Raw genomic sequence first — 55,759 nt, forward strand, 5'->3', positions numbered from 1 at the left:
CGAGGAGGCTGAGGGCAAGCCCCCGGAAAGCGCCCGTCCGGAACGGAGATCAACGGCCTGTTATCCTTCATCTTCAGAGTCAAAGATGAAAAAGACAAAAGGGATGGAATTTAAATCGATTCCCATCCCTTTTGTCTACAGTCTAAACTCCCCGCTAAGCACGGAGTGTTTTTATGTTGTTCAAAGAAGTTTGAATGCTTGGTTGGGTGGAACTGGTTTACTGAAATAGTAGCCTTGGATACGATCTGCTCCGATTTCTTTTAACACATCCAGATGTTCTTTTGTTTCCACCCCTTCCATGACTGTCACTTGACCTAGCCCCGAAGCAATCGAAACAATTCCTCTCAAGACGGATGCAGCTTGCGAGTCAGCACCATCCAAGTCATCCAAAAATGAACGATCCACTTTCAAATATTGAAATGGAAGTAGACTTAGAATCGCTAAAGAAGAATACCCAGTACCAAAATCATCAAGTGCTGTGCTAATTCCGAGATCATTCAACTTTGTCACAGTTTGAAGCGCTTTTTCACTATCTTCTACAACAACCGATTCAGTAATTTCGAATACCAAACTATCCGGGGAAGCTTTTGTTTCTAATAAGATGTCCTGTACTCGAGAAATGAAAGATTCATCCAGAAGTTGCTTTACGGAAACATTCACTGTGACATATAGCTCAGGAAACCCTTCACTCCGCCATTTTGTAACCTGTAATGCCGCCTCTTGAATAATCCAATCCCCAACTTCCAAGATCATCCCCGACTCTTCCAGTAGTGGTATGAACTCTAACGGGCTCACCATACCTAATTTAGGAGATTCCCAGCGGAGTAACGACTCGAAACTTACAATTCTATCTTCTTGGAAACTAAAAATAGGCTGGTAGAAAAGTTTGAATTCTTCTCGATTTAATGCGTCTGAGAGTTCTTTTACGAATAATTTCCTCTCATTATCGAGATGTGCCAGTTCGTCTGTAAAATAGGCGTACGGTACTTCTGTTAAACGACGTGCTTCTTGACAAGCAAAAACGACATCGTGAATGAATTTAGCAGCATTTTCTTTTGACTTAATATCTATATTCCGAATACCTGCGTAAACCCTCAAACAAACAGTTTCATGGTTTACAATTTCAAAAGGTCTCTGGATAAGTTCACATAAGTTAGCCGTTATTTCTTCGGATTGTTTCCTCGTTCTGTATCCAGGGAGCAACACCACAAACTCACCACCTCCGATTCGGTAAGTCATATGCCTTTCAACAAGAGCATCAGAGAGCCTTTTCCCTACTTCCATTAAGATGTAATCACCCATCTCATGGCCTGCCCAGTTATTAATATTTTTGAATTCACGTAAATTTATTAGAATGATCGTGCAAGATTTCTGTTTTTTCCGCTGATAGTAATTAACGTCTTCCTCTAATTTCACGTGGTTCCCTAGCTGGGTGAGGACATCTTGACGAACAGCACGTTGTTGTCTTTTTTCCAGCCTTAACATATATAGATAACTTCCAATCGACGTGAGCAAAACCAAACTTACAATGAATATATAATGCCAACGCTTCGCAGACATCTTTTCCATATCAGGATGACCGGCGGAATCTACTGCGGTTACCCAATCATTCCAAGCCGTCTTGTAAAAAAGGTAATGTGCTGTTTTCTCATCTTCCACTACTACACCAGACGGTGATTTTGCAATTTCATTCAAGATTCGTTTGCTCTTGTGAGTTGAGTCACCTTCCGAAATTTCATCTCCAGATGTATAAACGACTTGCTCGTCTTTTATTAAATAGACCGTTCCGAGTAGGGACGTATCGCTCACGAGACGATGGATAATCTCAGACATGCTAAAGACACCTGAGAGTACACCGATAACTTTGCCGTCTTTGTTTACAGGTACTGAAATTGCGGTTACTTGGAGTTCAGGATTTTGTTCAAACGTAAATAGCTCACTCGTCGTGATATGTCCTGACATCGCGCGTTCAAACGATTCACGCTCTTTCACAAAAAACCGCGAACCATCTGCCGCCATAATTTCTCCGTCCGGGGAGATGAATCCGAGCCCTGCAAAATATGGCATTTTACTATTTTGTTTTTTTAAAAATGATTGCAATTCCTCTTTATCATCCACAACGATAGCTATGTATTTCGCAATAAGCTCCAGTTCCCCAACTCGTTCGTTACCAAAACGATTCGCTTCGTCAGCAACATCGTCCAACAATTCTCCTGTCTCTTTGTAAACCGCTTCGGCCGTTTCACTTCTCTCACTCTTATATTCATTTACAAGAAAAAGCACGGTCACAACGAATACTAATGATAAGATGATCAATGCTAGCGGCTTTTTTGTTGTCCCCATGGTGGTCTCCTATCTTTCATAATAGAGTTCACACAGATCTATTATGGACGTTTTTATATACTCTTCTTGTATATCGTCATTCCTCAAGCAAAACTAAGTAATTTTCAAAAAACAAGAAAAAGACTATGACAAATGTAGTTGTACAATACATTTGTCATAGTCTTTTCTATTTATCCCGTATTTTCTTATGACCCATTTTTGATGAATCGAAATCAGAACCCGCGATCCAGTTCAACGAGACGTCGATAGCGAGCTGAACTTTCAAGTAGTTTTTTGTGTGTACCTTCATCCGATATTTCTCCAGCTTCCAAAAACACAATGTTGTCCATCAGTTCCATCCCCATCAAGTGATGGGTAATCCAGATGACCGTTTTCCCTTTCAGACTTTCAATCATCGTCTGAATGAGGTCGCGTTCTGTTTCAGGGTCAAGTCCTACTGCGGGCTCATCGACGATAACCACAGGAGTGTGATTTAACAAAATCCGAGCGAGCGCAATACGCTGTCGCTCACCTCCTGAGAATCTACGGCCAGCTTCTTCCGTTTGTGTTTGAAGACCATCAGGCAGTTTGCGGAGATAGTCGTCTAAACCGACCTGACGGATCACACGTTCAACTTCCTCCGTTGTAGCAGACGGATTCCCAAGGCGAATATTATTTTCAATCGTCGTTCCAAACAAGTAGGGTTTTTGGTTTAATACGCTCACGACTTGATGAATGTTTTCACCAAATTGTTCTGGCGATCTACCTGCGATCTGAATCATTCCTTCATCAGGCTTCAAGGCGCCTAATAAAAGCTGAACAAACGTCGATTTACCCGCACCACTTTTACCAAGGATCGCCACTCTATCCCCTTGTTTAATCTCAAGGTTCGCTTGTTTCAGGGCTAGTCTTTTTTCCGACTCATATGCATATGACACGCCTTCTACTTGGATATCTACAGTTGACGGAATTTCATCCGCTGTTTCAGATGACTTGAATACTGACTGGGCTGTATTTTCCGTGTGTTGGATACGTGCAAACGACTCGTTGTAAGCAGGAATTCGTTCCACAGCATGTGAAATCGGAATTAACGATTCGATGATTGGAAGTGTAACAAGCGTAAAAGCTGCAATGTAGGTTGGCAAAATCGTACCATCTATCGCCTGCATTCCTGCCCAAACTCCTACCATTACTGTAATGACACCTGAAACCAGGTGTAGTTGGAACGTTCTATTCTGGTCCCGTTTTGCAAGTTCTTTATCTGTTTCATAACTATCATTTCGCTCTGCATTGAATTTACTTAGGAAATCCGAAGTTCTGCTACTGATGAGCCAATCCCGAATTCCGTAAACGGCGTCACCAAGTGTATGATACAACTTCGTATGTTGCTGTTTCGATTTCTGTTGGTGTTTTTTCATCATTACTAATGACAACATCGGATAGACGAACGCAATCACACTCAAACAGAGTCCGATGAACAAACCGAATTTCCAGTCAAACACAGACACGGATACGGTTGCAAATACAAATATGAACAATCCACTTATCGTCGGGAATAGCGTACGGATGTAAACATCTTGTAAATGCTCGATATCATCCGCCAATGTCCCTAGCAAGTCGCCTCGCTTAAAACGTGAGCGGATGAACAACGCTTGTGGTTCTAATGCACGGTATAGGCGCACGCGCATTTCTGACAACACTTTCAATACAGCGTTATGCCCTGTCATTCGTTCCGCATAGCTGAATGCTGCACGAGATAACCCGAACGCACGGACTAAGACAATCGGAACGTACACAAGCAATATGGTTTCTGGACGTTCAGAAGCAGCGGAAATCAAGTACCCTGATGCAAAAATTAGAAGTGCAGCAGACAAGGAAGCGCAAATGCCTAATAGAACAGTAACCGACATTAACTTCCAATACTTACTCATATATGGAGTAACGAAGCTTTTGACGTAGTTCATAGCACCATCCCTTCCCGTTGAGCACGTGCTAATTTGCTGTAGACCCCGTCTTGAGCAGACAGTTCTGCATGAGTTCCTTGTTCAGCAATATGGCCATCTTCCATGACTAGAATCCAGTCCATCTCTTTCATCCAATGCAAACGATGTGTTGCAAAGAACACGAGACGGTCTTCAAGTATAGGGAGTAACAATTGTTTGATTTCATGTTCTGTTTCGATATCTAGATGGGCTGTCGGTTCATCCAACAGCAAGACAGAGGTATCCTCTAACAATGCACGGGCAATCGCAACGCGTTGCTCTTCCCCTCCGGAAAGTGGTCGTCCACCTTGACCAATCATCTCTTCATAGCCATTCGACAGTTCACCGACCAGTTGTTCCAGTCCTGCTGCTTGTGCGGCTTTAAAAACTGTGTCGTCACTTGCTTCTGGATGATAAAAACGAATGTTATTTGCAAGAGTATCTGAGAAAATCGTCGGGTGTTGTGGAATGTATGTCACTTGTTTACGCCAGGAATCTGAAGCAAGTGAATCCACGGACTGCTCTCCGATTTTAAATTCACCACTAGTTGGAGAGGTGAAGCCAGCCAACAAGTCAATTAGTGTAGACTTTCCAGCCCCTGAAGCACCGATAATCCCGACTTTTTGTGCACCTGTCACAGAAAACTGTACATCTTTTGTAATCTCGATGTCATGATCTCCTAGTTTTCCAATAGAGATAGCTGAAAAGTTGCTTGTTTTTGAAACAGCAGGAACGATGACAGCATCTTGTTGAGCGCCCGCTTCTGATTCAGCAAGCAATGCACGAATTTCATCCGCAGCATCTTTTCCATCCATCGTCGCATGGAAATCTGCTCCCAAATCACGAACCGGCAAAAAGTATTCAGGTGCTAAAATTAGTATTACAAGTGCTGCTTCAAGTCCAATTCCTCCATTGATAAGTCTCAATCCAAGTTCAACTGCAACTAATGCAACAGAAAGACTTGAGAAGAAATCCAGTGAGAACGAAGACAAAAATGCATAGCTTAACGAGCGATTCGTTGCAACTCGGTATTTGTCACTCACTTCTTCAATTGCTTTTTCATGAGTTTTACTACGACCTAGAAACTTAAGCGTTTCAATCCCTTGAATGGAGTCCGCAAAGTGTCTCGAGAGTTGACGGTACGTCCCCATTTGGTCGTCAATCTTTTTCTTCGATACAATTCCGATTAAAATTAGAAAAATGATCAAAATCGGCATCACAAGGAAAAGAGTCACGCCAGACATTAAATCGGACGTGACAATATAGAGTAAAATGACCACTGGGATGATTCCCATAGATAACGATCGCGGTATGAACAGTTCCACGTATTTACGGAATTTAGGGACACCTTCTAAGGTAAGGGTCAACAACGAGCCTGAACCTTGTCTTGCTACCATTCCTGTTCCATCCCGTAGGAGCGCCTCAGTGAGCTGGTCTTGGTAAGAGCGAGCAATATCATCCGCAAACTTAAGCGCAACTCGTTCTTTCCCCCATTGGAGGGAATGACGAATCGCATGAGCAACAAAAAACACAACAAGCGATATAACGGTTCCCTTCCATTCTAGCCCATGAAACATCCGGGTAATGGCTGAAGACAAGGAGAGGGCTTGCAGGATGATGAAAGCCGCTTGGACGACTGTCAAAATCCCAACAAGCGCAAAGGTTTTCTTGCTGCCGTTATACCGAAGAAGATGTCGGTCCATCAATGTTCTAGATGCTCCACATCTTCCGTAATCCGTTTACGGAATACATAGTAACTCCAAATTGTATACGCAATAACAATCGGTACCATTGTAAGCGCAACGAACGTCATTAATTTCAACGAATAATCACCAGATGCTGCTGCCCGGATAGTCATGTTGTATGCAGAATCAAGTGAGCTGATCATTACATTCGGGAACAATCCGATGAAGAACGAAGCCATCACCGCAATGAGTGTAATTCCTGTAATTGTGAAACTGAATGCTTCGCGCCCTTTAGCAATTAAATGATGAAGGAACGCATATAATACGAAAACTACTGCAAACAGTGGAATTAGAATCGGTCCTCTGTCCGCAAATGCTTCTGTGTATACAGCTGTTAACGCAACAAACGCAATCATTACGACGCCAGTTGCCCAATAGATCGTAAGGGCAGCTTCTTTTGCACGTGTACGTAGGGATCCTTCTGTTTTCAATGTCACGAATAGCAATCCGTGTAAATATGAGAGAAGCACAAATGCAACTCCGCCCACCACAGTGTAGACATTGACGAAATCAGTGAAACTTGCGTAGATATTCATATCCGCATCTACAGGCATACCTTTCAGCATACTGGAGAATAAGACACCTAATAGGAAAGGTGGCAAAATACTCCCTGCAAAGATAGCCCAATCCCACGTTTTCACCCATTTGTTAGAATTGATCTTCTCTCTAAATTCAAAGGCAACTCCACGAGCGATCAGTGCCATTAGCAACACGACAAACGGTAAGTAATACCCACTGAAAACCGTTGCATACCAATGAGGAAACGCAGCGAACATCGCTCCACCTGCTGTAATAAGCCAAACTTCGTTAGCATCCCAGACAGGTCCAATTGTATGAATCAACATTTTTTTATCTGTTTCATTTTTAGCCAGGAACTTCAAACTCATACCAACACCGAAGTCAAATCCTTCTAGAAATATAAACCCTATGAACAACACAGCGATTAGCACAAACCATAACTCACTTAGAGCCATTAGACACGCCTCCTACATTAAACGGATCTGTAACGGATACGTCTTTTTGCTTACGCTCTTCAGGTCCGCGTTGAATGACCTTCACAAATAATATAACCATAATGATCCCGAGGATCGCATAGATTGTTGAGAAAGAAATCAGTGAGAACAAAATCTGTCCCGCTGAAACGTTAGGAGACACACCATCAGCAGTCTTCATGAGACCATTGACGACCCATGGTTGACGGCCGATTTCTGACATGATCCAACCGAACGAGTTCCCGATGAACGGTAGGAAAATGACTGGAATCATCACTTTCAAATACCAAGTAGTCGCAGCAATCTTTTTGCGGAATAACAAGAACAAACCAAGTAGACTCGCTACAACTAATGCTCCACCTGTTCCTGCCATGATACGGAAGCTCCAGAATGTTGTTTTTACTGGAGGAATGTAATCTCCCTCACCATACTTCTCAATCATTTGCTTTTCTAGACTTTCCATTCCTAACACTTTACCTGAAAACTCATTATAAGATAGGTAGCTCAGCAAGTAAGGGATTTCGATACGACCTGTGGTTACCCGATTTTCTGTATCGATATTTGCAATTACTGTCCAAGCTGCAGGATCACCACTATCTTGCCAAAGTCCCTCTGCTGCCGCCATTTTCATTGGCTGTGCATGCATTAAATACTGTGCTTGAGCATGACCAGTGAACGCAAGACCTAATCCACCTACAAGCCCCACGAGCAAACCAATTCCGATAGATTTCTTAAAGAAATCAACTTGACGCTTCTTAACAAGATAGAACGCACTTACTCCGACGACGAAGAATGCTCCTGTAGCAATACTTCCGAAAATGGTATGCGGGAACGCAACCCACAGTTTTTCGTTTGTAAGAAGTGCTACAATGTCGTTCATTTCTGCGCGGCCATTTTGAATCACATAACCAACTGGATTTTGCATGAACGAATTCGCTGCTAAGATCCAAAATGCTGATAGGATCGTTCCTATTGAAACTAGCCATATTGAAGCTAAGTGAAGTTTCTTAGATAATTTTTGCGCGCCGAAGATCCAAATTCCAATAAAAGTAGACTCCAAGAAAAACGCGAGCAAAGCTTCTACTGCTAACGGTGCACCAAAGATGTCACCAACGAATCTGGAATATGTCGACCAATTCATCCCAAATTGGAATTCCTGGAAAATCCCTGTTACGACTCCAATTGCAAAGTTTATGAGGAAAAACACACTCCAAAACTTTGTCATTTTCATATAAATCTCTTTCTTTTTAACAACGTAGAGCGTTTGCATGATCGCTATGATCAGTGCCAATCCGATAGACAACGGGACAAATATAAAGTGAAACAATGTTGTCGATGCGAACTGGATTCGTGAAAGTAAAACCTCTTCCATCTCTACCTCTCCCCTCAATCTCAATCTGTCTCCATTATAAATTAAACGCTAAAATACTTTGTGAGCAATTAGCGTATGAACTGTTACAAACCTCAAAACTTCAGGGGGTTTTCAAGGTCTAATGTTGAAATGTTGTCACAAGGTACGTTTTTCACAGAAATCATCACCAAAAAATAGAATTCTTGTAACTCCAACTATCTGTTAATAATAACTTTTCCTTAACAATAATGATTCTAAACAAAATGCTAGCTATCTAAGAAACCCTCTGCTATAGTTAACTTACAGTTTCACAAACCATTACATAGGAGGAATATACATGAATAATAATGAGAATGGATCTCGAAATAAGTTAACAACTGCTGCAGGTGCTCCTGTAGTTGATAATCAAAATTCTATGTCTGCAGGTCCAAGAGGCCCTCTACTTCTTCAAGATGTATGGCTCATTGAAAAGCTTGCTCACTTCGATCGGGAAGTCATTCCTGAACGCCGCATGCACGCAAAAGGATCAGGTGCATACGGTACCTTTACTGTAACGAATGACATTACGAAGTACACGAAAGCAAAAATCTTCTCAGAAGTCGGGAAGAAAACAGAGATGTTTGCGCGATTTTCAACGGTTGCAGGTGAACGTGGTGCAGCGGACGCAGAACGTGACATCCGAGGGTTTTCATTGAAATTCTATACAGAAGAAGGAAACTGGGATATGGTCGGAAATAACACGCCTGTCTTCTTCTTTAGAGATCCACTCCAATTTCCGGATCTGAATCACGCGGTTAAGCGTGATCCACGCACCAACTTAAGAAGCGCAACAAACAATTGGGATTTCTGGACATCACTACCGGAAGCACTTCATCAAATCACGATTTTGATGAGCGAACGTGGAATCCCACGGACATATCGTCATATGCACGGTTTTGGTAGCCATACCTATAGCTTTATCAGCCCAGACAACGAGCGTTACTATGTAAAATTCCATTTCCGCTCACAGCAAGGAATCGAAAACCTGACCGATGAGGAAGCAAGCAAAACAATCGCAACAGATCGTGAAAGCCATCAGCGCGATTTACTTCTCAGTATCGACAATGGCGATTTCCCGAAATGGAAAATGTACGTTCAAGTGATGACTGAAGAGGAAGCAGCAAATATGCCTTACAACCCGTTTGACTTAACAAAAGTTTGGTACAAAGGCGACTTCCCTCTTATCGAAGTTGGTGAGTTTGAATTGAACAGAAATCCAGAAAACTACTTTGCAGAAGTAGAACAAGCAGCATTCACTCCAGCAGCAGTCGTTCCAGGAATCAGTTTTTCACCAGACAAGATGTTGCAAGCACGTCTTTTCTCTTATGGCGATGCACAGCGTTACCGTCTAGGTGTCAATCACCACCAAATTCCAGTAAATGCGCCAAAATGTCCCTTCCATAGTTTCCATCGTGATGGCCAAATGCGTGTAGATGGCAATCATGGTAGCAGAACTTCATACGAGCCGAACAGTGTCGGTGAATGGCAAGAACAACCTGATTTCAGAGAACCTCCATTGAAATTGCATGGTGCTGCAGATCACTGGAATTTCCGAGAAGATGATGATGATTACTTCACACAACCAGGAAAACTCTTCAATCTTATGGATGATGAACAAAAACAACTGCTATTCAGAAATACAGCGGATAACATGGGCGATGCACCAAAAGAAATTAAAATCAGACACATCAAACACTGTCATTTCGCAGATCCAGCTTATGGAGAAGGTGTTGCGAAAGCACTCGAGATCTCTATGGAAGACGTGCTTGTCAACTAAGCGTTTGAGTTAGTTCATCATATAAAAAAAGAACGTACAGGGATTTAGAAATCCTCTGTACGTTCTTTTTTCATTTGTGTAATTCAGAAACAGTGACAAATTTATATCCTTGGCTTTGTAAATATGCCATAACACTATCCAATCCATCTGCTGTTGACTGATGGATATCGTGCATTAAAACAGTGCTTCCATCATTAGTCGCCTTTTTCACTTCTTCAAGTAGCTTATTAGCATCCCGATACTTCCAATCTAGCGTGTCCACATTCCATAATGTGATCGGTGGGATGGTTTGCTTGCTCAACTGCTCCGTATATGCACCATATGGAGGTCGGAAAACAGTCGGCTTCTCCCCAGTCACTTTTTGAATGATAGAAGTGGTACGATTAATCTCCTCTAAAGCCTTTGGTAATGGCATTTTGCTTAAATCGGGGTGATTCCAAGAATGATTCCCAACCTCATGCCCTGCTGCTTTCACAGCTTTAGCCGTCTCAGGATAATATTCTACTCGACTTCCCAGCATGAAGAACGTCGCTTTCGCATCATACTTTTTTAACGTATCCAGTATTTGAATTGTCGTTTTAGGATCTGGACCATCATCGAATGTAAGTGCGATTCTCTTCTCATTTGGTTCCTCTGCTTGAGGTGGTGCAGTTTCTCCACCTGCTTGCTGATCATCTTTAGTTCCATCATTTTTAGAGCTATTATCCTTATCTTTTATATCCTCAGAATTCTCTTTCTTAGTAGTACCAGGTTTGTTCACTTGATCGCTACCAGCTTGAGGTGCCTTAGCTACTTGAAATTCCGGTTTTAACAAGTCATTCATTTCTTTGATGGGAATTGTTACAATCTGCGGTCCGGCCTTTCCATTTTTCAATGAGCCTCTTTCGAAGTAGAATACCATGGACTCCTCGGTAAATGCATAGTTTTCATAGTTTTGCCATTCGGGTTCCGTACGAATCTGCATTTTGTCACTGATCAATCCGTCGTTTAGTTTGTCTGTTTGTTGGATCGTTTTTCTGACCCGCTCTGTTATTTTTTGCAAAGTACTTGGGTCTTCCTTGAAAATAGTTTGTATATTAAGCTGCTCGCCTGTTTTTGAATTCAAGTGGAACGACTCAATTTCTGAAAGCCGTTTACTTCCTTGTAGAGACTGGTTATTCATTAATACAAAAGAATAGTTCCCTTTCTTATCTACATGCGTTTCATATGAAATGTTCAATTCGCTTTTTCTTTTGTTATCTTCTATTTTCACATCACGAATCGCTTCTAAATAGTTTTTCTTCGCTTGTTTGATATACGTAACCACATTATCATTAAAGTCTTCATTTTTACTTAGTGGGTATTGAACTGCATATTTTCCTAATGGGTCATTTGAGGTTTCAGTAACGATTTTAATACCATCGTATTTGGAGTCTGACTTGTCCACAACAACCTTATCTTTGTCGGATGCTGGACTTTGTGCAGATTTCAATTGATTGTCAGAACTTCCTTTTGAAAAAACTAGCAGAATGGCTGTCATTGCTAAAAATACTATAATTGTTGTCAGCAATACATCGATTAATTTAAATCTTCCGTTTCCGAACGTTTTCTTCATAACTGTAAAACCCCTTCATACGCATACTTCCAAGTAATTAACGTCATCAAATTCAACAGAATTTCATTTCCATGGTAAAATCTAGTTTCTATATCTATACTAAATATTAGTACAAAAGTTGATAGATTACAATTGTTTCTAGTCGAATTTTGTTCACTTCTTCAGATTCGATTTTTGTGATATACTGTCATTGTCCCGGATCTTGCAAATGCGGGTTGCTTTTATGTGTAAAAAACTGTAATTGCACCGGGCCGACTGTTTTACCCTATTGCAAAGTGAAAAAACAGAAGGTGGTTAGGACCATGGAAAAAGAAAATTATCGAGTATTGCTGTTTTACAAGTACGTTCAAATTGAAGATCCCGAGACATTCGCTGCGGAGCATCTCCAGTTTTGTAAGGAAACCGGCTTAAAAGGCAGAATTTTAGTTGGTGAAGAAGGTATTAATGGAACTTGCTCAGGTACTATCGCACAAACAGATGCGTATATGGACCATATGAAGAGTGATCCACGTTTTGAAGACCTTTGGTTTAAAATAGATGATTCAGAAGGACATGCATTCAAAAAAATGCACGTGCGTCCACGTAAAGAAATCGTCAATTTAAGCTTGGAAGATGATGTGAATCCTTTAGAAACTACAGGAACTTATCTTGCTCCCGACGAATTCTTAGAACAGATGCAAGAAGAAAACACAGTCGTCATTGATGCGCGTAATGACTATGAATATGATCTAGGTCATTTTCGCGGCGCCATCCGACCAGACATTGAAAACTTCCGTGATTTACCTGATTGGGTTCGGGAAAACAAAGAACAGCTTGAAGGTAAGAAAGTTCTTGCCTATTGCACAGGTGGAATTCGCTGTGAGAAATTCACAGGTTGGTTGAAGCGTGAAGGATTTGAAGACGTAGGACAGTTACACGGTGGAATCGTCACATACGGTAAAGATCCAGTTGCGAAAGGCCAATTATGGGACGGACAATGCTACGTATTTGATGAGCGAATTGCAGTGCCTGTAAACCAAGTCGAGCACGTGATTGTCGGCCGCGATCACTTTGATGGTTCACCATGTGAGCGCTATGTAAACTGTGCGAATCCTGAATGTAACGCGAAAATTCTTTGCTCAGAAGAAAACGAACACATGTATTTGCGTAGTTGTTCAGACGAATGCCGTACACATCCACGTAACCGGTATTTTGTTGAACACGACCTCACTAAAGAAGAGTTCAACAATCGGTTGGCAAAGATTGAAGCTCACCGTGCTGAAACACACGTTTCATAATGAATGAAAATGGCGCATAGACGGCACCATCCGACTATGCGTTTTTCTATGCCTGAATCTCTCCTTACTTGTAGTTAGAATAGGAACATTTCCATTCTAAGTTACGTCATAGATTCAAGCACTAAATTGGAGGATGCATAAATGGAATGGAAAAATATTTATAGAGGATTCTTAATGGGTATAAGTGATTTAATACCCGGAGTAAGCGGAGGAACTATTGCTTTTATGTTAGGGATTTATGACCGTTTGCTCATTTCAATCAGCGGCATTTTCAGTAAAGATTGGCGGAAACATATCGGCTTCCTATTGCCTCTTGCAATTGGAATGGGTATGACGTTATTACTGTTTAGCCGAGTAATCGAATTCTTATTAGCAAATTACAATGCTCCCACGCAGTTCTTTTTCATGGGGTTAATTATCGGTATTCTACCTTTCATGGCCAAACAAGCAAAAATAAAATCCACATTTAAAGCATGGCATTATGTTGTCTTACTGGTTGTGGGTGTGTTATTAGCGATGACTGCATTCATTGCACCTGCTGATACATCGATCATTACATCATTGACGCCAACTACTACAGTCGTATTATTTCTTTCTGGCTGGGCTGCGAGCACTGCGATGCTATTGCCAGGGATTAGTGGTTCCTTTGTACTTCTATTGCTCGGTATGTATTCAACAGCAATTGGAGCATTATCCGACTTCAACATCCCTATCATCATTGTAATTGGATTAGGTGTTGTTTTAGGTTTTGTCATTAGCAGCAAAATTATCCATTATCTGCTCCACCAACACGCAACATTGACCTTTGCGAGTATTATCGGTCTCATCGTCGGTTCTATTTTCGTCATTTACCCAGGTGTTCCTGAAAGTGGTACTCCGTTTGTTATGAGCGCGGTTGCACTAATTATGGGACTACTTGTCTCAAATTTGTTCAGCCCACCTGAGACAGATTCTAAAACGAAGTAAACAAAAGCCCAGAAGACAGTTCTTCTGGGCTTTTGTTTGTTCAATTATGAAAATACACTTGTACTATGCAAAGGTTGCACTCGAGCTTTTGGATCAAGGTAGGCTTTCGCATTATTCACAGCGATTGGTGCTTCACCAAGTCCAACAGCAATTAGTTTCACTTTTCCATCGTAGTTGGTCACATCTCCTGCTGCGTAAATACCTTCTATGTTCGTTTCCATTCGTGTATTTACAACGATAGAATTCTTATCCATCTCAAGACCCCACTCTTTAATAGGTCCAAGAGATGAGATATTTCCGTAGTTGACGATGACATGATCCATCGGCAAAATTTCTTCAGTACCATCTTTGTGAACGATTTGTACTTCCTTCACCTTACCGTCTTCCCCACGCAACGATTTAACAGAGCGGGATGTCAGGACATTCACCTTGGAATCCATTAATTGGTTAACACTTGTTTCATGTGCTGTGAAACGTTCGCGACGATGCACAAGTGTTACGTTTTCAGCAATGTCTTCAAGCATGAGTGCCCAGTCAACCGCTGAGTCACCTCCACCACATACAAGGACGTTATGGTCTTTGAACATCGCTAAATCTTTGATGCCATAGTGCAAGCTTGTATTTTCAAAATGGACTTCCTCTTCGATTCCGATTTTACGTGGTTGGAATGCACCAATTCCAGCAGTCAACAAAATTGTTCTTGTTAAGTGCTCCCCTTTGTCTGTCTTCAATACAAAGTGATCACCATCGCGTGTCGCTGACAGTGCAGCTTCACCTAGAAGAATTTCCGGTTTTGAATGATGTGCCTGAGTGACCAAGTTAGCAACAAGGTCTTTCGCAAGAATTTTCGGGAATCCTCCGACATCATAAATATATTTATCAGGATATAGCTCGATTAGTTGTCCTCCTAATTGAGGTAAGCTATCGATGATTTTTACTGACATTTCCCGCATACCTGCATAGAAAGAAGCAAAAAGACCTGTTGGCCCTCCGCCAATGATTGTAATATCGACGATTTCTCGTTCCATAGTAAACACTCCATTACTGAAAATTTTGTAGAAACTCCGGACGTTTTTGTTAGGAAGACGTCCCACCATTCGGTTCTACGTTTATTATCCTCTATTTCAAATAGAATTTCACGTTATTTGAACGAATTCAATACTTTTTTACTGATTATTTGTCGTTTCTTCTACTTTTTCTGCATTCTCTCTGCAAAACGCAAGGACTTCTTGGATTTCTTCCTCTTCCAACTCAAAATCCAATGCTTGCTCTGTACCTTTTTTAAAGAAGTAAGTTCCTGTAATCTTGTCCTCTTCACCATCCACAACATAGATTGTTCGGATTCCTGCAGCATCTTCTTCTAATAATTCGTCTTCTTCATCGAACTCTAAAAATAGATGGAATTCATAACGTTTCCCTGTGAGGATACCTGTCGGGTCTTTCAATTCTGAAACTGTATACTGTGTAATATTCATAAGTAATTTGTATTCCCTTCTTCAATCAATTTAAGACTCGTTCATGCGTACGTGCTCTCATCATACCATGAGAACTCTGTCCAGGATACATTTACACTTCATCCGATAAAATTGCTCATTGGAGAGGTAACTTTTTTGCATTTTCTAAGATTTTCAGGAACAATAGAGTAGAAGAAATATTACTACTAGAGTGGGGGAAAATTATGATTACGTTTGACGAATACCAGTACGCTCGTCCTGATATGGAAGACATCAAAAAAGAATTCACCGAACTTTTAAACGAATTTCACGAATCTGATTCTTATGAAACCCAAAACGCAGTGATTGAGAAAATCAATGCAATCGGAAATGACTATTCGACTCAATCGAATCTTGCTTACATCCGATCTTCCATCGACACAAATGATGAATACTACCAGCAAGAGCGCGATTATTTCGATGAAATCAGCCCTGAATTCCAAGGGCTCTCTACGGAATTTTACAAAGCGTTGATAACTTCCAAGTTCCGTGCGGAGCTAGAAGAGAAATGGGGTTCCCAACTATTTGATTTAGCGGAAAATTCCATAAAAGAGTTTTCACCTGAAGTGATGCCTCTGCTTCAGCAAGAAAACAAGCTGACTTCAGAGTATGCAAAACTTGTTGCTTCAGCGCAAATCGAATTTGACGGGAAAGAGTTGACACTCGCTCAATTAGGTCCCTACATGGAGTCTACTGATCGCTCTGTTCGTAAAAACGCAATGAACGCTCAGTATTCATTCTATGAGAAAAACGCTGAAAAGTTTGATGACATTTATGATCGTCTCGTTAAACTACGTGATGAAATTGCCAAGAAATTAGGATTTAATACGTTTACTGAACTAGGATATGTACGGATGTCCCGTGTTGGATATGATGCTGAGATGGTAAAGAATTTCCGCGACCAAGTTCGTGACTACATCGTACCGGTTGCCAACAAGTTATATGATCGACAGGCAGCTCGAATCGGTGTCGATAACCTCAAGTTCTACGATCAGTCACTCGATTTCCTAACGGGTAATGCAGTTCCACAAGGATCTCCAGATTGGATTATTGAACAAGGTAAGGAAATGTATAGAGAACTGTCACATGAAACAGATGAGTTCTTTACGTATATGACAGAAAAGAATTTGCTCGATCTTGTTGCAAAAAAAGGCAAAGAAGCTGGTGGCTATTGTACGTTCATCGATAATTATGATTCTCCGTTCATCTTCTCGAACTTTAATGGAACGTCTGGCGATATCGATGTGCTCACTCACGAAGCTGGACATGCATTCCAAGTCTATTCAAGTCGTAACATCGGCATTCCTGAATATGTTTGGCCAACGAGCGAAGGTGCGGAAGTTCACTCTATGAGTATGGAATTCTTTACATGGCCATGGATGGAGCTGTTCTTCAATGAGCAAACTGATAAATATAAGTTCTCTCATTTAAGCAGTGGACTCCTTTTCTTACCTTATGGTGTTGCTGTAGATGAATTCCAGCACGAAGTGTATAACAATCCTCAGATGACTCCAGCTGAGCGTAAAGCAGCGTGGAAGCGGATAGAGAGCATTTACTTACCAAAACGTGATTATGATGGTAACGAGTATTTAGAAAGCGGTGGCATTTGGCAGCGCCAAGCTCACATTTACGAAATCCCGTTTTACTACATCGATTATACGTTAGCACAAATATGTGCATTCCAATTTTGGAAAAAAGATCGTGAAGATCATGAATCTGCATGGAATGATTACGTCCGTCTATGTAAACTCGGTGGCTCCAAGTCATTCACGGAATTGGTCAAAGAAGCGAACTTGATCACTCCTTTTGAAGATGGTTGCGTTGAATCGGTTGTCGGCACCATCGAAGAGTGGTTGGATTCTGTCGATGATAAAGCTCTATAAGAGGAAAGTATAACCGTATTGAATTGCTTATTAACATTCCTAACTATACAAAGAGGCTCGTTATCTCCTTGTGGATGATAACGAGCTGTTTAGATTATACTGTGAACACGATTTTACCGAACTGAGTGCTGTCTTCAAGCATACTAAACCCTTCTAGTGCATCTTCTAGTGGCATAGTGCGATCAATCACAGGTCGAATGTTATGCTCTTTTGAGAAAGCAAGCATCTCTCTCAACTCATCGCGACTTCCCATCATCGAGCCGATGATCTCTTGTTGGTTATTGAAAAGTTCACGTAAATCCAAGTCGATTACGTCTTCAGTGGTTGCACCGAACACAACTAATCGTCCACCCTTTTTCAAACATGCGAGAGAACGATTAAATGTGGCTTTTCCTACACTTTCGATGACGAGGTCTATTGTTTCATCCTTCAACACTTCGTTCCAATCTGCATTTGTATCGATTGCGCGATCCGCTCCAAGTTTCAAAGCATGTGCTCTCTTTTCTTCACTTCTTGAAGTGACAATAACACGGGCACCGATTGCTTTTGCAAATTGGATAATGAATGTAACAACTCCACTCCCCGCTCCCGGAACCAATACAGTGTCATCTTTTTTTACTTTTCCACGCGTCACAAGTGCACGAAAGCCTGTCAGACCTGCTAATGCGATACTTGCTGACTCTTCCCATGTCAAGTAGGCCGGGCGGGGTTCTAGTTGTTCCTGTGATAGGACAATTTTTTCTGAAAAGGTTCCATCATCAGGCATCCCCAGTGGACCAAATCCTTCAGGAGAACCATCACTTTTTTCAAACCAGTTAAGAGACGGGTTGACCAAAACTTCATCACCAACTGACCATTTTGTAACTCCCTCTCCAACTGACTCGACCACCCCTGCACCATCAGACCCTAGGATTAGGTCATGTCCTTTGTTATCTCTTCTAGCTGGTATGTATAGGTCTCTTCTATTTAGTCCGGCAGTTTTGATAGCCACTACAACTTCTCCGCTTTTTGCAAAAGGTGTGGGCATTTCTCCTAATCTAAGTCCATTGTCTCCATGAATAATCGCTTTCACTGTCAACTTCCTTCCTATCATATAATTGTTCGAATCTTCCGGTTACCACCTCATCATATCGTATTTCAGAGAAAAGCCAAAATAAAAAACACAATAGCCATGAAGGTCCATTGTGTTTCGTTCCCTTATTTTGCTTCAGGTGTTTTTTGAAGACGGCACTTCAATTTTGCGAGTTCAAGTAATTCAAGGACGTCTTTTTTAGGTAGGTCCGTTAGTAAATTAAGTAATTCACGTTCAGCAAGACGGCGTCCTTTACCACTACGGTAACGATTTTTGTTACTTGCGTCTAATTGCGTATAAAGGATATTTGTTTCGTCATCCTGTTCATCTGAAAACCCATCAACAGTGATTGTTTCGCGTAATCTTTCATATAATGACTCTGCACTAGCAGTATTCGCTTGTTTAAAAGCAGAAGACTTTTTTGAGTCACCAAGAATAAGCTCGTCCGTTGATATATTAAATCGCTCAGAGATTTTTGCAACCCATGCTGCTGATGGTGCGTTTTTTCCTTTTTCCCAATCTTTAATACGGCTGGCTGATGTCCCGATAGCAGCACCAAACGCCATCATGGATAAACCTCTTTGCTCTCTTAGTTCCTTTAACCTAATACCAAATCCTTCTTTACTCCAGTCGTTCACAAAAAATCCTCCTCTAATATCTAGTATTACTATTATTTTTCATTTCTTGGTATTTGTCAATCTTTTATTTATTAATAAAAAGGTAGTATCATATATGGCTTTCCTTAGGGAAACATCTATTTCAATATCCTGTTTTTTGTCTTTCATAATTTTTCTCATTCTTTTCAATGTACGCATCGTAGATTTCTTTCAACGAAAATCCAAGCTTTTCAGCAAGCGTTCCATACTGATTCCAAAGACCCGTATATGTAGCCATATCTGGATGTTGGCCGAATTCAAGTACTGCTTGATTGGTTTTAAGGAATGTTGTTGTTAGAGAATCGGATGAAGTGTCAAAGCGCCACTCATTGAAATTCGTCAAGTCCTTGACAATCCCTAACGATAAGAGAAAATGAATGGAATCTACATATTCTTCTAGCACAACAGAACGAGCAGAGGAACCCTTTAAGCTCCAAAACTTAAAGCATCTCGTTTCATTTGCCAACTCAGAAAGTTCGACAAGCAATGCGAGGACTTTGTCTTCAAAAAGGTTTCTTCCTGTAAGATCGTGTTGCGCCTGTATGTATGAATCGAGCTCTTGTTGCATGTGAAATAATTTGTTCATATCCAATGAGATTGCCCCCTATCGTATTATTTTGACCATTGTTAAAAGAATTGCTTTATAACCGGCATTTGAAGTCCCGTGAGATAGAGGATGATTACAACATCAATCATGGCCAGCATTAGAAATCCTACACGGAAATTAGTATGAAGCGTTTTATGACGAAATACTTGCATCCCAAAATAAGCGCCTATTCCGCCACCGAATATCGCAAGTAGCCACAAATTCTTTTCAGATACACGACTTTTTTTCCGCTTGGCTTGTCGTTTGTCATAACCCATCGTAATAAATGCCCATATGGACAAAAATACGATCCACTCGATTCCTAGTGTCTCCATAAAAAACTCTCCTCACTCTTACTTGTCGGTTATATTTCTAAAACCTTTACAACAATCCTCGAAAGATTTCTAACAAAAAAACGTCACAGTCCCATTCAAATCGGGACCGTGACGTTCAGGAAATCAATTATTTAGAAAGTGATTTCTTAGCTGTCTCAGCAAATTGAGCAAATGCAGCTGCATCTGTTACTGCAAGATCAGCAAGCATTTTACGGTTAACGTCAATACCAGCAACTTTAAGACCGTGCATAAGTGTGCTGTAAGACATACCATTTACACGAGCTGCCGCGTTGATACGTGTGATCCAAAGTCTACGGAAGTCCCGTTTCTTCTGGCGACGGTCACGGTAAGCATAGTTCAATGATTTCATGACTTGTTGGTTTGCTACTCGGTAGAGACGGTGTTTAGAACCAAAATACCCTTTTGCTAATTTCAATACTCGATTACGACGCTTGCGCGTCACTGTTCCACCTTTTACGCGTGGCATAGTTCATTACCTCCTGCTATTCCTGTAAGAATATATTAGATTTGAATTCAGTGGGATCGCTATCCGTTCGGATCAGCTTACCAGGGTGAAGCTATTACTTCATGTACGTAATCATTTCACGAATACGCTTGTAATCGCCTGAAGAAATGAGTGATCCTTTGCGCAAGTGACGCTTTGCTTTTGTCGACTTGTTAGCGAAAAGGTGGCTAGTTTTAGCGCGGCCGCGCTTCACTTTACCGCTTCCTGTTTTTTTGAAACGTTTCGCGGATCCGCGGTGAGTTTTCATTTTTGGCATGATCTGTTCCTCCTAAATCGTTTGTTCGTATTACTTTTTTTCAGCAATTGGAGCAAGCATCAAGAACATGCTGCGTCCATCCATCTTAGGGCGGACCTCAACTGTTCCAACTTCTTTACAAGCTTCTGCAAACTTGTCAAGAACGCGCTGTCCAATTTCTTTGTGAGTAATCGCACGTCCGCGGAAACGGATGGATGCTTTTACTTTGTCACCAGCTTCAAGGAATTTAATTCCGTTACGAAGCTTTGTTTGAAAATCGTGCTCATCGATTGTCGGGCTAAGCCGAACTTCTTTGACCTGGATAATCTTTTGATTCTTTCGGACTTCCCGCTCTTTTTTCTGCTGCTCGAACTTAAACTTTCCATAGTCCATAACGCGGGCTACAGGCGGTTTAGCTGTTGGCGCTACAAGGACGAGGTCCAAGTTGGCACGTGCAGCAATGTCAAGTGCTTCGTTGCGGGACTTAATGCCGAGCTGATCACCATTGTGGTCGATAAGTCGTAGTTCACGGGCACGAATTCCTTCGTTCACATACATATCTTTGCTAATCGTAATCCACCTCCGAATAATATCTCGCGAATACACTGTTTGAGCAGTCTGCACCGATTCGGCACAGCTTGCAAAACCGTTCAGCATTCTGAGCCTTCAGGTAATGAGGCAATAAAAAAAGCAGACAAATGGATGATTTGTCTACCCGCAATCGCACACGTATTTACACACGTGGCTTCACTACTGTGCTAACCTCAACAACTACCAATTTGGCGTCGATCAGGTGAGAAGCGGGCAGCTCCTTCTTGTATCACAAACTGTATTCTTTAACCTTATCTACTTTATCATCCTTTAGAGAAAGTGTCAAGGGTTTTTCATTGAAATAGAAAGTTAGCGTGTTGATTTGCGCTTCGGGCGGACGCTTTCCGAGGGGCACGGCTTCAGCCGCTTCCTTCGCTTTGCTCAGTCCAGGGTCTTCAGCTCGTGCTGATCCCTTCGGAGTCGCCGCCCTACGCTACAATCAACGGTATCGTTCTTAGACTTGCTATTCTACTAGAAACTGCACCAATTTAATGAGCTACGTCACTTTTCAAGAGTTCTAGGAATGCTTCGAATGCCATGGATTCGGAGTTTTGTTCTCCGTATTTGCGGACGTTGACGTTGCCCGTTTCGATTTCTTTGTCTCCTAGTACGAGCATGTATGGAACTTTTTGAACTTGGGCTTCACGGATTTTGTAGCCAATTTTTTCTTCGCGGCTGTCGAGGTCTACTCGGTATCCAGCTGCGACGAGTTGTTCGCGGACTTTGTCTGCGTAGTCGAAGTGTGCTTCAGGTGATACTGGAATGACTTCGACTTGGATTGGTGCGAGCCATGTTGGGAATGCTCCTTTGTATTCTTCGATTAAGAAGGCTACGAAGCGTTCCATTGTGGATACGACACCTCTGTGGATGACTACTGGACGGTGTTGCTTTCCGTCTTCTCCGACGTAAGTAAGGTCGAAGCGTTCTGGTAGCAAGAAGTCCAATTGAACTGTGGAGAGTGTTTCTTCCATTCCTATTGCCGTTTTCACTTGGACGTCAAGTTTAGGACCATAGAATGCCGCTTCGCCGTCTGCTTCAGTGTAGTCAAGGCCCATGTCGTCCATCGCGTCTTTCAACATGTGTTGTGCGCGTTCCCACATTGCATCATCATCGAAATACTTCTCAGTGTCTGCAGGGTCCCGGTATGAAAGACGGAACGAGTAGTCCGTAATGTTAAAGTCTTTATATACATCAATGATAAGTTGAACTGTACGCTGGAACTCGTCTTTAATTTGGTCTGGACGAACGAAGATGTGTGCATCGTTCAGAGTCATCCCACGAACCCGTTGAAGACCTGAAAGTGCTCCCGACATTTCGTAGCGGTGCATTGTGCCGAGTTCCGCGATACGAATTGGCAGGTTCCGGTATGAGTGAATACCATTTTTGTAGATCATCATGTGATGAGGGCAATTCATCGGGCGAAGTACTAAGTCTTCGTTGTCCATACTCATTACAGGGAACATGCCGTCTTGGTAGTGATCCCAGTGACCCGATGTTTTGTACAACTCGACGCTACCTAGAACTGGTGTGTACACGTGGTCGTAGCCAAGACGCTCTTCTTTGTCTACGATGTAGCGCTCGATCACTCGACGAATTGTTGCACCTTTTGGAAGCCAAAGTGGAAGTCCCTGGCCGACTTTTTGAGAGTTCATGAACAAATCTAATTCTTTACCAATTTTACGGTGATCGCGTTCTTTTGCTTCTTCTAGCATTTTCAAGTGCGCTTGAAGTTCTTCTTTTTTGAAGAAAGCTGTTCCGTAAATACGCTGTAACATTTTGTTATCGGAATTACCGCGCCAGTAAGCACCAGCGATACTTAGCAACTTGAATTCTTTGAGCTTACCTGTATACGGCACGTGGACGCCACGACACAAGTCGAAAAACTCTCCTTGTTCATAGATGGAAACCTGCTCATCTTCAGGAATAGCTTGGAGCAATTCCAATTTGTATTCGTCATCGATTTCTTTAAAGCGACGCTCCGCTTCAGCGCGTGACACGTCGTGACGAACCACTTCCAAGTTCTCTCCGATAATTCGTTTCATTTCTTTTTCAAGTTCTGGTAGGTCATCTGCAGTAATCGGTGTAGGAGAATCGATATCATAGTAGAAACCATTATCAATTGCTGGACCTATTCCAAGTTTTGCATCCGGGAATTTACGTTTTACTGCTTGAGCTAGTAAGTGAGCGGTACTGTGGCGTAAGATTTCAAGTGCTTCTGGAGATTGTTGAGTAACGATCGCAATATCTCCATCTTGTTGGATTGGTGTTTTCAAGTCGATGAGCTGTTCACCGAGCTTACCTGCAAGTGCACTTTTACGAAGTCCCGGGCTGATTGAAGCTGCTACATCTTCAGTTGTTGTGCCAGCAGGAAACTCCTTAACCGCGCCATCCGGAAATTTTAAATGAATTGAATTTGACATGTCAATGCACTCCTTTTATCTATTTTTGAACACAAAAAAGCCCCATCCCATAAAGGGACGAGACTTGTACTCGCGGTTCCACCCTTCTTCCTCCAATCCGGAACAAACCGGAAAGATGAAGCTTAAAGCGGCTAACGGGCCGGGGCCGTCAACAGGTACTTAAGAGCATACTCAATGGTTCCCTGTTGCTGCTCAAAGGCGGTAGATTGGTGTCGTGTCCTGCAAGGTTCTCAGCAAATCCCTTGCTCTCTGTAGGCCGTTCCAACAATCGTTGTCCTTGTCAAAGCATTTTATCATTGTGTTGTGATTAGTATAGTGAATGTTATCGGGAATTGCAAGAGGATTACAGAAAACAATCAGTCTTTTCCAGGATTTCTACGATTTTTCCCTGATAATAACATCGGATCACTCATTATTTTAATCCGTTCCATGATGCGTGCAGCTTTGATGGGTTCTTTCTCACCACGTTGTGAAAAGGTGAGATGATGCTCTAGTTCAGATAATGTAAAGTTCGATGTAAAAAATGTAGGAAGCTGATCTGCCATGCGATACTGCAGTATGGTTCCTAACACTTCATCGCGCGCCCAGGCTGTCATCGATTCTGCACCAATGTCGTCAATCATGAGAACTGATGCCTTTTTTACAAAATCAATTTTTTCGTTCAGAGAATTATCCTGAATCGACTGTTTTATTTCACGTAAAAATTCAGGTAAGTAAACCACTACAGTACGTATTTGCCGATTTGCCAATTCGTTAGCAAGAGCACCTAAAATAAAGGACTTTCCGGTACCAAACTTACCATGGATATACAATCCTTTTTCAGGTAGAACACCGGTTTCTACGTATTGTGTAATGAATTCACTTGCCTTATCCACGATATCTAGACGGCTGGAATCGTAATATGTGTCAACATCAATGAGTTGTGCTTTCATGACATCTTTAGGCATGTACAAGCTATTCAGCATCTTATTAACAGCCCGCTTCTCATCGTCCCGTTCTTTCTTCGGACAGCGGGTATATGTCACATCGATTAGCCCCTGATTTAAGGTTAGCTTTGGTTCGAACCCCTTCATAACATTAATACATCCTTCAAGGTTTGGACACTTGTCACATTGATGAGATGCAGATATGAATTCGTAAAGCTTATTCAAACTCTTCTCCACAACTTGTTTATCAATCTCATTTGCATGATCTTCTATGAATTGTTGGACTTTCTCATTTGCAAGGACTTCGTTTCTTAACTCGTCATATCTTGCAGCTAAAGTTGGCGCGTTAATCACTCTTTTCATAGCCTCTCCTATACGCTCCATTTAATTCACCCCTTTTCGCATTGATTCTAATTTGGCAAGTAATTCTTTTCGTTTTCTGTCATTTTCCATTTCTTCTTCGGGATTGACTTCTTTTTGAACAGAAGGCTCCTCGTCTTTGTTAAGGAACCATTCAGGCAATTTTTCTTCGCGAGTCGGCTTTTTACGTTGATTATTTGTTTTGCCGCCTTCTTTCATCCATTGTGTATACTCGTCATGCTCTTTTCGCGAATAGTCGATTGCCTTTTCGACAGTATCTACTTTGTTCATCGCCCACCGTGAAGCAATTCGTTCTGCAAACCCATTTGTAATTTTCCCATCATTATGAAGCACAATATAATGCAAAAGAACATTGATAACGCCAAATGATAATTTGTGAACATTCATAAGTCGTTCTGCTATTTTCACATCTACAGAAAAAGGCTCAGCCCCTATCAAATCAAACAAAAGTTCTTTAGGAGAGGTGCTTTCAAAATATGCGATGAGCTCTTGTTGCTTGGATTGCGGCTTTTGGGATTCAGAATTACCTTGTGTCATATCAGGCACATAAACCTTATTTAACTTCGGTGCAGCTTTTGAGATGTTCATTTTATAAAAGTCAGTAGCAGCTCTACGAAGTCGTTCTTCAGGAACTTCAAGATTCTCATCCAGTGCCATCATAATCACTTTTTGCATATCTATAGGCGAGAGTGAATACAAAAATGCTAATTTCCCAACTAACTCCCTTGAAACGCCTGCGATTGCACGTCTAGGTACCATCTGTTCTGAAAGACCGCTCATCATTAAGTCAAAGTCAAAAAAGCTATGGTCGAACGGAATACCATTAGATTCTTTACGATCACTCAGCTGCTGTTCGTTAAGTAGCTCATGGGCATTTCCATTAACCGGTGTATAAACATCTAAAAAATTTCTTGAAACTTCTTTATAGTTTTCCATATCCAATTGTTCTGTAACGAATCGAGAACGTAATTCTCTATAAGCTTGTTCTCCGATTTTACTGAATAAGAACGTGGCAAGTAATGGATCGTGAAAGAAACGTTCCGCATCTAACGGTGGGAGCAACTCATAGACAAATGTTCTGTTTTCCTCATCTGAGTTCATGTAAGAACGTAGTAAGCCAATAGCCTCCAATGAAATTCTAGCTTGAAAGACAGTTTTCAGCGGCATGCTTAAGTTGTTCATGAGATGGTAATGGCTAAACTGACGTTTTTCATTTGTCTCGCCATCTGCCCACATAGTTAAAAACAAACTTATCGGCTCAGGACCTATTAATGGTTGATAAAAGAGGGAGAGAAGTTGTCTGTCATAATCGGAAAATGGAGTAGAAAACCTTAACATATACGTATCAACAGGTTGCAGTTCTTGGTAAAGCATACTCATTTCCCCTCCTTACACTTCGGAAGGTCCCTCTGAACCGTTCTTTTCACGAAGGGGACCTTTTTGTAAATTCTTCAATTCTTCAATGAACATCGTGATGTTCTGGTAGTCACGATAGACCGATGAAAAGCGAACGTAAGCCACTTCATCGACATCTGCAAGGCGTTCCATGACCATCTCTCCGACATCGTGAGAAGCAATTTCAGAAACCCCACTGCTTTTTAGTTCTTTTTCGATGGATGCCACGATATTTTGTAAATCTTCCAAAGGAACAGGACGTTTCTCGCACGCTCGAACTAAGCCCCTTAACAATTTTTCACCCATGAACTCTTCACGGGTTCCTTCTTTTTTCACGACAATGAGTGGTGCTTCTTCTACTTTTTCAAAAGTTGTAAACCGGTAGTTGCATTGCTCACATTCTCTGCGTCTGCGGATAGAGCTGTTCTCTTCAGCTGGTCTCGAGTCGACAACACGCGTTCCGTTATATCGGCAAGCTGGACATTTCATAATTCGTTCCTCCGGTTTTCTGTAGTTCATCTAGTATAACAGAGAGAGCGTTTTCACAACACCCGTGATTACTTGAGTGGCGTTTAAGGTTGTTTTCCGCCACAAAAAAGACTGCCGATTCTTTCGCTCTTTCAAGCAGCAAGAAGGACAGTCTTTCAATAGGAAATTACGCTTTTACACTAGCGCGGAGTTCTTTCGCAACTTTTTTAGTTAAGTCAACCACACGTGCCGAATAGCCCCATTCGTTGTCATACCAAGCTAAAACTTTCACTTTACGATCTCCGATGACCATAGTCGATAACCCGTCAATGGTTGCTGAATCGGATGTGTTGTTGAAATCGATCGAAACGAGTGGTTCCATTGTTAAGCTAAGGACGCCTTTCATAGGACCTTCCATTGCTTTTTTGAACACTTCGTTAACTTGCTCTGCAGTAACATCTTTCTTCACGTCTACCACAAGATCCACTAGTGAAACGTTAGGAGTTGGAACACGTAGCGCCATTCCATGAATTTTGCCTTCAAGTTCAGGAAGCACAAGCGATAGTGCTTTTGCTGCTCCAGTTGAAGTTGGAATGATGGACTGACCACATGAGCGCGCCCGACGAAGGTCTTTGTGTGGATTGTCCAAGTTCTTTTGATCGTTTGTATACGCATGTACAGTCGTCATCAACCCGTTTTCAATGCCGAATTCGTCATTAAGGATTTTAGCGACTGGTGCGAGACAGTTCGTTGTACAACTTGCATTCGAAATAACGTCGTGCTTATCAATGTCTAATTTTTCATCGTTGACACCCATGACAATCGTGATGTCTTCATTTTTACCTGGCGCTGACAAGATTACTTTCTTGGCACCGGCTTCTAGGTGAAGGGCAGCTTTGTCACGCGCGTTGAACACACCCGTCGCTTCAATGACGATATCTACGCCAAGCTGTTTCCAAGGGAGTTTGGATGGATCCCGTTCTGCGACAAGTTCTACACGCTTGCCATTGACAAGCAATGCATTTTCTTCAACTACTACATCGCCATCGAACGTTCCGTGGGTTGTGTCATACTTAATCAAGTGTGCTAATGTTTCTGGTGGGTAAAGGGCGTTAATCGCAATAGCAGTAACCTCATCCTCTACTATCAACTGCCGGAATACCATGCGGCCGATTCGACCAAAACCATTAATCGCTACTGATGTTGTCATGAAAAGTCCTCCCAATATGTATGATGTTATACTGTTTAATGAAATATCGTAATTAGTATAACACAATTTTGCCACGTGGAAAGAGTTTGTGCAACATTGAACAATGTTTGATTTTTCAGAACCGGTTCAGACTTGCCAGTTCAGTAAGACGTCCTCTACTTGTCTTTCGGTTTCAACTAATTTTCCATTGTTATCAATCACAGCATCAGCGCCCTGTTCTTTAAACTCCATAGGTAGTTGAGAGGCAATTCTTGAATCTGCCTCTTGTTCTGATAACTGATTCCGACTCATCAAACGCTCTTTTTGAACTTCAGGAGTGACGGAAACTACTAGGATTTTTTCTACATAATCATGTAGCTTGTTTTCAAATAGTAATGGAATATCCAAAATGACGGTTTTCGCTCCCGCTGCCAGATGTGCTTCTTTTTGCGCAATAAGCTCTTTCCGTATTGCTGGATGAATCATATTGTTCAATTGTTCACGCTTCTTGTCATCGCCAAAAATCAGCTGCCCCATAACCGCACGGTCCATTGAGCCATCTTCTCGTATGACTTCACGCCCAAATACTGTTTCAATTTCCTTTAGCACAGGACTGCCAGGCTCCACAACCAACCGGGCAATCTCGTCCGCATCGACTACCGGGTAACCTCGATCTTTCAAAAGGTTAGCGACTGTGCTTTTACCGCTCGCAATACTTCCTGTTAGACCAATAATCATCCGTGTGCTCCTTTTTAGTGTTGACATTTTTTACAGTAAGTTGATGTCCGATTCGCGATTTGAATCGAAGCCGTCTCCGAACCACATATAGGACATACTTTACGTCCATACATTTGCAAACGATTCTGCATGGAACCCGCTTCACCGTTTATATTTCGATAGTCGGAGATCGAACTCCCTCCCGCTTGGATACTTTCGTCCAATACGTTAACTATTTTTCTAAACAATTGTTGTTTTCTGTGGCGACTAATCCTGCCTGCTGCTCGATTCGGATGGATCCCCATCCTAAACAGTGCTTCTGTTGCGTAAATATTACCGCAGCCTGAAATGATCTGGCCATCCATGATGACCTCTTTAATCGGCTTTTTTGCATATTTATCTTGATTCGTTTTTGTGATGAAAAACTCTTCTGCATCTGCATCAAATGGTTCGGGAGCCATCAATGTAAGCGGGAGATGATCTTGTTCACACGTCAGTAATCGAAGTTCTCCAAAACGTCGGATATCCGAATAGACTAGAAGACCACCATCTTCAAGCTGAAAGATTGCGTGTATATGATTTCGAAACTTTTGCTCCTGGATTTCAGTGATTGCATTCACAACGAACCAGGCTCCAGTCATTCCTAAGTGGCTAACAAGGAGTCTGCACGTATCGTCTTTGATGAGATGAAAATAGATATATTTACTACGCCTCGTAACAGCTTCGATTTTATATCCAGCAAGTTCTGCAGAAAATTGATCAACTGATTGGCCTTTTACAATGGCTTCCTTCCCTGCAGCTTTTGAGGCTGATACCGTTTCTGAAACTTTCACATCACATATTGTACGCCCACTAGCAACAGGTGCTAACGAGCGTACAACTCCCTCTACTTCAGGTAATTCCGGCATCGGGCTTCCCTCACTTCGTGTCGTACCAACTTGCACCATAAGCGGAATCCACTTTTAGGGGAACATCCAGTTCCAACGCAGACTCCATCACTTCAGGTACGATTTTCTTTAATTGTTCCAGTTCTTCTTCAGGTGCTTCAAATATCAATTCATCATGTACTTGCAACAACATACGAGCTTGTAGTCCTTCTGTTTCCAGACGTTTGTCCATATCGATCATCGCTTTTTTAATAATATCCGCTGCGGTCCCTTGAATCGGTGTATTCATCGCAGTTCGTTCAGCAAAGCCGCGCAAGTTAAAGTTCGAACTTGTAATATCAGGTAAATAACGACGACGATTCAACATCGTAGAAACAAATCCACGTTGTTTCGCATCGATGATAATATCATCCATATATTGCTTTACTCCTGGGAAGCTCGCTAAATATGTGTCGATAAATTCAGCAGCTTCCTTACGTGGAATATCCAAACTCTGTGATAAGCCATAGTCACTGATCCCGTATACAATTCCAAAGTTAACCGCCTTAGCTGCTCGTCTCATGTTCGATGTTACTTCTTCTTTAGATACCCCGAACACATCCATCGCAGTTTTCGTGTGAATGTCTTCCCCTGCACGGAATGCTTCGATTAGTTTTTCATCCTGCGAAATGTGTGCAAGAACACGCAACTCAATTTGTGAGTAATCCGCTGCAAACATAATCCAATTCGGTTCTGAAGGAACAAATGCTGCTCGAATCTTCCGTCCTTCTTCCAAACGGATAGGAATGTTTTGTAAGTTCGGATTGATGGAGCTCAACCTTCCTGTTTGTGTCAATGCTTGCTGGAAACGTGTATGAATTTTACCGTCTTCATGGATTTCTTTCGACAATCCATCGATATACGTCGATTTCAATTTTCCAAGCTGTCGGTACAACAAAATGTGTTCAATAATTTCATGCTCTGGTGCTAACTTTTCAAGCACGTCCGCAGCCGTGGAATAGCCTGTTTTCGTTTTCTTAATTGGCGTTAAGCCAATCTTTTCAAAAAGAATCACTCCAAGCTGTTTAGGTGAATTAATGTTAAAAGGCTGTCCTGCCAACTCGTAAATTGTAGTTTCCAGATGTTCAAGTCGACTTGTCAATTCTGTACCGATTGTTTGGAGTGTGTCCAAATCCGTTTTTACACCGGTGGATTCCATTTTCCCTAAAATTTTTGCTAGCGGTAATTCAAGATTATGATACAACTCGTATTGTTCGTTCTGACGAAGTTTTTCAGAAACAGGCTCAAACAAATTCCAAACCGCAACGGCTTTGGTACCCGCATGCTGAGCGATTTCTTCAGTTGCTGGAACTGCTTTTTTAGCACCTTTTCCAAATACCTTTTCGTCTTTCTGAATTCCATTCCAACCGACTGATGCAGCCGCTTCTGATACATCGTCAAACGACAATGATGGATTCACAATATACGCAGCGAGTGTTAAATCGAAATCGATTCCTGATACAGGTATGTCAATTGCCGCCAAAGCTGCAAAAAGGGCTTTCGCATCTGTCGTGAATTTCTTTGTCTCTGAATCAGCAAGCCACTTCTTCAACACGACATCCTGTTTCAAATCATCCATGGGTACATAAAAAACGTTATCACCGTTTGTCATAGCAACTCCAAAAAGTTCCGATGTTAAATAGTTATCGTCCATCATTTCCAAGTGGACTGCCATCTGATTGGAAAGATCAGCTTCACTCAGTTTGTGTTTAATTTCTACTTCAATCGCTTCAACAGCCTCTGTTTCAACGCCTTCTACGCCCATTTTTTCAAGAAGCGTTGTGAATTTAAGTTCTTTATACAATGACGTAAGTTGTTCTTCGTCCGGACCACTATAGGACAAATCCTGAAGGCCAATCGTAATTGGTGCATTTACTTCAATCGTGGCCAGCTGCTTACTCATATACGCCTGATCCTCGTTATTCGTCAAGTTCTCTTTCAACTTTTTACCACTTATTCCGTCAAGAGACTCGTATACGTGTTCCACGGATCCGTATTCCTTCAACAGTTTCAGTGCAGTCTTTTCACCAATGCCAGGTACCCCAGGAATGTTATCCGATGCATCTCCCATCAAGCCCTTCATATCGATGATTTGAAGGGGTTCGATCCCATACTTCTCTTCTATATGTGCAGGCGTATAGAGTTCCATATCTGTGATTCCTTTTCTCGTGATGCATACAGTTGTTGAAGACGTAGCAAGTTGCGTCAAGTCCTTGTCTCCGGAAATGACAACAGTCTTTGCCCCTTCTTCACTCGCAGTACGGCTCAAAGTTCCGATAATATCGTCTGCTTCAAAGTTCTCCAATTCATATTGTGGGATATTGAACGCAGTCAATAATTTACGCAAGTATGGAAATTGTTCAGATAGCTCAGGTGGAGTTTTTTGTCTCCCACCTTTATATTCACTGAACGTGCTATGTCGGAATGTGGTCTTCCCTGCATCCCAAGCAACGAGCACATGGGTCGGCTGCTCTTCTTTTAAAATATTTTGCAACATCATCGTGAATCCATAAACTGCATTTGTATGGATACCACTGTCATTTGTTAATAACGGCAATGCAAAAAATGCACGGTAAGCCAAGCTGTTCCCGTCAAGTAATACAATTTTTTTAGTCGTCACGTAGCTCGTCCACTCCTTCATAAAAAAACGTCGTCTTCTTCCATCTTACCACGAGGGTAGGATGAAATGAAAACGACGAGGTCCTTCTCTATTCCGTTGAATGCAGGTGCTGATGGATGGGTAATTTCATGAAAAACTCAGATCCTTCCCCAAGCTCACTTTCCACCCAAATACTTCCATGGTGCGCTTCAAGTAAGTGCTTGACGATTGCGAGTCCTAGTCCTGTACCGCCTGAATCTCGACTTCTCGCTAAATCAGCGCGGTAAAATCGTTCAAACACTCTTTGTAGCTTTTCCTTTTCAATGCCAATGCCTTCGTCAGCAATTGATATCAAAACGGAATTATGATCTTTCTTTCCAGATATACGAATCGTTGTCCCTTGCTTTGAATACGTGATAGCATTGATCAGCAAGTTCACAAGCACTTGCATAAGGCGACCGCTATCCGCCTCAATCACTAAGTCACTCATCTCTTCTATCTCGATAGTCATTTGTTTTTCTGCAAGTTTGCCGGAGACTAGCTGAGTAGCCTCCTGAATTGTAGTTGCAGCATTGACTTCCGATAAGTTAAGAGTGAACCCATGCTGCTCAATTCCTGACAATTCCAGTAGATCAGACACAAGTGAATGCAGACGTCCGCTCTCTTTTTCGATAATGGTGATGAAGTCCCGTGAAATATCAGGATCCGAAAGCGCTCCATCCAGCAGCGTCTCAGCAAATCCTTTAATAGATGTAACAGGTGTACGTAATTCATGGGAAACATTCGCAACGAAATCTTTTCGGACTTCTTCGAGTTTAATGATCTTTGAAATATCGTGGAACACCACAATGATTCCCAGCCAATTCCCATGTCGTCCTATAACGGGAGCACCATAAACCGTCAAGTCGAGAGGACCATATTCTTGTTGAATTCGGATTTGTCGCTCATGGACTTGTTCTGAAAGAAACACATTTTCAATCAATTGTTCGGCAGCTATCGGTAAACCGATTTCTTTATAGGATTTTCCAATTGCATCAAGTGAGGAAGCATTGAATGTTTGCGCAAAAACCCCGTTCATCAGATTAACGGTTCCTCCTCTGCCCAACATCAGTAAACTGCTGCCGATACTTTCAATTAGCGTTTTAAGCCGCTCTTTTTCCATCGACCTAACAATTTGGGTCTCCTGGCCATTCCGTGCAATCTGGTTAATGGAAACAGCTAAATTCCCAAGATCCTTGAATTCACTCACGCTGGCGCGGGCTTTGTAATCGCCGCTTGCGAGTTTCCTTGCAACAAGTGTTAGTTCGTCAACTGGTTTTGTAAAATGATAGATGACTCTCGATACGGTAAACAAACTTAAGGTTAAAAACAAAACAATGACCACAGTTAAGTAGAGAAAAAATTTTTTCTCCAATGATGAATCTACGTTAGCGCCCACTACATTGAAAAATTGACTGATGACTATCCACAAAACAATTGAAAAGACAACTAGTGTAACACTAGTTGTTAGTAGAATCCTTGAGGAATGACCTTCTTTTTTCATGAATATTCCTCGAATTTATAACCGATCCCTCGCACAGTTTTAATAGAACGTGGCTTTTTCGTATCTTCTTCAATTTTATCGCGAAGATGACTAATGTGAACATCGACAATTCGAGTATCTCCACTAAAATCATAGTTCCACACTGCGGATAACAGCTGATCTCTTGATAAAACACGATTTTTGTGTTTCATAAGATGCACAAGAAGTTCAAATTCCTTCGGCGTGAATTCTAGTAGTTCTCCATTCAGTTCAGTCTGATAGCGCTCGAGATAAACCGTCAATCCATTGATACTAATACTATCACTTGGCTGCTTCGGACCATTAGCGCGACGCAAAACCGCTTTTACACGCGCCGTCAGCTCACGTGGACTAAAAGGCTTGGTCATGTAATCGTCAGCACCAATCTCCAATCCTAATACTTTGTCAGTCTCATCGCCTCGTGCTGTCAACATGATAATAGGAGTTTCCACATTACGTTGCCGTAAGTTCCGACAGACATCGATACCATCCATCCCTGGGAGCATGATATCCAGCACTATTAAGTCAGGTTTGTTCTTTGTAGCTGTTTCCAAGGCTTCTAAACCGTTCGTAACTACTATTGTACGATAACCATTCTGTTTAAGATTGTAGTCAAGAAGTGTACAAATAGACGGGTCGTCTTCTACAATTAATATCGTTTTCGTTGAAATCGCTTCTATCGTATCCATATTTGTATCCATATTAAAAATTATCCAGTGATTGTGAAGTTAGTTGTTTTTCTTTTAATTCGGGTGCCGCAACGCTAACAGATCCTGTAATTATCTGATCACCAGATTCGTTAAACGCACTAACAAAAATGTCAATTCTATTCTCATCCGTATGAACTTTTTGAACTTCCAATGTGATCGCTACAGTTTCATAATGATACACAGGAACAGGGAACTCTAAATGCTGTGCCAGAATATAGGAACCTGGACCTGGTAAATATTTAGAAACTGCCGAAGTGATAATACCAGTCAGCATGAGTGTCGGTACAATCGGTTTTTTAACGTCTGTCTGTGAAGCGAAATCATGTTGAATATAGATAGGATTCGGATCGTTCGTCAACCCGAGATAAAGCAGGAGATCTCTATCTTCAATCTTTTCAGTCAATTTAAGTTTCTCTCCAACCTTAATATCGTTAATCCCTCTTCCGACTCTTCTCTTTTTACCAAGTATCAAAAAAAGTCCCCCTTATTAGGTACTATCCTTCTTCTTAAAGTCTATCATAAAACAAAAATAAATCGAGTAGTGTCTACTGTCACTACTCGGTTTATTAGACTATCAGGCGAGCACTTGCATGACCGCTTTCACGGAGTCTGCGGATTTACTCAATGCCTGCTTCTCTTCACCTGTCAGCTCAGGCTCAATAATCTTTTCAATGCCATCTTTACCGAGAACTGTTGGAACCCCTAAGTAAATCCCATCCATTCCAAATTCCCCTTCCAGATAGGCAATCGCAGGAATAATGCGTTTCTGATCTTTAAGAATTGCTTCTGCCATTTCAACTAGAGAAGCGGCTGGCGCATAATATGCTGAGCCATTGCCAAGCAAGTTGACAATCTCTGCCCCCCCTTTACGCGTCCGGTTTACGATTTCTTCAATTCGTTCAGCTGAAAGCAATGAAGCAATTGGAACACCACCCGCTGATGAATAACGGACGAGTGGTACCATATCGTCACCATGACCACCTAATACAAATCCAGATACATCCTTCACAGAAACGTTTAGTTCTTGTGCAACGAACGTACGGAAGCGCGCTGTATCCAGAACCCCTGATTGTCCAATTACCCGCTCTTTCGGTAATCCTGATTCTTTGTAGACCGTATATGTCATCGCATCGACTGGGTTTGTTAAGACTAGGATAGTTGTATTAGGTGAGTACTTCACGATTTCAGCTGTCACAGCCTTCATGATTTTCTGGTTCGTCTGCACAAGATCATCCCGACTCATTCCTGGTTTGCGCGCAATGCCCGCTGTAATGATGACAATGTCCGAATTCTTAGTGTCTGCATAGTCAGCAGTCCCTGAGATGGATGCATCGAACCCTTGCACGGGACTTGCTTCCAGCATATCCAGCGCCTTCCCCTTCGTCGAATTCTCCATATTCGGGATGTCCACCAACACTACGTCACACAATTCTTTCTGAGCAAGCAAAAACGCAGTCGTAGCCCCCGTAAATCCAGAACCAATAACAGAAACCTTTTTACGAATCATAGACATACTAAAACTCCCTTTCAGAAATGAAATTTGTGAATCACTAATTTCAATGAGGTAACTTTCACCTAAATACACAGTTGATTGAAGCGAAAGACGGCGACTCCTGAGGGATCAGCGAAGATCGAAGACCCTGGACTGAGCGTAGCGAGGGAAGCGGCTGAGATCGAGCCCCTAGGAAAGCGTCCGTCTGTAGCGTAAATCAACCCTGTCAACCTATTTTTATATAAACAAAAAGCAGAGGCTACAATTAAAGCTCTGCTTTTTGTCTCTTACTTATTTAGTACCTGTCGAATACGTAACGTAAACTTATAGGTTTTTAATTAACTCGTCAGCGAACTCAGAAGTCTTCACTTCAGTTGCGCCATCCATCAAACGTGCGAAATCATAAGTAACCACTTTAGAAGCGATTGTCTTTTCAATTGACTTCGTGATCATGTCTGCAGCTTCGTTCCAGCCAAGGTGCTCAAGCATCATAACGCCAGAAAGAATAACAGATGATGGGTTTACTTTGTCAAGACCAGCATACTTCGGTGCAGTACCGTGTGTTGCTTCGAAGATTGCGTGTCCTGTTAGGTAGTTGATGTTAGCGCCTGGTGCGATACCGATTCCGCCGACTTGCGCAGCAAGTGCATCAGAAACGTAGTCACCATTCAAGTTCATTGTTGCAACAACGTCGAATTCTTTCGGACGTGTCAAGATCTGCTGAAGGAAGATATCAGCGATAGAATCTTTAACGATAATTTTGCCAGCAGCTTCAGCGTCAGATTGCGCTTTGTTTGCAGCATCTGTACCTTTTTCATCTTTAATGCGGTCGTATTCGTTCCATGTGAATACTTTGTCGCCGAATTCTTGCTCAGCTACTTCATATCCCCAGTTTTTGAATGCGCCTTCTGTGAATTTCATGATGTTTCCTTTGTGTACAAGTGTCAAAGATTTGCGGCCTTCTTTAATTGCATAGTTCAAAGCACCGCGAACTAGACGTTTTGTACCTTCTTCAGAAATCGGCTTAATGCCAAGTCCTGAAGTTTCAGGGAAACGGATGTTTTTAACATTGAACTCGTCTTGTAGGAACTTGATAAGTTTTTTAACTTCGTCAGAACCTTCTTTGTACTCGATACCCGCGTAAATATCTTCTGTGTTCTCACGGAAGATGACCATGTCACAGTCTTCAGGACGTTTTACTGGTGAAGGAACACCTTCGAAGTAACGTACCGGACGTAAGCATGTATAGAGATCAAGTTCTTGACGAAGTGCCACGTTCAATGAACGGAATCCACCGCCAATTGGAGTAGTCAAAGGACCTTTAATCGCAATTAGGTATTCTTCAATCGTATCGAGTGTAGCTTGTGGAAGCCATTCTCCAGTTTCGTTGAATGCTTTCTCTCCTGCCAACACTTCTTTCCAAACAAGTTTACGCTTACCGTTGTACGCTTTATCTACTGCACCTTCAAGTACGCGAGAAGCAGCATGCCAGATATCTGGACCTGTTCCATCACCGATGATGAATGGAACTGTTGCGTGATCGGGAACGTTTAATACACCGTTTGTTACTGTGATTTTACCTTCATTAGCCATTATAATTCCTCCCAAAGTCATAAGTATAGGGCCGGTATGATGATATACCGCCCCAAAGATTTTTGCTAATTAGCGCTGATCGATTGGCACATATTTTTGCATATCAGGTCCGATGTACTCGGCACGAGGACGAATCAGACGGTTGTTATCATACTGCTCTAGAATGTGCGCAATCCATCCAGAAATGCGGGAAACCGCAAAAATCGGAGTGAATAGATCATGATCAATCCCAAGTGAATGATAAACCGAAGCTGAGTAAAAATCAACGTTTGGCGGTAATTTTTTCTCACCAGTAACGATTTTCTCAATTTGCTCGGACATACGGAAGTATTTTCCTTCTCCGCGTAGTTCTGTTAACTTTTCGGACATTTCACGAAGATGCTTAGCACGCGGGTCTCCTTTGCGGTAGACGCGGTGGCCAAAGCCCATAATCTTTTCTTTGTTCGCAAGTTTGTTGTGGATGTACTCGTCCACTTTGTCTTCGTCGCCAATCTCCATCAGCATTTTCATAACTTGTTCGTTCGCGCCACCGTGCAAAGGACCTTTAAGTGCTCCAATTGCAGCTGTTACGCCTGAATACAAATCAGATAGAGTTGCCACACAAACACGTGCAGTAAATGTGGATGCGTTCAACTCATGGTCTGCGTGTAAGACAAGTGCTTTGTCAAATGCTTCAATTTCAATTGCTTCTGGTTTTTCGCCATTCAGCATGTAAAGGAAGTTTGCTGCATATCCAAGGGTTGTATCAGGAGCTACTGGCTCTAGCCCTTTGCGAATACGAGCAAATGCAGTTACAACTGTTGCAATTTTCGCTTGAAGTTTAATCGCCTTCAGATAGTTTTCTTCTTTGGACATATCTTCAGCTTTCGCGTCATATAACCCTAATAAGGAGATTGCTGTGCGCAATGCTGCCATCGGGTGGACGTCTTTGATTGGATACGTTTTGAAATGAGCGAGCACTTCTTCTGGTACGGACATGTTGTCTGCCAATTGCTGCTTCAATTCAGCCAGCTCGTCTTCATTTGGTAGACGCAGGTGCCAGAGAAGATAGACGACTTCCTCGAAACTTGCATTATTTGCAAGATCGTCAATGTCGTACCCGACGTATGTAAGGGTATCATCGATGATTGAACTGATCGCGGATTGTGTCGCTACAATTCCTTCTAAACCTTTAGTAGATGTCATGAAACTCTCTCCTTCAGTCAGCAGCCTTCTAACCACCCGTGGATTTTTTGTCTACCGGTTTGGGCAGTCGGCTGATCTGCTAATATTGTTTCCGCCTAAAAACGCTTACAAAACTCATTATAATCAACTTTGTCTGTTTTGTGAATGAAAATGCATGCGATTTCCAGGAAATCTATTAAATCGGAGTGAATTTCTATCAAAAAGTGGAATAATACAACCTTTTTTAAACAGTACATTGTCCCGTTCTTACCTGGAGTAATCGGTGGAATCTTTATATTTCTAGTGCCCCCTGCTGGTATCGCAATCATTCTAGCCTATTTCGCAGCCCCTGTTGTAAACTTCACCAATCAAGTTCTGCGCTTACCTAGAACACTTTCTACTTTGGTTGCCATGTCAGTTATCATCAGTTTGGTTGTAGGGATTTCAACTATGGCTATCCAAGGGTTGATCGACACATTACCAATTGCTGAGCGTCATTTGGAACCCTATACCGGAAATCAGGACTGGTCAGGTGTTGCCATTACGTTTTTAAAAGAAAATGTCTTAACGGCAGGTCACACTCTTGTTGAACACACGTTCACATTTACAGGAGTTCTCTTTCAACAAGTGTTCACTCTCTTTATCTTTCTGGTCGCCTTTTTCTTTGCACTACGAGAAACAGGAAAAGACCGATTCTGGTTCCTCGTTTACTTTCCAGCATCGATGCGGCGTCAGGCACATCGACTTTTTAAAAAGTCAGGAGAACTCATCGGTCATTTCATTTCCATTGAAGCTCGTCTAGTTTGTCTTACATTTCTACTATTGTGCTTCGGTTTCTTTTTCCTATCGTTTTCGTCACCCATCGGAACTGCATTTCTAATATCCCTCGCTGACAGTCTGCCTTTCTTGGGAATTGGGTTGTTCCTTCTACCGATGATACTCTTTTATTTTTATACAGGAAATTTTATTTTCGGTTCAGCATTACTGCTGCTCTACATCCTGACGCTTGTGACTCGTCAAATCGCAGAGTCATACTTGTGGGCATCCACTTTCCGAGTCAAACCGGTCCATGCATTTCTCATCACTGCCAGTTCGTTTTACTTGTTCGGATTGCCAGGAATTTTACTGACACCATTCCTTCTGTTCACAGCAATGAAAATCAGACACCACCCAAAGTTTATCGAATGATGAGTGTCCCTTTTTTCATCTTCTTGTAAATTAGTTGAATGATAAAGGGACGAATCATTTTTCTCGGCCAGCTGAAGAGTAATAGCAGACCCAACACATCTGTGATGAAACCTGGTACTAGCAACAGCAGACCTCCTGCAAAAATACACAATCCATCTATGATCGGCGGCCCCGGAGGATCTCCTGCAGCCATTCGTTCTCGAAATTCTACAATCGCTCTAAACCCTTGTCGCTTCGCCAAATAAGCGCCGCCAATCCCAGTAATAGCAATTATGGCGAGGGTTGGCATAACACCTATATGATTTCCAGATACAAGTAGTAATGTGAGTTCACTTGCAGGAACGACTAAAAAAAGAAGCAGTAACCATTTCATCTTCATATCTCCTCTTTGAGAAAAACCGCTATCCTAAAATTAGGTAGCGGTTTTTTGTTTATAGAACTTTAGCATGGCCTTTATATACAACGCCTGTTTCAGCGTCCATGGTAATCTCTTTGTCATGCTTGATAATTTCGGTTGCGTTTTTCACGCCGACAATTACAGGAATACCTAAATTCAATCCGACGATTGCTCCGTGACTTGTAAGTCCGCCCTCTTCTGTTATGAGTCCTGCGCACTTTTCAAGTACTGGTAGCATATCACGGTCTGTCGAATTCGTCACAAGGATTGCACCTTCTGCATCGAACGCTTCCGCTTCTGCTGCGGTACGTGCAACGATTGCTCTGCCATACGCTACAGATTTACCGATACCTTGTCCCTTTGCTAGAAGATCACCAATGACATGGATTTTCATCAGATTCGTTGTACCTGCTTCACCAACTGGTACTCCTGCCGTAATGATAACGACATCACCATGCGTGACATACTTATGTTTAACACTTTCTTCAACCGATTCTTCAAGAATCGAGTCAATCGAACTGACACGTCTTCCGGCAATTGGATACGCTCCCCACACGAGTGTGAGACGACGAGCGACTTGCTCAGATGAGGTTACAGCAATTATCGGACATCCTGGTCGATATTTAGAAATCATCCGAGCAGTCGTTCCGCTTTCAGTAGGGGCAATCACTGCATTCACATTTAAGTTAATCGCTGTGTAAGCAGCGGCTTGTCCAATGGCATCCGTCAAGTTACCGTGCTTTTCTCTACGACGCGTAGAGATGAAAGAACGATAATCGAAAGACTCTTCTATCTTGTTCGCAATCCGTACCATTGTTTCCACAGATTCTACAGGATACAAACCAGCCGCAGTTTCACCTGACAGCATAATTGCATCGGTTCCATCAAAAATCGCGTTCGCAACATCACTCGCTTCTGCACGAGTTGGACGTGGATTCCGTTGCATGGAATCGAGCATCTGTGTTGCTGTGATAACAGGTTTACCTGCTTGATTACATTTTTTAATAAGTTGCTTTTGAATAACCGGAACTTCTTCTGGCGGAATTTCCACACCAAGATCTCCTCGAGCGACCATTAGACCATCCGATACTTCAATGATGGCATCAATATTATCGACACCTTCTTGGTTCTCGATTTTAGGAATGATATGGATATTCGATCCACTGTTTTTTTCTAACAGTTCTCGTATTTCCAATACATCTTCTGCACGTTGGACGAATGATGCAGCGACAAAATCGACATCTTGTTCAATCCCGAATAGGATATCTTCTTTGTCTTTTTCTGTGATTCCCGGAAGCTGAACTGAAACACCAGGAACGTTGACGCCTTTTTTATTCTTCAGCTCCCCAGAGTTCATCACTTCAGTGTGAATCAGTCCTTCAGCTTTACTCTTATCTAGTACTCTCAACATGACGAGACCGTCATCCAGAAGAATCGTATCGTTTTTATCCACATCGTCAATTAGTTGGTCATAAGTAATTGAGAAACGCTCTTTCGTCCCAACGACTTCTTGCATAGAAACGTCAATCTTTTGACCAGCTGTTAATTCGATTAGGCCATTTTCCATCGAATGCGTTCGAATTTCCGGTCCTTTAGTATCGAGTAAAATTCCGACAGTCTTTTGTTTAGCAGCTGCTACTTTGCGAATTGCTTTTATCCGTTGAAGATGTTCGTCATGATCTCCGTGAGAGAAATTCAAGCGAGCCACATTCATACCTGCATCGATTAGTTGCTCAAGACGTTCTGGTGATTCACTTGCTGGACCGATTGTACAAACGATTTTTGTTTTCCTCATTGGTTCAGGCCACTTCCTTTTCACTGATTTACATCAAATAGATAATTCTTTAGATAGTGTATACATATCTTTCTCAAATTCAGAATCCCCATCAAATACACGTGCTAAATCATATTCGATGACCTGATGATTTTTCATGCCAATCGCAACTGTTTTGCCACCGTTTTTCAATGCTTCGACAGCGCGTGCTCCAAATTGACTCGCAATAACTCGATCCCTAGCAGATGGAGAGCCACCACGTTGAATATGGCCTAATACGGAAACGCGCGTATCAATACCTTCTTCTGTACTTAGTTTCTCAGCAAGCAAGGATGCAGACATCACACCTTCAGCGACAATAATGATACTGTGCTTTTTGCCTCGATGCGTTCCTCGTCTCAGACGTTCAAGGATATCCGGTAAATCATACTTTTCTTCAGGGATGAGAATGGTTTCGGCTCCACCTGCAAGACCTGACCATAGAGCCAAGTCACCTGCGTTACGTCCCATCACTTCTACTATGAAGGTCCGCTCATGGGAGGTTGCTGTATCTCGTATTTTATCAATTGCATCGATAACTGTGTTCAATGCTGTGTCGAAACCGATTGTGAAGTCAGTTCCGTTAATATCATTATCAATTGTAGCTGGAACACATGCACAAGGAATACCAAGTTTCGATAGTTCTAATGCACCTCTGAATGAGCCGTCTCCTCCAATTACTACGACGCCTTCAATTCCATTCATTTTGAGCTGTTTGAGCGCTTTTTTACGCCCTTCGATTGTAGTGAATTCCGGACAACGCGCTGACCGAAGCATGGTGCCCCCGCGTTGGATGATGTCACCGACGGATCCAAGTTGCAAAAGTTCAATTTTCCCGTCGATTAAACCCTGGTATCCATTATAAACGCCTGCGACTTCAAGTCCTTCATAAATTGCTTTCCGGACGACAGCTCGTACAGCAGCATTCATACCTGGCGCGTCTCCACCACTTGTTAATACAGCGATTTTCTTCATCCGTAAACCCTCCTTACAATAAAGTAGAATCATACAAATTACTCAGAAAACACACCGATCTTCCTGAATTTATCATAACGGTCTTGAACAAGGCCATCAGCATCGAGCTTACTCAACTCGTTCAGAGCGTTTGTTAAAACTGTTCTCATATTCTTCGCTTGTTGTTTCGGATCACGATGTCCTCCACCTAATACCTCAGGAATGATTTCGTCAATAATATCCATCTTCAACAATTCCGGTGCAGTGATTTTCATCGCCTCTGCTGCTTCTTTAGAATACGCAGAGTCTTTCCACAGAATCGAGGCTGCGCCTTCAGGGGAAATGACCGAATAGGTAGAGTGCTCAAGCATATAAATACGATTTGCTACACCTAAAGCTAGTGCACCACCACTTCCACCTTCTCCAATAACAATAGAAATAACAGGTACAGTGAGACTTGCCATCTCTACAAGATTGCGAGCAATTGCTTCACTTTGACCGCGCTCTTCAGCTGCGCGCCCTGGATAGGCACCTTTCGTATCAATCATACAAATGATTGGTCTGCCGAATTTTTCAGCTTGTTTCATCAAGCGCAATGCTTTTCGGTATCCTTCAGGATGCGGCATTCCGAATGTACGCTTTACATTTTCTTTTGTGTCTTTACCACGTTGATGACCGATTATTGTAACCGGTTCTCCATCGAATGAACCAATTCCACCGACTATCGCAGCATCATCACCGAATGCACGATCGCCATGAAGTTCGATGAAATCTTCAAATAGCTCTCCAATGTAGTCATACGTCGTCGGACGCTCAGGATGGCGTGCCACTTGTACACGTTCCCACGTCTCCATGTTGCCATATATATCGTTTTCCAACTTTATCAAACGATCGTTCAAGTTCCGAATCTCTTCGGACAAGTCTACTTCGTTCGTTTCAGTGAACTCTTTTAGTTCCTGGATTTTTTCTCGTAATTTTATAATAGGCTCTTCAAATGACATGGTCTTTTTCATTGTGCTGCCTCCCCCTTCGTATGAAGTCGGATAATGCGAGAAAGCATATCCTGCAAGTCTACACGATGGACGACTGCATCCAACTGACCATGTGCTAGTAGAAATTCAGCCGTTTGGAAGTCTTCAGGTAACTTTTCACGAACAGTTTGCTCAATAACCCGGCGACCTGCAAATCCAATAAGCGCCTTTGGCTCTGCGAGATTAATGTCACCGACAGAAGCAAAACTTGCCGAAACCCCACCCGTCGTTGGATAGGTCATTATAGAGATATATAAAAGTCCTTTTTCAGAGTGACGGTTTAATGCAACACTCGTTTTTGCCATTTGCATAAGGGACAGAACGCCTTCTTGCATGCGTGCACCACCACTCGCCGAAAAGATAAGCATAGGAATTCCGAGCTCTGTCGCTTTTTCGACCGCTCTCGTAATCTTTTCTCCCACAACTGACCCCATGGACCCCATGCGGAAATGAGCGTCCATGATAGCGATTGCCACTTCATTACCGTCAATCTTTCCTGTACCTGTCAGCACAGCTTCGTTGAGTCCTGTTTTCTCCGCATCTTTTTTTACTTTCGCTGTGTATGCAGGAAACTCTAATGGATTTTCAGTTGCGAGATGATCATCCATGGACACAAACGTTCCTTCATCCATTAAGGAATCAATTCTTTCTTGTGCTGTCATTTTAAAATGGAAATCACATTTCGGACAAACTTTAAGGAGCTTGCCTAATTCTTTTGTCGGTTCAACGTGCTTACATTCTGGACATTTCGTCATAATTCCTTCTGGTACATCGCTCTTAGATTTTGCATTCGGCATGATTGCCTGCTGTTTTTTCACATTTGTAAATAGGTCCCTTAGCATTCGTGTTCGCCCCTTCTTTCACCAATGACAATGTCAAGCCATTCCGTATACCGCATAACGGCTAGATGGCTATTACCGTTCATCATCTCTTTAAGTAAATTCGTTGCTACTTCTTTTTCGTCTTCTGCCATTGTTTCATGATACGGAACGCGGCTATATTGTTTCAATAAAAACCAAATTTTCAATGACAAGCGATTTTCTGAAACCACTACAATCTCTTGTAACAATTCTTCCCTTATGATTGGTTCGGTCCCTTGCAATTTAGCTAAAAAGCTTCCCCATACAGGAAGCGTTCTTCGTTCAGGATCATTGGAAATACATTCAATGGCCGCTTTTTCATGAATTCGCCGCGTATCATCCACAGACTTTAAGGATTGTGGATTTTGCATGATAAACGTGGAAAGAATCTCCACTAACTGATGCTTTTTATAGTCCGCGAGAAACGTTCCCTCTCCCCTTCTTGTTTCAATCAGTCCAAGAAGTTCAAGACTTCGGAGTGCTTCTCGAATTGTGGATCTACCTACTTGTAACCGATCCGCTAGCACACGTTCAGAAGGTAACTTATCCCCAATGACGGCACCCTCTTCTTTAATGATCGTACGCAGATCCGAAACAATATCCAGAAATCGTTTCGATGATGGACGAGAGTTTTCCATGTCCAAACTCCTTTTTATGCTACATTCTAAAGTGGTCAGACCACTATCCTTTATTAGCATACAAAAAAGCACGCCTGCCGTAAAGTGATATCCGGAAATCCTTTTCAATTGTATAGGGATTTGTTTACTTCACTATCCTTCAAAAGATTTCCATCAGAGACTCGTTTAGAATGTAACCATCTCCTGAACAACAAGTTGCGGCTTGCCATTTCTCACTTCCACCGTACCTTGAAATACGAGCAATGACTGCTCTTTCAGCTCACTGCTACAGACCGCATATTGTTTAGGGAATAACGTACATGAAATCTCTCCAGTCTCATCCTGTAATTCTAGAAAAGCCATTGCTTCTCCTTTTTTTGTCCGAATCCGCTTCACTTCCAACACCATCCCTGCCAGTACTACCTTAGTTCCAGATGACTTTTCAAGGACGTCTGCGATCGGATTCGATTTAGTAGTTAGTTGCTTTTTAAAAGAAGCAATTGGATGTTCGGATAAGTAGAATCCTAGTGTTTCTTTTTCATAGTCAAGTCGTTGCATATCAGACATCGTTCCACCTGGACTATATTTAGGACTCGCCATCCCTTTCATCAACCCTGCTAGCAAGTCTGTTTCATCAGAAGACGGTCTTACAAAGAGCGCATGTTTTCGTGCAGCTTCTATTGTTGCGAGCAACACTTCGCGTGTTTGACCGAATTCGTCCAACGCACCAGACTTTACGAGTGGCGGAATTGTTTTTTCAGTGAAGTTCTCTGCCCCGAGTGCAACAGACAAGTCAAACAGAGTCTTCAGCGTCACTCCCTGCTGTCGCGCTCGTTTCAAGGATGTATAAAATGGATAACTGATTCCTTTTACTGCGCTCAATCCAAGTCGGATTGATCCATTTTCAGTTACCGCTGACCAGTTACTTTTTGTAATCGAAGGGCCAAGAACAGGGATTCCCTTCGCTTTCACATCACGCATAATTTCCATCGTCTTTTCCGGGGAACCCGCTAACACGGAAAGACATCCTGCATAAAAGTATTCCGGTTTGTTCGCCTTTAAGTACGCAAGCTGGTAGGAAATCAACGAATAAGCAACCGCATGACTCTTCGGGAATCCATAATCAGCAAACTTTACAATTAGCTCATAAATATCACCTGCAATACTTTTAGGGAAACCGTTTCTCTGTGCACTTTCTGTAAAATGGACGCGTTCCTCCATTAGTACATCTCGTTTCTTTTTACTGATTGCACGTCGTAACAAATCCGCTTCCCCTAGAGTAAATCCTGCGATTTGAACGGCTATCCGCAAAATCTGTTCTTGGTAAACAATAATGCCATACGTCTCTTTTAAAATTGGCTCCAGAGCGGGATGCATGTAGTGAATCGGCTCCAGTCCTTTCTTCCTCCTGCTATATAGTGGAATGTTTTCCATTGGACCAGGTCGGTATAAGGCATTGATGGCATAGATATCTTCAAAAGCATCCGGTGAAATTTCGCGGAGTGCTTTGCGCATGCCCGGTGATTCAAACTGAAAGACTCCTAACATGTCCCCTTTTCGGAACAACTCCAATGTCCGTTCATCATGAAGCGGGATTGTATCTAGTGAGAGGTCCTCCCCTGTTTCAAATCGAATCATTTTACGTATCCTGTCAAGCAAAGTCAAATTACGCAAGCCAAGAAAGTCCATTTTCAGAAGTCCGGCTTCTTCCGAGTCATTCATAGCCCACTGCGTTAAATAGATGGAATCTCCTCCACTTTGTAACGGAACGGTTTCGACGAGCGGCGTTGGCGAAAGTATGACCCCTGCGGCGTGTGTAGAAGCATTTCTAGGTAACCCCTCTAGCGCGAGAGATACCGTATACCAGCGAGCACGCACTTCATCTTGTTCAATCCAAGTTTGCAGCTGTGACGATTGACTCACCTTCTCTTGAAGAGTTCTCCCTGGAGCATCAGACAACATTTTAGATAGGGAAGTCATATCTTCGTTCGAAAATCCAAATACCCTCGCTGTATTGCGTGCAACAGATTTAGCAGATAATGTACCGAACGTTATTATTTGGGCGACATGTGCTTTCCCGTATTTTTGCGCAACATACTCTACAACTTCCATTCTTCGTGTATCAGCAAAATCGACGTCAATATCTGGCATCGTCACTCTACTTTTATTTAAAAACCGCTCAAAAATCAGCCCATATTTCAAGGGGTCTACAGCAGTAATCCCAAGCGAAAATGCAACGAGTGATCCCGCAGAGGACCCTCGGCCAGGCCCAACTTCAATGTCCTTCTGTTTTGCATAAGCAATGAAGTCTTCTACGATTAAGAAATAATCTTGATATCCCATTTCTACGATGACATCCAATTCGTACCGAAGTCGTTCCTCGTACGCACTGGAAATCTGATCTAATCTTTTTTGCAACCCTTTCCTACAATGGATTTCAAGCAGTTGTGCTGCCGTCATCTTTTCACCAACAGGAAATTCCGGCATGAGTAAATGCTTTTCTGGCAATTGGACATTGCAACCTAATAACATTTCTACCGCCTTTTCAAGCCAGTGCTCTTTGCCTACAAACCATTGTTCCAATTCTTGTTGCTCAGGCACATAAGCGTCTATGTATAGATTTTCAGGACGAGCTGGATCATTCAGTTTGTAGCCATCGCGAATCGCTTGCGCTGTCTCGAAACTGAATGCGTCTTGAGGATCGATGAATCTAGCTTCACTACATGCAACAATGGTAAGACCTTCTGAAGCCGCCAGTTGTTCAATAGCGGTTTCTTCAGGATGTATGACTCCAGCGGGGCGTGCGATGCCTATATGTAGATCTTCAGTTTTACATTGCATTTTCAATCGTTGGATCGTTTCTTCAGTTCGGATTTCGTTCCAAGAGGGGTCTGTAAGCGGGAAAATGACGGCGCAGTTCGCAGTATAGGATTTCAACCATTTTTCAGGTAAGTTTTCAGCGTCTCGTGTTGAGGCAGCACTACTTATCTTTAATATCTGACGAAACCCCAATTCGTTTTTAGCATAGATGTAACAAAGTGGCGTTTCTCCAGTCGGTAGTTCTATCTTTACAGAAAGCCCAATGACTGGGTGAATGCCATACTTTGTCATCACTTTCCAAAACGAACGGATTCCAGAAAGAGTCGAATTCACTATTGCAGCCGAAACAGCCCCTCTTCTTTGTAGAAGAGGAGCCAATCGGTCAAGCTTTATTATGCCGTTGAGTAAGTCGGCTCCTGTAATAATTTGCGGATAAACAAGCTTCATTGTCTATCCCTCCATTCACTAGTTACGCGCACATAACTTTTGTACTTTCTGAATCACTTCATCGGCTTCTTCCCAAGTTCTTACAGAGGCACCTGCAGCAAGCGGATGTCCGCCACCCCCGTATTCAGCAGCCAAACCATTGATCACAATTCCTTTAGAACGCAATCGAACACGAATTTGGTCTTCTTCTTCGACAAATATTAACCAGGCAGAGATGCCTTTTACATCTCCAAGTGAACTTACGAGTGAAGACGTTTCTTCTGCTTTTACATCAAATTCATCCAAGATTGTTTTTTTAAGTTTAATAAAAGCTGCTCCATTTTCATCGATCGTGAAATTTTGGTACACGTACCCTTGCAAGTGAAGCAGATTTCTTTCAACTTCGTACATGCCTGCAAAAATTTGCTGACGGTCAAAGTTGTATTTGATCAATTCACTAGCAATTTCAAACGTTTTACCCGTCGCACTTGGATACATGAATCTTCCTGTATCACCGACAATTCCGGCAAATAGTAGTCTTGCAGATTCATCTGGAAGCTTCCATCCTTTAACGTCTCTTCCTTCAGCGAATAATTCGTAAATCATTTCCGAACAAGAACTCGCGTGTGTATCAATCCATAATACATCTCCATAGGGATCCACATTCGGATGATGGTCGATCTTAGCTAAGAAGCTCCCTTTTTTGTAAGACTGTCCATCCACTCGCTCGGTGTTTGCTGTATCTGTCACAATGACTAACGCACCTTCATACATGTCATCGGATACGGGATCTTGTCCAGCCATAAATGACAACTGGCCATCATCACTTCCTGTCGCGTAGACGTTTTTGTTGGGATAATTCGCTTGTATTAACTTCTTTAAGCCTACCTGTGATCCAAATGCATCGGGATCGGGGCGGACGTGCCTATGAATAATAATGGTGGAATACTGTTCAATTGTGTCAATGATTTGTCTTTTCATTTTTCATTTCCTCCGTTATTTAAAGAATTACGGTCGCATTTGAGTTGTAAAGCCGCTACAATAGAGGAAGTGCTGGATTCTTTTGGAGGGCTATGCTTTGAAGACTTTAAATTTTGTACTTGTATTCTTTATTATTGCTTCGGCAGTATTCTATTTTTACTTTAAAACTCGACAGTTCCGGACAAGCCAGGTATTTCCTATTCGAAAAAAGATGTTTTCATCGAGAGCAGGAATGTTTTTAGGACTCCTGCTAGTCTCTTTCGGAATCAATCAGCTGTTGCTGTTTGGAGGGGTGACGACTTACGTGATCTCTGGAATCTTCATCATACTTGGAGGTTATGTATCCATCTTTAACCGGAAAGCCGTTCAGTATTACAACCAATTCGTGGACGAAGAAACAGAATTGAACAAGCGCTGATGCCTATGCATCAGCGTTTTTTTATCGTTCCAACAACTGATAAGTAACTAGCGATTTGCCGATCATTTCACCTTCTGCATACAACGAAATTTCCATTTTCACGACCCGTCGACTCATATGCAAAATTTCGGGTTCAACCGTTACCTTACTCCCAAGCTGTACATGTCTCATAAAATAGATCGATAAATTCTCAGGAACACTTTCTCCACGCTTATAAAGCTTGATGGCACGGTTACCTGTTTCCGCTAGCAACGTAGTCAATGCACCATAAGACAAAGAGCCAAGCTGATTGGTCATCTGAGGGATCACTTCAAAAATTACGTTTTGAGGATTTTCTGTATCAGAGTGCATTTGATTTTTCACAATATCATCGATGGTTTGACCTTGTTGTGGTTGTCGTTGCGCCAATTGAAAAGCTTTCAGAACATCTTGTCGGCTAATGACACCATCCAACAGGCCTGTTTCCGTTACGACTGGGAGCAAATCGATACCTTCCCACACCATAATGTGACCAGCTGAAGCAACACTCATCTTTCCAGTCGCTGTAATTGGTGAGGCTGTCATGACCTTTCCAAGCGGTTCGGATTCCAGTTTTCCAACGACATCTTTAGACGTGACCATACCTACTACTTTCCCATTCCGCTCAATGACTGGAAAAGCAGAGTGGGAAGTTCTTTGGCTCAATTCGTTAAATTGACCAACCGTCTCTTGAATGAACAACGTTGAAGTATTTGAAAGTTGGTGCTGGATATCTTCTACGAGAAGGATATCCTTCTCAATCATCTGGTCGGATATCGCACGATTCAGCATGGTTGCGACAGTAAACGAATCATAACTGGTCGTGATGACCGGCAAATCGAGTGAATTAGCAAGCTCTTTCACTTCATCCGTCGTATCAAAACCACCTGTTACAAGAACCGCTGCCCCTTCGCTGATTGCTAATTGGTGTGCTTTTTGGCGATTTCCCACAATGAGCAAGCTTCCTGCGTCAATATAACGTCGAATATCATCCAGTTGCATCGCACCAATCAGGAATTTAGTCAGCGTTTTATGTAAGCCTCCGCTACCGCCTAGTACACTACCATCCACAATATTCACAACTTCAGCGAACGTCAGTCGTTCAATATTCTCTTTTTTCTTCTTTTCGATACGCACTGTACCGACACGCTCGATTGTATTTACAAGTTTGTTATTTTCCGCTTCCTTAATCGCTCGGTAAGCTGTTCCTTCACTTACTGTGAGCGCTCTTGCAATTTGCCGTACTGAAATCTTCTCACCAACAGCGAGCTCTTCAATGTGGCGCAAAATCTGTTCATGCTTTGTCGACATTGCATTCACCTTTTTCTATGTATGCCTTTCTTCAGTTTACCATAAATCCATAAAAAATAACCGAGCTGAAAGAGATTTATCTCTGCCAGCCCAGTTGACTCAAATCCGGGTCACATCTCCCGCCTCCATCACAAGAACTTCATAGTCTTTCACAAGTTTTTTGAAGTCTTCAGGATCTTGAACGATTGGTGGAAATGTATTGTAATGTACTGGCACTGTCAGCTTCGGAGAGAGAAGTTCCACCGCATATGCAGCATCTTCAGGTCCCATCGTAAAGTTATCACCTATTGGTAAAAATGCGATATCGATTGCATGACGCTTGCCAATTAGCTCCATATCTCCAAATAGAGACGTGTCCCCTGCGTGGTAAATCGTTTTTCCTTCTGCCATAAACAGAATTCCTGCAGGCATTCCCATATAAATCAGCTGTTGGTCATCTGTTGTATACGATGAGCTATGAAACGCTTTCGTGAACTTCACTGTTCCAAAATCGAATTCACAAGCTCCTCCGATGTTCATGCCGTGGGTTTCTAGACCTTGCCAGCCTAGCCATACCGCAAGTTCGTTCGGCGCTACAACTAATGCCCCACTCGCTTTTGCAATCTCAATCGTATCGCCCACATGATCATTGTGTCCATGAGTCAGCAAGATGACGTCTGGTTTTTCGTTCGCCACGACTAAATCCGTCAAATCATTTCCTGTAATATAAGGATCGATCAAAATCACCTTGTTGTTTGTTTTAATCTTAACGATTGAGTGTCCGTGATAAGAAATTTCCATTGGATTTGACACCTCCACTTATTGTTCTATCCTTTTTATCAATTCGTGAAACCATATGTAAACCCTCTTTTTTTGGTATGATAGATAAGTGAATTAAGGAGGATTAATCATGACAAAACTTAAATCGATTCAGCAGTATTTACAGGACAACAATGTAGAAGCAGCATTCGTAACTACACCTGATAACGTGTTTTACGTATCAGGCTTTAGCAGCGACCCCCACGAGCGGCTTCTAGGTGTGATGATTTTTAAAGACGCAGAACCTTTCATCGTCTGTCCACTCATGGAAGTTCCTGATGTGAAATCTGCAGGCTGGACTTTTGGAACAGTCGGTTACGAAGACACAGATGACGCTTGGGAGTTTGTTCAAGCTGAAGTGAAACGCAAAGTGAGCGAACTTAATACGATTGCAATTGAGAAATCACATCTTACTGTCGAGCGTTTGGAACGTATGGAAGAACTCTTCCCAACAGCTCAATTCTCTCGTCTGGATGAACAATTGAATACAATGCGGAGTCATAAGGACGCATCAGAACTCCAACTACTACGTGAAGCAGCAAAATTAGCAGACTACGCGATTGAAGTGGCGTGTGAGAATATTGCTGAAGGTGTCACTGAACTGGAACTTCAAACAGCAATCGAGTTTGCGTTGAAGAAAAAAGGCGTCCAGAAGATGTCGTTCGACACAACTGTTTTATCAGGTCCGAAAACCGCATCTCCGCACGGAACTCCAGGAGAACGCAAAATCCAAAAAGGAGATTTTGTGTTAATGGATCTTGGAGTTGTGCATAAAGGGTATTGTTCAGATATTACTAGAACGGTTTCGTTTGGCGAACCATCTGCTGAACAGCTTAGTATTTACGAAGCAGTACGTTTTGCAAATCAGGCAGCCATCGATCTTGTAAAGCCAGGAGTTCGTGCAAGTGAGCTTGATAAAGCTGCACGCGAAGTGATTACGAAAGCCGGGTATGGAGAGTACTTCACACACCGACTAGGACATGGCCTTGGTATTTCTGTTCACGAATTCCCTTCAATCCATGGCGCCAACGACTTCCAACTTGAAGAAGGCATGGTCTTCACAATTGAACCAGGTATCTACAACTCAGCAATTACTGGCGTTCGTATTGAAGATGACGTCGTCGTTACAGCGGACGGTATCGAGGTATTAACGAAGTTCCCGAAAGAGCTTAAAATTATTAAGTAAATAGAAGAAGCAGAGGCTTAACTTACAGCCTCTGCTTCTTTGTTTATAGTATTCTTATCGACTCAACAAAGATTGAGCAGATACATATTCAATTGCCTGCGCATCTGAAACTGCTTGATACGTCAAGTAACCTTCTAGCGTGTTAACACCTTTTAACAAAGCGTCGTTGTCCAAGCAAGCCTGCTTGTACCCTTTGTTCGCAATTTGTAGTGCGTAAGGAACCGTAACGTTTGTAAGTGCCATTGTAGAGGTACGTGGCACAGCACCCGGCATATTTGCAACAGCGTAGTGCACGACACCAAATTTTTCATATGTCGGATCGTCGTGAGTTGTAATGCGATCGGAAGTTTCAAAGATTCCTCCTTGGTCAATCGCAATATCCACAAGTACAGAACCTGGTGACATCGATTTAACCATCTCTTCGCTTACAAGTTTAGGTGCACGAGCTCCAGGGATAAGCACACAACCTATTACTAGATCCGCATCTTTAACGGACGTTGCAATATTGAATGGATTCGATACTAGTGTTTGAACGTCATCTCCGAACAATTCATCCAGTTGACGAAGTCGTTCTACAGACAGATCAAGAACAGTAACACGAGCTCCCATACCAATCGCAATGCGGGCTGCATTCGTTCCAGCTTGTCCTCCACCAATAACGGTTACGTTTCCACGTTGAACACCTGGCACGCCTGATAATAGAATTCCTTTTCCGCCTTCCATCTTCTCCAAGTACTGAGCTCCGATTTGTGTTGCCATACGTCCAGCTACTTCACTCATTGGTGCGAGTAGTGGCAACGAACGATTTGGTAATTGAACCGTCTCGTAAGCAATCCCGATCACTTTGTTGTCGAGTAATGCCTTAGTTAACTCTACTTCGGAAGCAAGATGTAAATACGTGAACAAAATAAGACCTTCACGGAAGTAACCATACTCTGACGAAACTGGTTCTTTTACTTTCATGACCATTTCTGCTGCCCACGCTTCAGCTGCAGTTTCAACAATTACTGCTCCAGCTTCACGATATTCTTCATCTGTAAAATTAGAGCCAATTCCTGCTAGTGTTTCGATAAGCACCTCGTGCCCCGCTGATTTCAAGTTGAATACCCCAGCTGGTGTCATTGCGACACGATTTTCGTTGTTTTTTATCTCTTTAGGTACTCCAATACGCATAGTTAGTTCCTCCTCAATGAATGTGTCCGGCTGTCCAGTATGTACCGTTCAAACCTTTTCTCAATAAGTGTAGCAGATAGCATCCTATTTTGCCGTACTTTTTGCATCGATAAACAAATATTTTTAATTTCCCGATTTTTGATGATTAAGCAGGAATTATTATGAGATGTGTCGTATAGTACCTATAGAAGTATAATTTTAATGTAGGAGTGTGGTAACGATGTCATTAATATATAACCAAATTATTGTTGCGGTAGACGGATCAAAAGAGTCGGAATGGGCATTTAAAAAAGCGGTAGAAATTGCTAAGCGTAACGACGCTAATTTGAACCTCGTCAACATCATCGACACACGTTCGTACTCCGCTGTAGAGGCGTATGACCGTTCAATTGCTGAGCGGGCACAATCTTATGCTGTAGAGTTGCTGGAAGGATATAAAGAGCAGGCAGCAGCAGCTGGATTGACTCACGTGAATGTTATTGTGGAATATGGTTCACCTAAAACAATGATTCCTAGAGAGATCCCTAAAAAAATCGAAGCGGATCTAATCATTTGTGGAGCGACTGGATTAAACCCAGTAGAGCGCTTCCTAATCGGTAGTGTATCAGAGAACATTGTTCGTTCTGCAAAATGTGACGTACTCGTAGTCCGTACATCCGAAGGCGAATAACTAAAAAGAAAAGCGTCTTTCTCATACGAGAAAGACGCTTCAGACTGTAGATAAACTCCAGTAATCACGGGGTTTGCCTACAGTCTTTTTTCTTTTACAATAGTATTAACTAGAAAAAGTTGATTTCCGCTGCGA

Annotated in this window: 48 protein-coding genes and 1 other annotated feature; of the genes, 8 read left to right on the plus strand and 40 right to left on the minus strand. The window is 42.2% G+C overall.

Annotated elements, in window-relative coordinates:
• Nucleotides 1–180: 180 nt before the first annotated feature.
• The 5 genes from N693_RS0105110 to N693_RS0105130 all read right to left on the minus strand — a co-directional run bounded on the left by N693_RS0105110 (nucleotide 181) and on the right by N693_RS0105130 (nucleotide 8,413).
• Entirely contained in the window at nucleotides 181–2,343 is a 2,163-nt protein-coding gene (locus N693_RS0105110; RefSeq protein WP_025783729.1) for an EAL domain-containing protein, read from the minus strand.
• Between the two features lie 212 nt (nucleotides 2,344–2,555).
• Entirely contained in the window at nucleotides 2,556–4,286 is a 1,731-nt protein-coding gene (gene cydC / locus N693_RS0105115) for a thiol reductant ABC exporter subunit CydC (RefSeq protein WP_025783730.1), read from the minus strand.
• Complete coding sequence (gene cydD, locus N693_RS0105120; protein WP_025783731.1) at nucleotides 4,283–6,007, minus strand: thiol reductant ABC exporter subunit CydD; 1,725 nt, start codon at nucleotides 6,005–6,007, stop codon at nucleotides 4,283–4,285. The genes cydC and cydD overlap by 4 nt, the downstream gene beginning before the upstream one ends.
• The gene (gene cydB / locus N693_RS0105125) at nucleotides 6,007–7,023 is read right to left on the minus strand and encodes a cytochrome d ubiquinol oxidase subunit II (RefSeq protein WP_025783732.1); all 1,017 of its coding nucleotides are present in this window, start codon (nucleotides 7,021–7,023) and stop codon (nucleotides 6,007–6,009) included. Before cydB ends, cydD begins: the two co-directional genes overlap by 1 nt.
• Nucleotides 7,010–8,413: a cytochrome ubiquinol oxidase subunit I gene (locus N693_RS0105130; RefSeq protein WP_025783733.1), complete on the minus strand. Its 1,404-nt coding sequence runs from the start codon at nucleotides 8,411–8,413 to the stop codon at nucleotides 7,010–7,012. The genes cydB and N693_RS0105130 overlap by 14 nt, the downstream gene beginning before the upstream one ends.
• Before the next feature lie 316 nt (nucleotides 8,414–8,729).
• On the opposite strand from N693_RS0105130, the gene N693_RS0105135 reads away from it, so the two are divergent.
• Nucleotides 8,730–10,208, plus strand: a complete 1,479-nt coding sequence (locus N693_RS0105135; protein ID WP_025783734.1) for a catalase — start codon at nucleotides 8,730–8,732, stop codon at nucleotides 10,206–10,208.
• A 70-nt stretch (nucleotides 10,209–10,278) separates the two neighbouring features.
• Here N693_RS0105135 and N693_RS20555 read toward each other — a convergent pair whose 3' ends face one another.
• Nucleotides 10,279–11,802 (minus strand): polysaccharide deacetylase family protein, encoded by a 1,524-nt coding sequence (locus N693_RS20555; protein ID WP_037592781.1) that lies wholly within the window; start codon nucleotides 11,800–11,802, stop codon nucleotides 10,279–10,281.
• 302 nt (nucleotides 11,803–12,104) lie between these two features.
• On the opposite strand from N693_RS20555, the gene N693_RS0105145 reads away from it, so the two are divergent.
• Entirely contained in the window at nucleotides 12,105–13,079 is a 975-nt protein-coding gene (locus N693_RS0105145; protein ID WP_025783735.1) for a rhodanese-related sulfurtransferase, read from the plus strand.
• 141 nt (nucleotides 13,080–13,220) lie between these two features.
• Nucleotides 13,221–14,045: a DUF368 domain-containing protein gene (locus tag N693_RS0105150; protein WP_025783736.1), complete on the plus strand. Its 825-nt coding sequence runs from the start codon at nucleotides 13,221–13,223 to the stop codon at nucleotides 14,043–14,045.
• Between the two features lie 44 nt (nucleotides 14,046–14,089).
• Here N693_RS0105150 and N693_RS0105155 read toward each other — a convergent pair whose 3' ends face one another.
• Nucleotides 14,090–15,073 carry an NAD(P)/FAD-dependent oxidoreductase gene (locus N693_RS0105155; RefSeq protein WP_025783737.1) on the minus strand — a complete coding sequence of 328 codons (984 nt, stop codon included), beginning with the start codon at nucleotides 15,071–15,073 and terminating at the stop codon, nucleotides 14,090–14,092.
• Nucleotides 15,074–15,211: 138 nt separating this feature from the next.
• On the minus strand, nucleotides 15,212–15,520 hold the full coding sequence (locus N693_RS0105160) for a DUF6509 family protein (protein ID WP_025783738.1): 309 nt from the start codon (nucleotides 15,518–15,520) through the stop codon (nucleotides 15,212–15,214).
• 203 nt (nucleotides 15,521–15,723) lie between these two features.
• Here N693_RS0105160 and N693_RS0105165 point away from each other — a divergent pair, with 203 nt between their 5' ends.
• Nucleotides 15,724–17,421: a M3 family oligoendopeptidase gene (locus N693_RS0105165; RefSeq protein WP_025783739.1), complete on the plus strand. Its 1,698-nt coding sequence runs from the start codon at nucleotides 15,724–15,726 to the stop codon at nucleotides 17,419–17,421.
• Between the two features lie 94 nt (nucleotides 17,422–17,515).
• Here N693_RS0105165 and N693_RS0105170 read toward each other — a convergent pair whose 3' ends face one another.
• The 21 genes from N693_RS0105170 to citZ all read right to left on the minus strand — a co-directional run bounded on the left by N693_RS0105170 (nucleotide 17,516) and on the right by citZ (nucleotide 38,984).
• A complete protein-coding gene (locus N693_RS0105170; protein ID WP_025783740.1) occupies nucleotides 17,516–18,493 on the minus strand; it encodes a zinc-binding dehydrogenase in 978 nt (325 codons plus the stop codon).
• 125 nt (nucleotides 18,494–18,618) lie between these two features.
• The gene (locus N693_RS19615; RefSeq protein WP_025783741.1) at nucleotides 18,619–19,131 is read right to left on the minus strand and encodes a helix-turn-helix domain-containing protein; all 513 of its coding nucleotides are present in this window, start codon (nucleotides 19,129–19,131) and stop codon (nucleotides 18,619–18,621) included.
• A 121-nt stretch (nucleotides 19,132–19,252) separates the two neighbouring features.
• Complete coding sequence (locus N693_RS0105180) at nucleotides 19,253–19,735, minus strand: dUTP diphosphatase (RefSeq protein WP_371257547.1); 483 nt, start codon at nucleotides 19,733–19,735, stop codon at nucleotides 19,253–19,255.
• A gap of 41 nt (nucleotides 19,736–19,776) precedes the next feature.
• The gene (locus N693_RS0105185; protein ID WP_025783743.1) at nucleotides 19,777–20,070 is read right to left on the minus strand and encodes a DUF1294 domain-containing protein; all 294 of its coding nucleotides are present in this window, start codon (nucleotides 20,068–20,070) and stop codon (nucleotides 19,777–19,779) included.
• Between the two features lie 127 nt (nucleotides 20,071–20,197).
• Nucleotides 20,198–20,557, minus strand: a complete 360-nt coding sequence (gene rplT / locus N693_RS0105190; RefSeq protein WP_025783744.1) for a 50S ribosomal protein L20 — start codon at nucleotides 20,555–20,557, stop codon at nucleotides 20,198–20,200.
• 94 nt (nucleotides 20,558–20,651) lie between these two features.
• Nucleotides 20,652–20,852 carry a 50S ribosomal protein L35 gene (gene rpmI, locus N693_RS0105195; RefSeq protein ID WP_025783745.1) on the minus strand — a complete coding sequence of 67 codons (201 nt, stop codon included), beginning with the start codon at nucleotides 20,850–20,852 and terminating at the stop codon, nucleotides 20,652–20,654.
• Between the two features lie 30 nt (nucleotides 20,853–20,882).
• Entirely contained in the window at nucleotides 20,883–21,389 is a 507-nt protein-coding gene (infC, locus tag N693_RS0105200; RefSeq protein ID WP_025783746.1) for a translation initiation factor IF-3, read from the minus strand.
• 521 nt (nucleotides 21,390–21,910) lie between these two features.
• Nucleotides 21,911–23,842 carry a threonine--tRNA ligase gene (gene thrS / locus N693_RS0105205; protein WP_025783747.1) on the minus strand — a complete coding sequence of 644 codons (1,932 nt, stop codon included), beginning with the start codon at nucleotides 23,840–23,842 and terminating at the stop codon, nucleotides 21,911–21,913.
• 50 nt (nucleotides 23,843–23,892) lie between these two features.
• Nucleotides 23,893–24,135, minus strand: a binding site (T-box leader).
• 63 nt (nucleotides 24,136–24,198) lie between these two features.
• The gene (gene dnaI / locus N693_RS0105210) at nucleotides 24,199–25,152 is read right to left on the minus strand and encodes a primosomal protein DnaI (RefSeq protein ID WP_025783748.1); all 954 of its coding nucleotides are present in this window, start codon (nucleotides 25,150–25,152) and stop codon (nucleotides 24,199–24,201) included.
• Nucleotides 25,153–26,523 carry a replication initiation and membrane attachment family protein gene (locus N693_RS0105215; RefSeq protein WP_051508687.1) on the minus strand — a complete coding sequence of 457 codons (1,371 nt, stop codon included), beginning with the start codon at nucleotides 26,521–26,523 and terminating at the stop codon, nucleotides 25,153–25,155.
• Nucleotides 26,524–26,538: 15 nt separating this feature from the next.
• Nucleotides 26,539–27,033 (minus strand): transcriptional regulator NrdR, encoded by a 495-nt coding sequence (gene nrdR, locus N693_RS0105220; RefSeq protein ID WP_025783750.1) that lies wholly within the window; start codon nucleotides 27,031–27,033, stop codon nucleotides 26,539–26,541.
• Between the two features lie 166 nt (nucleotides 27,034–27,199).
• On the minus strand, nucleotides 27,200–28,222 hold the full coding sequence (locus N693_RS0105225) for a glyceraldehyde-3-phosphate dehydrogenase (RefSeq protein ID WP_025783751.1): 1,023 nt from the start codon (nucleotides 28,220–28,222) through the stop codon (nucleotides 27,200–27,202).
• Between the two features lie 126 nt (nucleotides 28,223–28,348).
• Nucleotides 28,349–28,939 (minus strand): dephospho-CoA kinase, encoded by a 591-nt coding sequence (gene coaE / locus N693_RS0105230; RefSeq protein ID WP_025783752.1) that lies wholly within the window; start codon nucleotides 28,937–28,939, stop codon nucleotides 28,349–28,351.
• 14 nt (nucleotides 28,940–28,953) lie between these two features.
• Nucleotides 28,954–29,826, minus strand: coding sequence for a bifunctional DNA-formamidopyrimidine glycosylase/DNA-(apurinic or apyrimidinic site) lyase (gene mutM / locus N693_RS0105235; RefSeq protein WP_025783753.1), 873 nt, complete (start codon nucleotides 29,824–29,826; stop codon nucleotides 28,954–28,956).
• Between the two features lie 10 nt (nucleotides 29,827–29,836).
• Nucleotides 29,837–32,464: a DNA polymerase I gene (gene polA, locus N693_RS0105240; protein WP_025783754.1), complete on the minus strand. Its 2,628-nt coding sequence runs from the start codon at nucleotides 32,462–32,464 to the stop codon at nucleotides 29,837–29,839.
• A gap of 88 nt (nucleotides 32,465–32,552) precedes the next feature.
• On the minus strand, nucleotides 32,553–33,986 hold the full coding sequence (gene pnpS / locus N693_RS0105245) for a two-component system histidine kinase PnpS (RefSeq protein ID WP_025783755.1): 1,434 nt from the start codon (nucleotides 33,984–33,986) through the stop codon (nucleotides 32,553–32,555).
• The gene (locus N693_RS0105250; RefSeq protein WP_253271157.1) at nucleotides 33,983–34,705 is read right to left on the minus strand and encodes a response regulator transcription factor; all 723 of its coding nucleotides are present in this window, start codon (nucleotides 34,703–34,705) and stop codon (nucleotides 33,983–33,985) included. The genes pnpS and N693_RS0105250 overlap by 4 nt, the downstream gene beginning before the upstream one ends.
• Before the next feature lies 1 nt (nucleotide 34,706).
• Nucleotides 34,707–35,186 carry a MaoC/PaaZ C-terminal domain-containing protein gene (locus N693_RS0105255; RefSeq protein ID WP_025783757.1) on the minus strand — a complete coding sequence of 160 codons (480 nt, stop codon included), beginning with the start codon at nucleotides 35,184–35,186 and terminating at the stop codon, nucleotides 34,707–34,709.
• 102 nt (nucleotides 35,187–35,288) lie between these two features.
• Nucleotides 35,289–36,227, minus strand: a complete 939-nt coding sequence (mdh, locus tag N693_RS0105260; protein ID WP_025783758.1) for a malate dehydrogenase — start codon at nucleotides 36,225–36,227, stop codon at nucleotides 35,289–35,291.
• Nucleotides 36,228–36,530: 303 nt separating this feature from the next.
• Complete coding sequence (gene icd, locus N693_RS0105265; protein ID WP_025783759.1) at nucleotides 36,531–37,799, minus strand: NADP-dependent isocitrate dehydrogenase; 1,269 nt, start codon at nucleotides 37,797–37,799, stop codon at nucleotides 36,531–36,533.
• A 69-nt stretch (nucleotides 37,800–37,868) separates the two neighbouring features.
• Complete coding sequence (citZ, locus tag N693_RS0105270; RefSeq protein ID WP_025783760.1) at nucleotides 37,869–38,984, minus strand: citrate synthase; 1,116 nt, start codon at nucleotides 38,982–38,984, stop codon at nucleotides 37,869–37,871.
• 267 nt (nucleotides 38,985–39,251) lie between these two features.
• On the opposite strand from citZ, the gene N693_RS0105275 reads away from it, so the two are divergent.
• Complete coding sequence (locus N693_RS0105275) at nucleotides 39,252–40,151, plus strand: AI-2E family transporter (RefSeq protein WP_256378126.1); 900 nt, start codon at nucleotides 39,252–39,254, stop codon at nucleotides 40,149–40,151.
• Here N693_RS0105275 and N693_RS0105280 read toward each other — a convergent pair.
• From N693_RS0105280 to N693_RS0105315, 8 genes are all read right to left on the minus strand, one after another.
• Nucleotides 40,141–40,524, minus strand: a complete 384-nt coding sequence (locus N693_RS0105280; protein WP_025783762.1) for an FxsA family protein — start codon at nucleotides 40,522–40,524, stop codon at nucleotides 40,141–40,143. The genes N693_RS0105275 and N693_RS0105280 overlap by 11 nt on opposite strands.
• A 58-nt stretch (nucleotides 40,525–40,582) precedes the next feature.
• On the minus strand, nucleotides 40,583–42,343 hold the full coding sequence (pyk, locus tag N693_RS0105285; RefSeq protein ID WP_025783763.1) for a pyruvate kinase: 1,761 nt from the start codon (nucleotides 42,341–42,343) through the stop codon (nucleotides 40,583–40,585).
• Nucleotides 42,344–42,376: 33 nt separating this feature from the next.
• Complete coding sequence (gene pfkA, locus N693_RS0105290) at nucleotides 42,377–43,336, minus strand: 6-phosphofructokinase (protein ID WP_025783764.1); 960 nt, start codon at nucleotides 43,334–43,336, stop codon at nucleotides 42,377–42,379.
• Between the two features lie 38 nt (nucleotides 43,337–43,374).
• The gene (locus tag N693_RS0105295) at nucleotides 43,375–44,328 is read right to left on the minus strand and encodes an acetyl-CoA carboxylase carboxyltransferase subunit alpha (RefSeq protein ID WP_025783765.1); all 954 of its coding nucleotides are present in this window, start codon (nucleotides 44,326–44,328) and stop codon (nucleotides 43,375–43,377) included.
• Complete coding sequence (gene accD / locus N693_RS0105300; protein ID WP_025783766.1) at nucleotides 44,325–45,188, minus strand: acetyl-CoA carboxylase, carboxyltransferase subunit beta; 864 nt, start codon at nucleotides 45,186–45,188, stop codon at nucleotides 44,325–44,327. The genes N693_RS0105295 and accD overlap by 4 nt, the downstream gene beginning before the upstream one ends.
• Nucleotides 45,182–45,844: a FadR/GntR family transcriptional regulator gene (locus N693_RS0105305; protein WP_025783767.1), complete on the minus strand. Its 663-nt coding sequence runs from the start codon at nucleotides 45,842–45,844 to the stop codon at nucleotides 45,182–45,184. The genes accD and N693_RS0105305 overlap by 7 nt, the downstream gene beginning before the upstream one ends.
• A gap of 165 nt (nucleotides 45,845–46,009) precedes the next feature.
• Nucleotides 46,010–49,090, minus strand: a complete 3,081-nt coding sequence (locus N693_RS0105310) for a DNA polymerase III subunit alpha (RefSeq protein WP_025783768.1) — start codon at nucleotides 49,088–49,090, stop codon at nucleotides 46,010–46,012.
• 18 nt (nucleotides 49,091–49,108) lie between these two features.
• On the minus strand, nucleotides 49,109–50,050 hold the full coding sequence (locus tag N693_RS0105315) for a bifunctional oligoribonuclease/PAP phosphatase NrnA (protein ID WP_025783769.1): 942 nt from the start codon (nucleotides 50,048–50,050) through the stop codon (nucleotides 49,109–49,111).
• 97 nt (nucleotides 50,051–50,147) lie between these two features.
• On the opposite strand from N693_RS0105315, the gene N693_RS0105320 reads away from it, so the two are divergent.
• On the plus strand, nucleotides 50,148–50,468 hold the full coding sequence (locus tag N693_RS0105320) for a YtpI family protein (protein ID WP_025783770.1): 321 nt from the start codon (nucleotides 50,148–50,150) through the stop codon (nucleotides 50,466–50,468).
• A 21-nt stretch (nucleotides 50,469–50,489) separates the two neighbouring features.
• Here the strand turns inward: N693_RS0105320 and N693_RS0105325 are convergent, their stop codons facing one another.
• Nucleotides 50,490–51,797 carry a DRTGG domain-containing protein gene (locus tag N693_RS0105325; RefSeq protein ID WP_025783771.1) on the minus strand — a complete coding sequence of 436 codons (1,308 nt, stop codon included), beginning with the start codon at nucleotides 51,795–51,797 and terminating at the stop codon, nucleotides 50,490–50,492.
• 99 nt (nucleotides 51,798–51,896) lie between these two features.
• Nucleotides 51,897–52,577: a metal-dependent hydrolase gene (locus N693_RS0105330; RefSeq protein WP_025783772.1), complete on the minus strand. Its 681-nt coding sequence runs from the start codon at nucleotides 52,575–52,577 to the stop codon at nucleotides 51,897–51,899.
• Between the two features lie 109 nt (nucleotides 52,578–52,686).
• Here N693_RS0105330 and N693_RS0105335 point away from each other — a divergent pair, with 109 nt between their 5' ends.
• The gene (locus N693_RS0105335; RefSeq protein WP_025783773.1) at nucleotides 52,687–53,781 is read left to right on the plus strand and encodes a Xaa-Pro peptidase family protein; all 1,095 of its coding nucleotides are present in this window, start codon (nucleotides 52,687–52,689) and stop codon (nucleotides 53,779–53,781) included.
• A gap of 54 nt (nucleotides 53,782–53,835) precedes the next feature.
• Here N693_RS0105335 and ald read toward each other — a convergent pair whose 3' ends face one another.
• Nucleotides 53,836–54,954: an alanine dehydrogenase gene (gene ald / locus N693_RS0105340; RefSeq protein ID WP_025783774.1), complete on the minus strand. Its 1,119-nt coding sequence runs from the start codon at nucleotides 54,952–54,954 to the stop codon at nucleotides 53,836–53,838.
• Nucleotides 54,955–55,174: 220 nt separating this feature from the next.
• Here ald and N693_RS0105345 point away from each other — a divergent pair, with 220 nt between their 5' ends.
• Entirely contained in the window at nucleotides 55,175–55,624 is a 450-nt protein-coding gene (locus N693_RS0105345) for a universal stress protein (RefSeq protein ID WP_025783775.1), read from the plus strand.
• The last annotated feature ends 135 nt before the right edge of the window (nucleotides 55,625–55,759 follow it).

Source organism: Sporosarcina sp. D27, from assembly GCF_000586555.1.
Taxonomy (GTDB): Bacteria; Bacillota; Bacilli; order Bacillales_A; family Planococcaceae; genus Sporosarcina.

Excerpts from the sequence above, each read along its gene's own strand:
- N693_RS0105250 (WP_253271157.1), bottom strand. The coding sequence starts at position 34,705 with ATGGATACAAATATGGATACGATAGAAGCGATTTCAACGAAAACGATA.
- thrS (WP_025783747.1), bottom strand. The coding sequence starts at position 23,842 with ATGTCAAATTCAATTCATTTAAAATTTCCGGATGGCGCGGTTAAGGAG.
- N693_RS0105280 (WP_025783762.1), bottom strand. The coding sequence starts at position 40,524 with ATGAAATGGTTACTGCTTCTTTTTTTAGTCGTTCCTGCAAGTGAACTC.
- N693_RS0105130 (WP_025783733.1), bottom strand. The coding sequence starts at position 8,413 with ATGGAAGAGGTTTTACTTTCACGAATCCAGTTCGCATCGACAACATTG.
- nrdR (WP_025783750.1), bottom strand. The coding sequence starts at position 27,033 with ATGAAATGTCCAGCTTGCCGATATAACGGAACGCGTGTTGTCGACTCG.
- ald (WP_025783774.1), bottom strand. The coding sequence starts at position 54,954 with ATGCGTATTGGAGTACCTAAAGAGATAAAAAACAACGAAAATCGTGTC.
- accD (WP_025783766.1), bottom strand. The coding sequence starts at position 45,188 with ATGCTAAGGGACCTATTTACAAATGTGAAAAAACAGCAGGCAATCATG.
- N693_RS0105165 (WP_025783739.1), top strand. The coding sequence starts at position 15,724 with ATGATTACGTTTGACGAATACCAGTACGCTCGTCCTGATATGGAAGAC.
- N693_RS0105315 (WP_025783769.1), bottom strand. The coding sequence starts at position 50,050 with ATGAAAAGACAAATCATTGACACAATTGAACAGTATTCCACCATTATT.
- N693_RS0105160 (WP_025783738.1), bottom strand. The coding sequence starts at position 15,520 with ATGAATATTACACAGTATACAGTTTCAGAATTGAAAGACCCGACAGGT.
- N693_RS0105305 (WP_025783767.1), bottom strand. The coding sequence starts at position 45,844 with ATGGAAAACTCTCGTCCATCATCGAAACGATTTCTGGATATTGTTTCG.
- N693_RS0105325 (WP_025783771.1), bottom strand. The coding sequence starts at position 51,797 with ATGTCGACAAAGCATGAACAGATTTTGCGCCACATTGAAGAGCTCGCT.
- icd (WP_025783759.1), bottom strand. The coding sequence starts at position 37,799 with ATGGCTAATGAAGGTAAAATCACAGTAACAAACGGTGTATTAAACGTT.
- coaE (WP_025783752.1), bottom strand. The coding sequence starts at position 28,939 with ATGATTATTGGTCTAACAGGAAGTATTGCGAGCGGTAAAAGCACAGTC.
- N693_RS0105335 (WP_025783773.1), top strand. The coding sequence starts at position 52,687 with ATGACAAAACTTAAATCGATTCAGCAGTATTTACAGGACAACAATGTA.
- mutM (WP_025783753.1), bottom strand. The coding sequence starts at position 29,826 with ATGCCGGAATTACCTGAAGTAGAGGGAGTTGTACGCTCGTTAGCACCT.
- infC (WP_025783746.1), bottom strand. The coding sequence starts at position 21,389 with ATGTATGTGAACGAAGGAATTCGTGCCCGTGAACTACGACTTATCGAC.
- N693_RS0105185 (WP_025783743.1), bottom strand. The coding sequence starts at position 20,070 with ATGGAGACACTAGGAATCGAGTGGATCGTATTTTTGTCCATATGGGCA.
- rpmI (WP_025783745.1), bottom strand. The coding sequence starts at position 20,852 with ATGCCAAAAATGAAAACTCACCGCGGATCCGCGAAACGTTTCAAAAAA.
- N693_RS0105150 (WP_025783736.1), top strand. The coding sequence starts at position 13,221 with ATGGAATGGAAAAATATTTATAGAGGATTCTTAATGGGTATAAGTGAT.
- pnpS (WP_025783755.1), bottom strand. The coding sequence starts at position 33,986 with ATGAAAAAAGAAGGTCATTCCTCAAGGATTCTACTAACAACTAGTGTT.
- N693_RS0105345 (WP_025783775.1), top strand. The coding sequence starts at position 55,175 with ATGTCATTAATATATAACCAAATTATTGTTGCGGTAGACGGATCAAAA.
- cydC (WP_025783730.1), bottom strand. The coding sequence starts at position 4,286 with ATGAACTACGTCAAAAGCTTCGTTACTCCATATATGAGTAAGTATTGG.
- N693_RS0105145 (WP_025783735.1), top strand. The coding sequence starts at position 12,105 with ATGGAAAAAGAAAATTATCGAGTATTGCTGTTTTACAAGTACGTTCAA.
- N693_RS20555 (WP_037592781.1), bottom strand. The coding sequence starts at position 11,802 with ATGAAGAAAACGTTCGGAAACGGAAGATTTAAATTAATCGATGTATTG.
- N693_RS0105135 (WP_025783734.1), top strand. The coding sequence starts at position 8,730 with ATGAATAATAATGAGAATGGATCTCGAAATAAGTTAACAACTGCTGCA.
- citZ (WP_025783760.1), bottom strand. The coding sequence starts at position 38,984 with ATGACATCTACTAAAGGTTTAGAAGGAATTGTAGCGACACAATCCGCG.
- N693_RS0105180 (WP_371257547.1), bottom strand. The coding sequence starts at position 19,735 with ATGAACAAATTATTTCACATGCAACAAGAGCTCGATTCATACATACAG.
- cydD (WP_025783731.1), bottom strand. The coding sequence starts at position 6,007 with ATGGACCGACATCTTCTTCGGTATAACGGCAGCAAGAAAACCTTTGCG.
- N693_RS0105225 (WP_025783751.1), bottom strand. The coding sequence starts at position 28,222 with ATGACAACATCAGTAGCGATTAATGGTTTTGGTCGAATCGGCCGCATG.
- N693_RS0105110 (WP_025783729.1), bottom strand. The coding sequence starts at position 2,343 with ATGGGGACAACAAAAAAGCCGCTAGCATTGATCATCTTATCATTAGTA.
- pyk (WP_025783763.1), bottom strand. The coding sequence starts at position 42,343 with ATGAGGAAAACAAAAATCGTTTGTACAATCGGTCCAGCAAGTGAATCA.
- dnaI (WP_025783748.1), bottom strand. The coding sequence starts at position 25,152 with ATGGAGCGTATAGGAGAGGCTATGAAAAGAGTGATTAACGCGCCAACT.
- N693_RS0105330 (WP_025783772.1), bottom strand. The coding sequence starts at position 52,577 with ATGGAAATTTCTTATCACGGACACTCAATCGTTAAGATTAAAACAAAC.
- N693_RS0105155 (WP_025783737.1), bottom strand. The coding sequence starts at position 15,073 with ATGGAACGAGAAATCGTCGATATTACAATCATTGGCGGAGGGCCAACA.
- N693_RS0105215 (WP_051508687.1), bottom strand. The coding sequence starts at position 26,523 with ATGCTTTACCAAGAACTGCAACCTGTTGATACGTATATGTTAAGGTTT.
- mdh (WP_025783758.1), bottom strand. The coding sequence starts at position 36,227 with ATGTCTATGATTCGTAAAAAGGTTTCTGTTATTGGTTCTGGATTTACG.
- cydB (WP_025783732.1), bottom strand. The coding sequence starts at position 7,023 with ATGGCTCTAAGTGAGTTATGGTTTGTGCTAATCGCTGTGTTGTTCATA.
- rplT (WP_025783744.1), bottom strand. The coding sequence starts at position 20,557 with ATGCCACGCGTAAAAGGTGGAACAGTGACGCGCAAGCGTCGTAATCGA.
- N693_RS0105310 (WP_025783768.1), bottom strand. The coding sequence starts at position 49,090 with ATGAAGCTTGTTTATCCGCAAATTATTACAGGAGCCGACTTACTCAAC.
- pfkA (WP_025783764.1), bottom strand. The coding sequence starts at position 43,336 with ATGAAGAAAATCGCTGTATTAACAAGTGGTGGAGACGCGCCAGGTATG.
- N693_RS0105295 (WP_025783765.1), bottom strand. The coding sequence starts at position 44,328 with ATGAAAAAGACCATGTCATTTGAAGAGCCTATTATAAAATTACGAGAA.